Origin of the sequence: Xanthomonas sp. LMG 12462 (assembly GCF_009192885.1) — a bacterium.
Lineage (GTDB): Bacteria > Pseudomonadota > Gammaproteobacteria > Xanthomonadales > Xanthomonadaceae > Xanthomonas_A > Xanthomonas_A sontii.
Genome location: NZ_NMPP01000088.1, coordinates 1 through 44609 on the forward strand (window position 1 = coordinate 1; position 44609 = coordinate 44609).

The 44609-nt window shown below is 67.1% G+C and carries 51 protein-coding genes; 11 read left to right on the plus strand and 40 right to left on the minus strand.

The window, feature by feature from the left end:
* On the plus strand, positions 1-1046 hold a 1046-nt coding region (locus CEK69_RS19090; protein ID WP_152247387.1), incomplete at its 5' end, for an MFS transporter.
* Positions 1047-1149: 103 nt separating this feature from the next.
* Here CEK69_RS19090 and CEK69_RS19095 read toward each other — a convergent pair.
* Positions 1150-2271: an ROK family protein gene (locus CEK69_RS19095; protein WP_152247389.1), complete on the minus strand. Its 1122-nt coding sequence runs from the start codon at positions 2269-2271 to the stop codon at positions 1150-1152.
* Positions 2272-2385: 114 nt separating this feature from the next.
* Between CEK69_RS19095 and CEK69_RS19100 the strand changes: the two genes are divergently transcribed.
* The 6 genes from CEK69_RS19100 to CEK69_RS19125 all read left to right on the plus strand — a co-directional run bounded on the left by CEK69_RS19100 (position 2386) and on the right by CEK69_RS19125 (position 10241).
* Positions 2386-4884: a TonB-dependent receptor gene (locus CEK69_RS19100; protein WP_152247391.1), complete on the plus strand. Its 2499-nt coding sequence runs from the start codon at positions 2386-2388 to the stop codon at positions 4882-4884.
* Between the two features lie 23 nt (positions 4885-4907).
* A complete protein-coding gene (locus tag CEK69_RS19105; protein WP_152247393.1) occupies positions 4908-5804 on the plus strand; it encodes a glycerophosphodiester phosphodiesterase family protein in 897 nt (298 codons plus the stop codon).
* Positions 5805-6013: 209 nt separating this feature from the next.
* Positions 6014-7171 carry a glycerophosphodiester phosphodiesterase family protein gene (locus CEK69_RS19110; RefSeq protein ID WP_017917046.1) on the plus strand — a complete coding sequence of 386 codons (1158 nt, stop codon included), beginning with the start codon at positions 6014-6016 and terminating at the stop codon, positions 7169-7171.
* A gap of 89 nt (positions 7172-7260) precedes the next feature.
* Entirely contained in the window at positions 7261-8751 is a 1491-nt protein-coding gene (locus CEK69_RS19115; RefSeq protein WP_226975234.1) for a hypothetical protein, read from the plus strand.
* A gap of 299 nt (positions 8752-9050) precedes the next feature.
* Positions 9051-9512: a cell wall hydrolase gene (locus tag CEK69_RS19120; RefSeq protein WP_019797714.1), complete on the plus strand. Its 462-nt coding sequence runs from the start codon at positions 9051-9053 to the stop codon at positions 9510-9512.
* A 120-nt stretch (positions 9513-9632) separates the two neighbouring features.
* Positions 9633-10241, plus strand: a complete 609-nt coding sequence (locus CEK69_RS19125; RefSeq protein WP_152247395.1) for a glutathione S-transferase N-terminal domain-containing protein — start codon at positions 9633-9635, stop codon at positions 10239-10241.
* Positions 10242-10290: 49 nt separating this feature from the next.
* Here CEK69_RS19125 and prpE read toward each other — a convergent pair whose 3' ends face one another.
* The 9 genes from prpE to CEK69_RS19170 form a co-directional block, all read right to left on the minus strand.
* Positions 10291-12162, minus strand: coding sequence for a propionate--CoA ligase (gene prpE / locus CEK69_RS19130; protein WP_152247397.1), 1872 nt, complete (start codon positions 12160-12162; stop codon positions 10291-10293).
* A gap of 150 nt (positions 12163-12312) precedes the next feature.
* On the minus strand, positions 12313-12882 hold the full coding sequence (locus tag CEK69_RS19135) for a GIY-YIG nuclease family protein (protein WP_152247399.1): 570 nt from the start codon (positions 12880-12882) through the stop codon (positions 12313-12315).
* Positions 12883-12951: 69 nt separating this feature from the next.
* Positions 12952-13608, minus strand: a complete 657-nt coding sequence (locus CEK69_RS19140; RefSeq protein ID WP_193314044.1) for a hypothetical protein — start codon at positions 13606-13608, stop codon at positions 12952-12954.
* 14 nt (positions 13609-13622) lie between these two features.
* Positions 13623-16142: a prolyl oligopeptidase family serine peptidase gene (locus CEK69_RS19145; RefSeq protein WP_152247403.1), complete on the minus strand. Its 2520-nt coding sequence runs from the start codon at positions 16140-16142 to the stop codon at positions 13623-13625.
* Between the two features lie 99 nt (positions 16143-16241).
* Positions 16242-16862 (minus strand): glutathione transferase GstA, encoded by a 621-nt coding sequence (gene gstA / locus CEK69_RS19150; protein ID WP_152247405.1) that lies wholly within the window; start codon positions 16860-16862, stop codon positions 16242-16244.
* 79 nt (positions 16863-16941) lie between these two features.
* Positions 16942-17820: a LysR family transcriptional regulator gene (locus tag CEK69_RS19155; protein WP_152247407.1), complete on the minus strand. Its 879-nt coding sequence runs from the start codon at positions 17818-17820 to the stop codon at positions 16942-16944.
* Positions 17821-17889: 69 nt separating this feature from the next.
* Positions 17890-18876, minus strand: a complete 987-nt coding sequence (locus CEK69_RS19160; protein ID WP_152247409.1) for a malate dehydrogenase — start codon at positions 18874-18876, stop codon at positions 17890-17892.
* Between the two features lie 36 nt (positions 18877-18912).
* Positions 18913-19290, minus strand: coding sequence for a glutaredoxin family protein (locus tag CEK69_RS19165; protein ID WP_152247411.1), 378 nt, complete (start codon positions 19288-19290; stop codon positions 18913-18915).
* Between the two features lie 91 nt (positions 19291-19381).
* Positions 19382-19876, minus strand: coding sequence for a peptidylprolyl isomerase (locus CEK69_RS19170; protein ID WP_152247413.1), 495 nt, complete (start codon positions 19874-19876; stop codon positions 19382-19384).
* A 199-nt stretch (positions 19877-20075) separates the two neighbouring features.
* Between CEK69_RS19170 and typA the strand changes: the two genes are divergently transcribed.
* The gene (gene typA / locus CEK69_RS19175) at positions 20076-21905 is read left to right on the plus strand and encodes a translational GTPase TypA (RefSeq protein WP_010340464.1); all 1830 of its coding nucleotides are present in this window, start codon (positions 20076-20078) and stop codon (positions 21903-21905) included.
* A 16-nt stretch (positions 21906-21921) separates the two neighbouring features.
* Entirely contained in the window at positions 21922-22407 is a 486-nt protein-coding gene (locus CEK69_RS19180) for a DUF2127 domain-containing protein (RefSeq protein WP_017913015.1), read from the plus strand.
* A 161-nt stretch (positions 22408-22568) separates the two neighbouring features.
* Here CEK69_RS19180 and CEK69_RS19185 read toward each other — a convergent pair whose 3' ends face one another.
* A complete protein-coding gene (locus CEK69_RS19185) occupies positions 22569-23732 on the minus strand; it encodes a mechanosensitive ion channel domain-containing protein (protein ID WP_026143871.1) in 1164 nt (387 codons plus the stop codon).
* A 267-nt stretch (positions 23733-23999) separates the two neighbouring features.
* Positions 24000-25394: a 3-deoxy-7-phosphoheptulonate synthase class II gene (locus tag CEK69_RS19190; RefSeq protein WP_152247415.1), complete on the minus strand. Its 1395-nt coding sequence runs from the start codon at positions 25392-25394 to the stop codon at positions 24000-24002.
* A 200-nt stretch (positions 25395-25594) separates the two neighbouring features.
* Between CEK69_RS19190 and CEK69_RS19195 the strand changes: the two genes are divergently transcribed.
* Positions 25595-27736 carry a TonB-dependent receptor gene (locus CEK69_RS19195; RefSeq protein ID WP_152247417.1) on the plus strand — a complete coding sequence of 714 codons (2142 nt, stop codon included), beginning with the start codon at positions 25595-25597 and terminating at the stop codon, positions 27734-27736.
* A 232-nt stretch (positions 27737-27968) separates the two neighbouring features.
* A complete protein-coding gene (locus CEK69_RS19200; RefSeq protein WP_017913012.1) occupies positions 27969-28853 on the plus strand; it encodes a CocE/NonD family hydrolase in 885 nt (294 codons plus the stop codon).
* A gap of 170 nt (positions 28854-29023) precedes the next feature.
* Here CEK69_RS19200 and CEK69_RS19205 read toward each other — a convergent pair whose 3' ends face one another.
* The 28 genes from CEK69_RS19205 to rpsJ form a co-directional block, all read right to left on the minus strand.
* On the minus strand, positions 29024-29536 hold the full coding sequence (locus CEK69_RS19205) for a disulfide bond formation protein B (RefSeq protein ID WP_043095224.1): 513 nt from the start codon (positions 29534-29536) through the stop codon (positions 29024-29026).
* A 194-nt stretch (positions 29537-29730) separates the two neighbouring features.
* A complete protein-coding gene (rplQ, locus tag CEK69_RS19210) occupies positions 29731-30114 on the minus strand; it encodes a 50S ribosomal protein L17 (RefSeq protein ID WP_010340456.1) in 384 nt (127 codons plus the stop codon).
* A 200-nt stretch (positions 30115-30314) separates the two neighbouring features.
* Entirely contained in the window at positions 30315-31313 is a 999-nt protein-coding gene (gene rpoA, locus CEK69_RS19215; RefSeq protein WP_152247419.1) for a DNA-directed RNA polymerase subunit alpha, read from the minus strand.
* A gap of 51 nt (positions 31314-31364) precedes the next feature.
* Positions 31365-31994, minus strand: coding sequence for a 30S ribosomal protein S4 (gene rpsD, locus CEK69_RS19220; RefSeq protein ID WP_010340454.1), 630 nt, complete (start codon positions 31992-31994; stop codon positions 31365-31367).
* Between the two features lie 14 nt (positions 31995-32008).
* On the minus strand, positions 32009-32401 hold the full coding sequence (rpsK, locus tag CEK69_RS19225) for a 30S ribosomal protein S11 (protein WP_003470632.1): 393 nt from the start codon (positions 32399-32401) through the stop codon (positions 32009-32011).
* 9 nt (positions 32402-32410) lie between these two features.
* A complete protein-coding gene (gene rpsM / locus CEK69_RS19230; RefSeq protein ID WP_010340453.1) occupies positions 32411-32767 on the minus strand; it encodes a 30S ribosomal protein S13 in 357 nt (118 codons plus the stop codon).
* 340 nt (positions 32768-33107) lie between these two features.
* Entirely contained in the window at positions 33108-34478 is a 1371-nt protein-coding gene (gene secY / locus CEK69_RS19235) for a preprotein translocase subunit SecY (RefSeq protein WP_150410920.1), read from the minus strand.
* Positions 34479-34485: 7 nt separating this feature from the next.
* Entirely contained in the window at positions 34486-34929 is a 444-nt protein-coding gene (gene rplO / locus CEK69_RS19240; RefSeq protein ID WP_010340451.1) for a 50S ribosomal protein L15, read from the minus strand.
* 6 nt (positions 34930-34935) lie between these two features.
* Positions 34936-35127 carry a 50S ribosomal protein L30 gene (gene rpmD / locus CEK69_RS19245; protein ID WP_010340450.1) on the minus strand — a complete coding sequence of 64 codons (192 nt, stop codon included), beginning with the start codon at positions 35125-35127 and terminating at the stop codon, positions 34936-34938.
* Positions 35120-35665 carry a 30S ribosomal protein S5 gene (rpsE, locus tag CEK69_RS19250; RefSeq protein ID WP_010340449.1) on the minus strand — a complete coding sequence of 182 codons (546 nt, stop codon included), beginning with the start codon at positions 35663-35665 and terminating at the stop codon, positions 35120-35122. The genes rpmD and rpsE overlap by 8 nt, the downstream gene beginning before the upstream one ends.
* A gap of 155 nt (positions 35666-35820) precedes the next feature.
* Positions 35821-36180 (minus strand): 50S ribosomal protein L18, encoded by a 360-nt coding sequence (gene rplR, locus CEK69_RS19255; RefSeq protein WP_010340448.1) that lies wholly within the window; start codon positions 36178-36180, stop codon positions 35821-35823.
* 91 nt (positions 36181-36271) lie between these two features.
* Positions 36272-36799, minus strand: a complete 528-nt coding sequence (gene rplF / locus CEK69_RS19260; protein WP_017908703.1) for a 50S ribosomal protein L6 — start codon at positions 36797-36799, stop codon at positions 36272-36274.
* 16 nt (positions 36800-36815) lie between these two features.
* Positions 36816-37214 (minus strand): 30S ribosomal protein S8, encoded by a 399-nt coding sequence (rpsH, locus tag CEK69_RS19265; protein ID WP_010340446.1) that lies wholly within the window; start codon positions 37212-37214, stop codon positions 36816-36818.
* 254 nt (positions 37215-37468) lie between these two features.
* A complete protein-coding gene (gene rpsN / locus CEK69_RS19275; protein ID WP_010341607.1) occupies positions 37469-37774 on the minus strand; it encodes a 30S ribosomal protein S14 in 306 nt (101 codons plus the stop codon).
* A 108-nt stretch (positions 37775-37882) separates the two neighbouring features.
* The gene (gene rplE, locus CEK69_RS19280) at positions 37883-38425 is read right to left on the minus strand and encodes a 50S ribosomal protein L5 (protein WP_010341606.1); all 543 of its coding nucleotides are present in this window, start codon (positions 38423-38425) and stop codon (positions 37883-37885) included.
* Positions 38426-38436: 11 nt separating this feature from the next.
* Positions 38437-38754 (minus strand): 50S ribosomal protein L24, encoded by a 318-nt coding sequence (gene rplX, locus CEK69_RS19285; RefSeq protein WP_043093029.1) that lies wholly within the window; start codon positions 38752-38754, stop codon positions 38437-38439.
* 15 nt (positions 38755-38769) lie between these two features.
* Positions 38770-39138 (minus strand): 50S ribosomal protein L14, encoded by a 369-nt coding sequence (gene rplN, locus CEK69_RS19290; RefSeq protein ID WP_003486699.1) that lies wholly within the window; start codon positions 39136-39138, stop codon positions 38770-38772.
* Positions 39139-39152: 14 nt separating this feature from the next.
* Positions 39153-39422: a 30S ribosomal protein S17 gene (gene rpsQ / locus CEK69_RS19295; protein WP_010341599.1), complete on the minus strand. Its 270-nt coding sequence runs from the start codon at positions 39420-39422 to the stop codon at positions 39153-39155.
* Positions 39423-39433: 11 nt separating this feature from the next.
* Positions 39434-39619, minus strand: a complete 186-nt coding sequence (gene rpmC / locus CEK69_RS19300; RefSeq protein ID WP_010341597.1) for a 50S ribosomal protein L29 — start codon at positions 39617-39619, stop codon at positions 39434-39436.
* Positions 39619-40032 (minus strand): 50S ribosomal protein L16, encoded by a 414-nt coding sequence (rplP, locus tag CEK69_RS19305; RefSeq protein WP_003470657.1) that lies wholly within the window; start codon positions 40030-40032, stop codon positions 39619-39621. Before rplP ends, rpmC begins: the two co-directional genes overlap by 1 nt.
* Positions 40033-40037: 5 nt before the next feature.
* Entirely contained in the window at positions 40038-40772 is a 735-nt protein-coding gene (gene rpsC, locus CEK69_RS19310) for a 30S ribosomal protein S3 (RefSeq protein ID WP_010341595.1), read from the minus strand.
* A gap of 17 nt (positions 40773-40789) precedes the next feature.
* Positions 40790-41125, minus strand: a complete 336-nt coding sequence (gene rplV / locus CEK69_RS19315; protein ID WP_003470663.1) for a 50S ribosomal protein L22 — start codon at positions 41123-41125, stop codon at positions 40790-40792.
* 12 nt (positions 41126-41137) lie between these two features.
* Complete coding sequence (rpsS, locus tag CEK69_RS19320) at positions 41138-41407, minus strand: 30S ribosomal protein S19 (RefSeq protein ID WP_010341594.1); 270 nt, start codon at positions 41405-41407, stop codon at positions 41138-41140.
* A gap of 6 nt (positions 41408-41413) precedes the next feature.
* Positions 41414-42241, minus strand: coding sequence for a 50S ribosomal protein L2 (rplB, locus tag CEK69_RS19325; RefSeq protein WP_010341593.1), 828 nt, complete (start codon positions 42239-42241; stop codon positions 41414-41416).
* 10 nt (positions 42242-42251) lie between these two features.
* Positions 42252-42551: a 50S ribosomal protein L23 gene (rplW, locus tag CEK69_RS19330; protein WP_010341592.1), complete on the minus strand. Its 300-nt coding sequence runs from the start codon at positions 42549-42551 to the stop codon at positions 42252-42254.
* Positions 42548-43153, minus strand: coding sequence for a 50S ribosomal protein L4 (rplD, locus tag CEK69_RS19335; RefSeq protein ID WP_010341591.1), 606 nt, complete (start codon positions 43151-43153; stop codon positions 42548-42550). The genes rplW and rplD overlap by 4 nt, the downstream gene beginning before the upstream one ends.
* 12 nt (positions 43154-43165) lie before the next feature.
* The gene (rplC, locus tag CEK69_RS19340; RefSeq protein WP_010341590.1) at positions 43166-43816 is read right to left on the minus strand and encodes a 50S ribosomal protein L3; all 651 of its coding nucleotides are present in this window, start codon (positions 43814-43816) and stop codon (positions 43166-43168) included.
* 11 nt (positions 43817-43827) lie between these two features.
* Positions 43828-44139, minus strand: coding sequence for a 30S ribosomal protein S10 (gene rpsJ, locus CEK69_RS19345; RefSeq protein ID WP_010341589.1), 312 nt, complete (start codon positions 44137-44139; stop codon positions 43828-43830).
* Between the last annotated feature and the right edge of the window lie 470 nt (positions 44140-44609).

The window sequence follows — 44609 nt, forward strand, 5'->3', positions numbered from 1 at the left end:
CCGCGGCGCTGGCGCTGCTGCTGGTGTTCGCCGCACCCTTGCTGCCGCCGCCGTGGCGGCTGGGCTATGTGCTGGCGGTGAGTTTGCTGTTCCGGCTGGCCTACGCCGCCTGCGACGTGGCCCAGAACACCTTGCTGAGCCTGGCACAGTGGCCCTGGCGCGGCCACGACGGCGCCAGCGCGCTGCGCCTGGCCGGCAGCGGCGCGGCGGCGCTGCTGATCAGCAGCGTGGTCGGTGCGGTGCTGGCGCGCGGGACCGATGGCGGCAGCCTGGCGCTGCAGGCCAGCGCGGTGCTGGCGGCGGTGGCGATGCTGTGCGCCTGGCAGTTGCAGCGGGTGCTGCGCCATCACGCCACTGCGCACCCGGCCCCGGCCGACGCCACGGCCGTGATCGCGATCGACCGAGCGCCCTCGTGGCGCGCGATTCCCTGGCAGCCGCTGGCACTGATCGCAGCGGTCTCGCTGACCCTGCCAGCGTTCACCAAGCTCGCCCCGTACGTGGCTGCCTACGGTCTGCTCTCGCCCGGCTGGGGCAGCGCGGTCCTGATCGCCTACGCGCTCGGCACGGTGCTGGTGCAGCCGCTGGCCGCGCGCTGGGGTCGACAGCGCACGCCGACACAACGGCTGGCCTGGCTCGGCAGCGCCCTGTTGCTGTGCGCGCCGCTGTTCGCCCTGGCGTTGCCGGCGCAGCCACTGCTGAGCCTGGCCGCGGCGGCCTGCATCGGCGCCATCGGCGGCAGCGGCGGGCAACTGGTATGGGCCTGGCACGCGCAGTGCACCGCCACCCGGGCGGTCGCCGAGCATGCGCTGTGCTTCGCCGCGCTGACCGCCGCCGCACAGGTCGCGCTGGCCGCCGGGGTGGTGCTGATCGGCGTGCTGCTGGATGCGCTGGACTACCGCGACGGGCACTGCCTGCTGCTGTGCTGGGCGATGGCGGCCGGCCCTCTGCTGTGCGGGGCGCTGTGCCTGCTGCTGGCGCTGTTGACGGGACGCCGGCGATCGCATCCGATCGGTGCCGGCCTGGCGGCCAACGCGAGCAGCGGCTGAGACAGCGGCGCACGGTCGACGCCACCGCGATGCAACGCGGGCTAGCGTCTGGTCAGCAACACCTGCACTGCGGCGCGACGCACTGCGCCCGCCGCTGCATGTCTCAGGCGAAAAACGCCCGCTGCAGCGGCATCAACGCCGCGCCCAGGGTCACCGCGTCGCCGACGGTGCGGGCGATGCACAGTTGCGGCAGCGGCGGCGCCAGACCGTGGCGGTTGGGCGCGCGCGGGATGCGGATGCGCTCGATCAGGCGTGCGCCGATCGCGGCCGGCAGGCGCCCGCCGATCACGATCGCCTGCGGATCCAGCGCATAGGCCAGATACGCGCACAACTGCGAGAACGGTGCCTCGGCCATGTCCAGCCAGGCGTCCACGCCCGGGGTGTGCGCGTCGATCGCGCCGAGCATCTGCTCGACTCCGGCGTAGTCCTGGCCGGCGGCCCGCACCAGCGACAGCAGCGCATCCAGGTTCGGATAGGCCATGCCGCCGACGGTCCAGATGCCGCCGAACTCGCCGGCATTGCCGCGGTGGCCGCGGAACAGCCGGCCATCGGCGATGATGCCGCCGCCGAAGCCGTTGGTCAGGTGCAGGTAGACGAAGTCGCGGCAGTCGCGGCCGACCCCGTACAGACTCTCGGCCACCGCCGCCGCCGCGCCATCGTTCTCGATGGTGACCACGCAGCCCAGGGCTTCTTCCAGGATCGGCACCAGGTCCACCTGGGTCCAGTCCTCCAGCGCCGGCGGCCCGGCCATCTGCCGGCCCTGCCCGGTGAAGAACGCCGAAATCGCCATGCCCATGCCGACCACCCGCGCCGGGTCCACGCCGGTCTCGGCCAGCAGCTCCGCACGGAATCGCTGCAACTGCGCCAGCACTGGCGCGCGGCGCATGTCGGCCAGGCCGATGCGGCGCTGGCCGCGCATGGTGCCGGCGAAATCCACCAGCGCCAGCGCCACCACGTCGCCCATCAGGCCGATGCCGAAGGCGTAGGCGTAATCCGGCGCCAGCCGCACATCGACGCTGGGATTGCCGCGACCCTCGGCGGCACGGGCGCTGAGCTGGACCATGCGGTCATGTACGAAGCCCTGCAGCAGGCGCGCCACGGTGGGCTGCGACAGATCCAGGTCGCGGCTCAGCGCCGCCTGGGTCTGCACCCCGGTCTTGAACACACGATCGAGCAATTGGCGGCCGCCGGCACTGACGCGCGGCGGGAAATCGGGATGCGGCATAGGCGGACGCAAAGCGTGATGGATGCACGAACCGCAACAACCTAGCACGTGGACATCCAAGTTTCATACATTGCAAATAGTATTAACAACACATTCTTTTACTTGGGGGTCTTCATGCGTACCGTTCATCCGCACCCGAGCCTGCTGGCACTGGCGCTCGCGTCCATCCTCGGCAGCGCCGCGACCGTCCATGCCGAGGACGCGCCAGCGCCCCCGGCCGACGCCACCACCACGCTGGACCAGATCGTGGTCACCGGCACGCCGCAGGGCCAGTCGCAGAAGGACGCCCCCTTCGCGATCAGCGTGGTGTCCAAGGAACGCCTGGAGCGGAGCACCCCGAGCAGCAGCGTGGACATGCTGCGGGCGGTCCCCGGTTTCTCCGCCGAACCCTCCGGCGGCCAGGGCGGCGGCCAGAATCTCTACGTGCGCGGCCTGCCGGCCGGCGGCTGGTACTACGTGCAGTACCAGGAAGACGGCCTGACCCTGTTCGACGAGCCGCAGGAAAGCTTCTTCAACGTCGACACCCTGTTCGCGCTGGACATGATGACCGAGCGCCTGGAGGTGGTGCGCGGCGGCACCTCGCCGCTGTTCGCGACCAATGCGCCGGGCGGCACGGTCAATGCCATCACCCGCCACGGCACCGCCACCCCCGAGGGCGCGGTGCGCATGAGCGTCGGCAGCGACGGCTTGCGCCGCGAGGACGCCTACAGCGCCGGCCCGCTCAGCGAGAACGTGCTGTACAGCATCGGCGGCTACCACCGCAGCGACGACGGCCTGCGCCGCACCGGCTACACCGCCGACCAGGGCGGCCAGTTGCGCGGCAACCTGACCTTCCTGATGGGCGATGCGGTGCTCGACGTCGACGCCAAGTATTTGAACGACCGCACCGCCTTCTACAACCCGATCCCGCTGGCCGACCCGCGCAACCCGTCGCAATCGCTGTCGGCGCTGATCGACCCGCTGGACGGCACCCTGCTGTCCAACGACCTGCGCCACACCACGGCCCTGACCTTCGACGGCACTACACCGCTGGCGCGCAACCTCGACCTGGCCGACGGTATCCACAGCAAGGTCAAGCAACTCGGCACGCACCTGGAGTGGGATCTGGGCGACGGCCTGACCCTCAACAACCGCATGCGCTTCGTCGATGCGGAGGTGGACTACACCGCGCTGTTCTCCGGCGCCGCACCCTACGACGCCGGCACCTACCTCAAAACGCAACTCGGCCGTGCGCGCAGCGGCTTCAGCACGCGGGTGGCGCGGGTCGGCTACGTCGCCAGCCGCAACGGCACCGCCTACGATCCGGCCGCGGCCGACGGCCTGGTGCTGGAGAGCGGCCTGTGGAATGCGCGCACCCATCTGCGCACGCTGTCCGACGACCTGCGCCTGAGCAAGGCGTTCGACGACACCGTACTGGGCCAGCACACGCTCACCGCCGGCCTCAACGTGCAGCACTTCGAGTACCGCCAGGACCGCCTGCAGAACACCGTGCTGACCACGCTGCAGAACAACGCGCAGCGCCTGGACGTGCTGGCCTACGACGCCGCCGGCAACGTGGTCGGTTCGGTCACCCAGAATGGCTTCGTGCGCTACGGCAACGGCGTCACCCGCGGTTTCGCCAACGGCACCTACCTGTCGCCGTACCTGTGGGATTCGGTGCGCTTCGGCCGCCTCGGCCTGGATGCCGGCGTGCGCTACACCCGCTACAACGCCAGCGGCGGCGTCTACGCCACCACCACGCGCAATCTCGGCGATCCGACCACGCTGGCCGACGACAACGTCGGCGGGCTCAGCGGTGCGTTCAGTCCGCGCACCGATCATCGCCATGCCACGCAGTGGACGCTTGGTGCCGAGTTCGCGCTGACCCCGCAGTTGCAGACCTTCGCCCGCTACACCCAGTCGCAGCGCCTGCCGCGGCTGCAGAACGTCTACCAGACACAGAACGCCGACGTCACCGACATCGACCAGGCCGAGGCCGGCCTGCGCGGCAGCTTCGGCGACAGCTTCTCGTTCTCCACAGTCGGCTTCTGGAGCCGCTTCAACGATCTGTCGATCAGCGCCATCGTGCTCGACGGCAGCGGTGCGGTGCAGAGCCTGGCGCTGGTCGGCAAGACCCGCACGCTTGGCCTGGAATCGGAGTTCACCTGGCGGCCGTCGCCGCTGTTCGGCATCACCGGTTCGGCCACGCTGCAGGATCCGCAGACGCGCGGTCTGAGCAATGCGACCACCGGCCTCAGCTACGGCGACCTGGACGGCAAGCAGATCTCGCGCATTCCCAAGTTCATGGCCTCGCTCAGCCCGACCCTGTACCTCGACATCGATGGCCGACCGGTCGAACTGTCGGCCACCGCCTATCGCATGGGCCAGCGCTATGTGGACTACACCAACGCCACCGCCCTGCCCGCCTACACCACCTACGACCTTGGCCTGTTCGCGCGGTTGAGCGAGCACCTGGAGCTGCAGTTGCACGCCGCCAACGTCAGCAACGCGCTCGGCCTGACCGAGGGCAATGCGCGCGTGGACACGCTGTCCGGCCAGGGCACCGCCGACGCGATCTACGCGCGGCCGATCTTCGGCCGCAACTACAACGCCTCGCTGACCTGGAGATGGTGAGCATGCGCTTCCGGAGACTGCTGATGAGCGCCGCGATGTCGATGCCGGTCGTGGCCATGGCGGCAACGCCGAGCCTGCCCGACCGGCTGCGCGACCCGCACGGACCGGCGCTGGTGGTGTCGCACCGCGCCTGCTGGACGTTCGCCTCGGAGAACACGCTGGACGGCATCGCCGCGTGCATCGCGCGCGGCGTGGACATGGTCGAGATCGACGTGCGCACCACCCGCGACGGCGCGCTGGTGCTGATGCACGACGACACCGTGGACCGCACCACCGACGGACACGGCGCGGTGGCCGATCTGGACGCGGCGCAGATCGCCGCCTTGCGCGTGCGCAGCCAGGGTGGCGGCCGCGACAGCACGCTTACCGCGCGGCATCCGCCGACGCTGGCGCAGGCGCTGGCCTTGGCGCGCGGCAAGGTGCTGGTGAACCTGGACGTCAAGGCCGCGGCGCTGGACCAGGTGATCGACGTGGTGGAGGCCGCCGGCGCGCAGCGCGACGTGCTGCTCAACGTGCCGCTGGACGCGCCCGCTGCGGTGCTGCAGCGCGCGCGCAAGGCCGACATCGCGGTGCAGGCGCTGTACCTGCAACGCGAATCGACGCTGCCGCCCGAGCAGGCCCTGCGCCGCGCCGCCAGCTTGCAGCCGGCGGTGGTGCAGCTGATGTTCGACGACCCGGTGGTGCTGGACATTGCGCAACGCGAACTGGCGCCGCACGCGCGTCTGTTCGTCAACACCATGACCAACGACATCGCCAGCGGCAAACCGATGCGGCTGTCGGCGCACTTCACCGACCAGCGCGCGCTGCGCGATCCGGCCGCGGTCTGGGGCGGGCTGTGCAAGCACGGCGTCAGCATGATCCAAACCGACGAGCCGTTGGCATTGCAACGCTACCTGCACGGCACGGACACGCCCCGGTAGCGGGCCTCGGTCCAAATCCCGGCGACACCGCGCGGTGGCCCACGCGCGGTGTCGCCAGGAGTCCAGTTTCAGACGGGTGGCATGCAACGCCAGGACGATGCCCGTCGCTTCGAGCATTGCGCTGCAGACAACCGCGCCCATGGGCGCGGCGGTTGCCGCGCGCTGCGCTGCTTCACTTCATTCCATCAACTCCGAACGGAAGAGAGCACATGAAACTGCCCAAGAAACCCGCCAAGGTTCTCGCCCTGGCGCTGGCCTGCGCGTCGCTGGCCACGCTGTCCGGCATGGCGTCGGCCGCCAGCAACTGGAACCCGCAACATATCCTCAACGTGATGAAGAATCCCTACCAGGGGAATCACGCCGACGTCGTGGTGATCTCGCATCGCGGGCTGGTCGGCAACGGCTGCGCGGAAAACTCCACCTGCTCGATCCTCAGCACTTACAACAACAACATCGAAGCGATCGAACTCGATGTCAAGCAAGCCTCCGACGGCATCCTTTGGCTGTTCCACGACCAGAACGCCGGTCGCGTGGTGTATCACGAGCCCGGCTTCTATATCTTCCAGCCGGCAACCAATCCGAAGGGCTGGAATCCGGACATCAGCACCCTGACCAGTCATGATCTGGTCAACTCGTTCCTGCGCGACAAGAACTTCGCCAAGACCAACGACAATCCGACCTCGCTGGCCAAGGCGCTGAACACCGTGGTGACCTACGCCAACCACATGGTGGTGGTGCTTGATCTGAAGAACCTGGATGCAGTCTCGCGCGCGGCCGACCAGGTCCATGCGTTCCGCATGGAGAACCAGGTGGTGCTGAAATTCAGCGCCTCGCTGCTGCCGAAGACGCCCAGCGAGATCACCCGCTTCACCAAGGGTGTACCATTCGCGCCGACCATCTACGCCGGCGACATGGACAGGCTGGCCGATGGCGGCTACGTCGGCGAGTGCGGCTCGGGGCGCGGCGACACGCCGGCGTGCCGGGTCAACGCCTGGATCAACGAGGCGCGTCGCCAAAGCGGCTTCGCCTGGCTGGAAATCGGCAACAAGCAGCCCCGCCGCGGCGACCCGACCGCCGAACTGCTGGCCGAGAACCAGGCGCAGAAACGCGCGATCGGCGCGTTCTCGCCGGTCCCCGAGTACCGCCTCAGCAGCCATGACGGCCAGCACTACGTGCGCAGCAACGGCACCTGCTGTGCCTCGCTCGACGATTACCTGACCCGTACCAAGTACTTCGGCAACGAGACCGCCGACGACCGTCCGGATTTCCGCGCGCAGGTCACTGCCGGCTTCACCAGCATCATCACCGACGATCCGCTCGGGGTGATTCGCGCCAACGTGCCGCGCAACACCGCGCGCTACAACTGACCACTGGATGGTCGCCCGGGGAGTGCGCTCCCCGGTCCTGCACGGCGCCCATGCGCCGTGCAGTCCGTCGCCCGCCTTCAGGAGTTCCCATGCGTTCCGCCCCACGTCCCCGCCATCTGCTTCTCGCGCTGCTGGTCGCCGGCGCCTGCGTGCCGCTGCTGCAACGCGCGGCCACCGCCCACGGCGCGCAAACCGCAGCGCCGGCTTCCCTCGCAACACACCCGCCTGCCGGCCCGGCCAGTGCGCAGACGCCGCCGTCCACTGGCGCCGATTCGATGAACGGTAGCGCCGTGCCCGGCCCACCTGCGAGTGCGGTGCTGGCCGCGGCGCAGGCGCTGCCTACCGACTTCCAGGCCGATGTGCTGCTGCGCTTGGCTGCATCCGCCGATCTTCCAGCCGACGGCAACCGGGCCGCTGCCGCGCAACGGCTGACCCAACAGGCCGTGGCACTGGCCGAGCGCGCGCAACGGCGCATGCCCGGCCTGGCCCGCGTCGGCAGCATCGACGAAGAGCACGACGACGAACTGCGCTCACCGCGCACCGCTGGTCTGGATCGGCTGACGCTGCAGACACGCGCCGCACAACACGCCACGCCAGCGCAGGTTCAGGCGTTGTTCGCCGCGCTGCCGACGCCGCACGCCGGCAGTTGCGATGCGGACTATCTCGACGATCCCAGCCCGACCTATGCGTTGGCCAGCGCACTGCAGCCGGCACCACCGGCAGCGCGCGCCAGCGCAATCGCCGCACGCCTGGACGCGGCGCAACACGAAACCGACACCGCCCCGGCGCTGAAGATGGCGCTCGCCGCGGCGCCGCTGGACACTGCGGGACAGGCACAGCTCGGCGACAGCCTGGTGCGCATGTTCGAACGCATCCGCGGCGACGACGCCGGTTTCACCGCCACCGAACTCAGCGTGGCCGGCGACATGCCGCTGGTGCTGCAACAAGTGTCCGACAGCGCCCTGCGCGAGCGCCTGCACGCCGCCTACCGCGGCTACGTCGCCGCGCATCTTGCGCAGACGCGCTGCCCTTCCAGCGTGCTCGGCAACCACTGGCTGCTGGAACAGCGCTTCGTCGCCAAGCTGCCGGCCGAGCGCATCGTGCCGGCACCGCCGCTCCCCGCGCAGTCGATCGACGCCGATGCGATCTCGCTGATCCGCCAGGCCGGCTACAACATCCGCACGCAGTTGCTGGATGCGGCTGCTGGTGCAGGCGATGCGGCGACGGAAAAAGCATCGATCGAGTTCCTCGACCAACTCGACCACGGCGTGCTGCAGCAGACCGCCGCCAGCGACGATAGCGGCCGCGTGCAGCGCGCGCGCCTGCGCGAACTGCTGCGCTATCTCGAGTACGCGCCGGCGGGCGCGGCGCGCGACCGCGGCATGCACCTGCTCGCCACGCTGCTGAGCGGCCCGTATTACGCACGCGATCACGACACCTGGTTCGGCGATCTGCGCGTGCTCGCCGATCAGGCGCAGCGTTGGCCGGATCGCGATCAACGCCTGGCGCAACTGAGCGGACACGCCGATCCGGTGGTGAAGGTGTACGCCATGCTGATGCAGCGCAAGCAGTTTCCCTGAGCCTCATGCACCGCAGTGCAGCGTTGCACAATGCCGTCGCGCGGCCAGGCGCGACGGCATCTCGACACAGCGAGATGTGAGCCCTGTCAACACTCGGGATTCAGTTGCGATTCGGGAACCGGCCCCTATCGTTCGCGCCTCTTCTCGATCCGCCCATCTTGGCGGATCCGCCGGACTTCAGATTGCCGGCACCCGGGCGGCCCGTGACAGGCCGCCTCCCCATGACGCCAAGCCGCATCGCTTGCCGCGCCATCCCGGCGCAGCGCCTCGACGACGGCCCATACGGAGCAAGGAGTACGATGAAACTGGCCTGGATTCTCTGGCTCTCGCAATTGTTGCCGCAACCCGCTGCCGATTCGCTTTGCCTCAGCACCACCGTGTACCTGGAAGCGCGCGACCAGACGCTGCGCGGACAACAAGCCGTCGCCGAAGTGGCGCTGCGTCGCCTGGACAGCGGCCTGTGGGGCGATTCGATGTGCCAGGTGGTCACCGCACGCAAGCAGTTCGCGCCAGGCCTGGTGAAGCCGGGCACCGAATTGAAGAACGACGACGCCTGGGCCGATGCGGTCAAGGTTGCCTTCGCCGCCGAGCGCAACTGGGCGCTGCCGCAGGGCCAGCGCAAGGAGATCGTGCCGGGCGCCAGCCACTTCGCCGCGCATGCCATCGCCAGCCCGAGTTGGCGCAATGCCTATCAGGTCGCGACCATCGGCGACCACACGTTCTATCGCGTGCAGAAGCTGCGCCCGCGCAACGCGTCCTGATCGTTCGCCACACAGGCATGCCCTGACGCAGCCGCGCGCGCCACATGGCGCGCCTTCATCGCCAAGCGCCCCGCACAGCAGGTACGCTCTGCCGTCCTGACCGATGCGGAGCCGCCTGCCATGAAACTGTATTCCAAGCCCGGCGCCTGTTCGCTGGCCGATCACATCGCGCTGCGCTGGGCCGGATTGCCGTTCGAACTGAAGCTGCTGGATGCCGCGGCGATGAAGGCGCCGGCGTATCTGGCGATCAATCCGGCCGGCGCGGTGCCTGCGCTGCAGATGGACGACTGGGTGCTCACCCAGAACTCGGCGATCCTCAACTACATCGCCGATCTCGCGCCCGACGCGCATCTGGCCGGCGACGGCAGCCCGCGCAGCCGTGCTGAAGTGCAGCGCTGGCTGGCCTTCCTCAACGCCGATCTGCACCCGGCGTTTCATCCGCTGTTCGGCAGCACCCGCTATCTCGACGATGCCGCGGTGATCGCCCGCACCCAGGAACATGCACGCGAACGCGTGCGCACGCTGTACGCGCGCGTGGAAGCTGCGCTGGAACAGCAGACCTGGCTGGGCGGCGCGCGCCGTTCCATCGCCGATGCCTACCTGTTCGTCACCCTGCGCTGGGCGCGCGTGCAGCAGATCGCGCTCGGCCCCAATCTGCAACTGCATTTCGAACGCATGTCCGCCGATCCGCAGGTGCAGGCGGCGCTGCAGGCCGAAGGGCTGAGCTGATCGGCGATGCGAACGCCGGCGCGGCTGCGCCGGCGTCGCCAGTCGCACGTCAACCGCGCAAGGCGCGACGGATTTCCTCCAGCGCGCCGGGATCGTCCAGCGTCGACAGATCGCCCGGATCGCGCTGTTCGGCCAGCGCCTGCAGCGAGCGCCGCAACAATTTGCCCGACCGCGTCTTCGGCAAGGCCTGCACCAGATACACCTGCGCCGGCCGCGCCACCGCGCCAAGACGCTCCACCACGCACTGGCGCAGTTCCTCGATCACTACCGCCGCATCCGGCGCGACCTGCTTCAGCGTCGCGAACACCACCGGCACCTGCCCCTTCAATTCGTCGTGCATGCCGATCACCGCGACCTCGGCCACGTCGGCGTGGCCGGCGATGGCTTCCTCGATCTCGCGCGTGCCAAGCCGATGACCGGCCACGTTGATCACGTCGTCGGTGCGGCCGAGGATGAAGGTATAGCCGTCCTCGTCGCGGATCGCCCAGTCCAGCGAGCTGTACAGCAGCGTATCGAAATGGCTGAAGTAGCTGCGCAGGAAACGCGCGTCGTCGTTCCACACCGTGGTCATGCAGCCCGGCGGCAACGGCGGCTCGATCACCAGCACGCCCTTGCGCCCGGCCGGCACCTCGACGCCGTGCTCGTCGACGATGCGCGTGCGGTACCCAAGATTGGGAAAGCCGGGCGATCCCGGTTTCACCGGCCGCAACTCGACGCCCGGCAACAGGGTCAGCACCGGCCAGCCGGTTTCGGTCTGCCAGTAGTTGTCGATCACCGGCTTGCCCAGCGCCTCGCCGATCCACAACGCAGTCGGCTCGTCCAGCGGCTCGCCGGCCAGGAACAGATAGCGCAGCGCACTCAGGTCGCGCTCGCGCAGGTAGCGCGCCGGATGTTTCTTCAGCACGCGGATCGCGGTCGGCGAGGAAAACATGGTGCGCACCCGGTACTTCTCGCACAGCGCCCACCACACGCCGGGATCCGGCTGCACCGGCAGGCCTTCGTACAGCAGCGAGGTCGCGCCGACGATCAGCGGACCGTACACGTTGTACGAATGCCCCACCGCCCAGCCCACGTCGGAGGTGGAGAACATGGTCTGCCCCGGGCCGCAGTCGAACACCGTGCGCATCGACAACGCCAGCGCCACCGCATGCCCGCCGACATCGCGCTGCACGCCCTTGGGCTTGCCGGTGGTGCCGGAGGTGTACAGCAGGTAGCTGGGCTCGTTGGATTCCAGCCACACCACCGGCACCTGCGCATCGCCGACGTCGGCACGCAGCTCGGCATAGTCGACGTCGCGCCCTGGCACGCGCGGCAGCGCCGGGTCCAGCCCGCGCGAGACGATCAGCACCGTCGGCGGCGGCGCGCTGGCTTCGGCGCAGGCGGCATCGACCAGCGGCTTGTAGGGAATACGCTTGCCGCCGCGGCTGCCGGCATCGGCGGCGATCAGCAGCTTGGGCCGCGCATCGTCGATGCGCAGCGCCAGGTTATGCGCGGCGAAGCCGCCGAACACCACCGAATGCACCGCGCCGATGCGCGCGCAGGCCAGCATCGCGTACACCGCCTCGGCCATGTTCGGCATGTAGATGACCACGCGATCGCCCCGCTGCACGTCCAGCCGCTGCAGCACCGCGGCGAAGGCGTTGACCTCGCGGTACAGCTGCGCATACGTGATCTCCTGGGTCTGCCCGGTTTCGCTGGACACCGCGACCAGCGCCAGTTGCGTGGCGCGTTCGGGCAGATGCCGGTCCACCGCGTTGTGGCACAGATTGGTCAGCCCGCCGACGAACCAGCGCCGGAACGGCGGCGTGTCGTACTCCAGGATCGCCTGCGGCGGCCGCTCCCAGTGGATCGCCCTGGCCTGCTCGGCCCAGAACTCTTCGGGCCGCTCGATCGAACGCCGGTACAGCGTCGCGTAGTCCATGCCGCCCCTCCCAAGGCCGGTGCACCGGCTCCGAGCATAGTCCTTCGGCGGGGAGGGCGTCGTTCCGACCTTGGTCGAAGGGAGCGATGGATAAGCATCTGGCTCAAGCCGCATGGAAAAGTCACTTCGGCTTGGATGAACTGCCTACCACTACTTAGTCGTGACCTTATGTCTCTTAGGCTCTACTCGAACCATCTTGCCCTCACGCATAAGCAGTCCAAGTACACTCCAACTCAAATAATCTTTTGAGCCGCCAAGATAGTCACTCTGCAGGCCAAGTGCCTTTGCGACATCCGAATTAAGGACACCTTCCGGATTAGCTCGAGCCAACTCAAGAATAGATGACTTTAAAAATTCCAGACCAATTTGAGCCTTTTCTACGACTCCAGAAGGAATTATCAAGTCATCCTTGACCTTCTTCCTCACACCCTCCGGTATGACTGAGTTTGTCAACATCCCCCCAGCCAATTCGCTCCCAAAAGCGGATATCAACTCCGCTTCGAGCTTCAAAGCTTGATATTCCGTCAGGTCATCCGCGAGAACCGCAGTGATTACATCATAACCATCAGCTTTAATTTCCTCAATTCTCTCACCCTTACGAGTCTTGTCGACCCTCAATGTGTGCTCCCACGCCCGAATCCCTGTACCCTTACCGATATAGAAAGGAATAGCAGGTGTCCTGCGTGGATCCTTGAGTGCATAGATGTAGTAAGGATTCATGCAGAGGCCAGCATCTAAATTAGGTTGCGCCGCGAAGGAGCATTGGCCCTGAAGGATTTGCAATAATCATCATCCGCCCAAAATAAACCTAAACTCATCCTCAAGCTTAGCTTTAGCGAGAGGAACCTCTTTTTCCATAAATTCCCAAGCCCTCATCCAGGCATCGTACTTTCTTTCGAGAGCCTTTGAATTCAGCCCCACATCCTTGTGCTGCGTGTACATGCCGAAGCTAGCAATTTGCCGCCGAATACCCTCAACCAATTGATCAATTGAGTCACACAACTCTGATGTTGGCAAGTAGATTCTATTTCTATCAAAGTACTGGAAAAAATCGAACAAACTATTATGAGCCTCAATGTACTGCTCATCTTTCCCTGGCCCACCATTCAACTCAACCGGCGACGCAAAGGTTGATGCCTTTCGGTAGGCTTCTGTCAGCAAAGAATAAAGCTGCTCTACCACTTCTGCCCTCTTCTCATGCAGTCTTTGGAATCGGACAGCGTGCTCCGTAGCTTGAATGCTTAGCTGAGAGCGGAGTCGCTCGGTCTCTACAGCTGCCTGGGCCTGCAGCTGCGCTTTGTGAGACTCAAGCTTTTCGTCGTATTCGTGCTTTATCGCGCTCTTCAAACGTTCTGATATCCATGAACGCAAAAGCCAGAATAGGGCGCCACTCAACGCCAAGCTAAGAGCTCCCGAGAGGACTAGCTGAGCGCCAAAGTCGATCATTTTGCTTACGCCTGCTAATGCTTTTGCGCCGCCGCGGTCGGTGACGCCGACGCCGCACGCGGCGGCGCCTGCTTCACGTAGCGGTCGAACCACTCCAGCATTTCCGCCACCACGTCCTCGTTGGATTCGCGTGCGGTGTACCAGTGCGGTTCGAACGGCAGCAGCACCAGCCGCGCGGTGCCGCCGAGGCCGCGGATGGCCTGGAACATGCGCGGGGCCTGGGTGGTCTCGGTGCCGGGGTTGGCATCGTCCATGCCGTGCACCAGCAGCAGTGGTTCGTTGATCTTGTCGGCGTGGAAGAACGCCGAGGCCTGCGCGTACACCTCCGGTGCGGCCCAGAACGAGCGCCGCTCGTTCTGGAAGCCGAACGGGGTCAGGGTCTTGTTGTAGCTGCCGCTGGTGGCCACGCCGGCGCGGAACAGGTCGGTGTGCGCCAGCAGGTTGGCCGCCATCAGCGCGCCGTGGCTGTGGCCGGTGACGCCGATGCGGTCGCGGTCGACCACACCCAGCGCCACCGCCTTGTCCACCGCCGCCTGCGCGTTCTCCACCAGCTGCTGCAGGTAAGTGTCGTAGGCGGTCTTGGGATCGCCGACGATCGGGAACGCGGCATCGTCGATGATCGCGTAGCCGGCCAGCAGCAACAGCTGGTAGGAATGCAGGCGGGTGAAGTCGCGGTCGTTGGCGCCACTGACCTGGCCGGCCTTGGAGGCATCGGCGTAGTCCAGCGGATAGGCGTAGAGGATCGCCGGCACCCGCGTGCCTTCCTTGTAGCCGGGTGGCGTGTACAGGGTGAAGGACAGTTCCACGCCGTCCTTGCGCTTGTAGGTCACCAGCCGCTTCTTGATCTGCCGCACCACCGGTGTCGGATCGGGGAAGCGAGTCACCGGCGCCAGGGTGGAGGCGACCACCGCCTCGCCAGCTGCCGCAGCCGGCTGCGGCTGGCCCAGCGTGCGCAGGTAGACGTTCGGCGGGTCGCTCGGCGACTGCCGCCAGGTCAGCAGGCGGGTGGTGTCCTCGCCAGCGAACCCGGCGAAGGCCTCATCGACGTCGGCGCCGCTGCGGAACAGACGCTGGGTCTTGCCGCTCGCCAGATCATAGCGGTCCAGGAACGGCCGGTCGCCGGCCGGGGTGGCGCCCTGCCCGCTCAGGAACAGTGCGCCGTTGTCCTCGCGCAGCACGTATTCGCCGTTGGCCAGGCGACGCAGCTCGGGCGTGCCGGGATCGGCGTAGAGGTCGTCGGTGGACAGGTCGAACAGCACCCGCCCGGCGCTGCCGGGGCGGTCCGCGTCCAGCAGCGTGGTGCGGCGCCAGTGGCGGTTCTCGTCGTACTCGTCCAGCAGCGCCTGCCCGCCCTGCGCGAACCAGCTCAGGCCGGCGTAGCGCTGGGTCACCTTGGCCAGTTCGCGCGGCTTGCCGGTGAACGGTGCCGACAGGGTCAGCAGCTTGTCGCGCGCCGGCACATTGGTCTTCCAGTCGCCGCCGTCCAGCGCCTCGGCCCAGACCAGGGTGGCCGGCTGGTTGGCGCGCCAGCCGTAGGCGCGCGGCCCGGTGGGCACGCCGTGTACCGGCACGCGATCGGCCACCGGCAGGTTCGCCAGCACCCGCTCGCTGCCGTCGGCCAGGTCAAGCACCGCCACGTCGTGGGCGAAGCGGCCGTAGGTGGTGACGTAGGAGTACGGGCGCTGCAGGCGCTCCACGCGCACGTGGCGGCCGTCCGGCGCACCGTCGACCACCGAGTACACCGCCGGCTTGCCGACCGTGCGCAGCTTGCCGCTGGCGGCATCCACAGTGACCAGCTGCGCCGTGGCGTAGTAGGTGAACTGGGCCTCGTCCTCGGGACTGGACAGGGTGTCGCGGGCCTCGTAGGTGCTGCTCTCGCCCTTGCCGCGGATCGCTTCCTTGACCTCCGGCCCCGGCGGCACCGCCGCCTTCACCGGCGCCGGGCCGAGGTCCTGCGGCACCGCGCGCACCAGCAGGGTGTCGCTGCCGCCCAGCCACTGGATCTCGCCGCCCAGTACCGGGTTGAGCTGCACGCCGTCGATGCGATGCACCGCGCCGGTGGCGACGTCGCCCAGCCACAGTTCGACGCGGTCGGCCGCGGTGTTGTTGAAGGCGAAGCGACGCCCGTCCGGCGACCACACCGGCTGCGCCGGGCAGGCGCCGGCCGGCAGGGGCACCGCGGTCTGCTTGCCGCTGGCCACGTCGACCAGGCTGAAGCCGTCCAGGCAGGCACGGATGCCGTAGCCGTTGGACATGTCGTGGCGGGCGTGGGTGCGCGGTTCCACGCGCACCCCGGCCAGCTTCAGGTACGGCTCGGCGACGCGCGCGATCGGCGGGTAGGCCTGGCGCTCCACCAGCAACAGGGTGCGCCCGGTCGGGTCCAGCCGCGGCGTCGGATTGAGCGGGGCGCGCATCACGCCCAGCAGCGGCTCGGGCGGTTGCCGGTAACCGCTGTCGGCGGTGGCGGCGTGGGCGGCGACAGGCAACGCACTGGCGAGCGCCAGGGCGCCGATCCAGCGGAACGGCATGAGCATGGTCGAAATCCCCTTTCGAATGGCCCGGGCAACCTAGCACGGCCGCCGCGCCGCGGCCGAGCGCCGAAGGTCATGCCAGGCACCGCCCGCGTGCCGCGCTCAGGCCGGTTGCAGCGCCTGCTCGGCGGCCAGCGCCGCGGCCACGCTGGGACGCTGCGCGATGCGCGCCGCGTACGCCGCCAACGCCGGATGCGCGTCCAGCGACAGGCCGAACCGCGGCAGCCAGCCGAGCACGGTGAACAGATAGGCATCGGCCACACCGAAGCGCTCGCCGAGCAGGTACGGCTGCGTGCGCAGCGCCGCCTCGGCATGGGCATAGCGCTGCAGCAGGCGGGCGGCGACCGCGGCGCGCCGCTCCGGCGCCAGCCCGGCATCGAACAGCGGCACGCTGCCGGCATGCAGTTCGCTGTTGATGAAGGCCAGCCACTCGTACAGGCGGTAGCGCGGCAAAGTGTCTGCGTCCGCCGGTGGCGCCAGCGCCGCCTGTGGGCAGCGGTCGGCCAGGTACAGCAGGATCGCCGGCCCCTCGGTCAGCACCTGGCCGTCCTCCAGTTGCAGCGCGGCCACGTAGCCCTTGGGATTGATCGCGCGGAAGTCCTCGCCATCGGCGGTGCGCTTGCTGCGGTTGTCCACGCGCACCAGCCGGAACGGCAGCTGCAGTTCGCGCAGCACGATGTGCGGCGCCAGGGAACAGGCGCCAGGAGCGGCATAGAGGAGCATCGGAACGGTCTCGCAGAGGCGCCGGACAGTCGGCGCGCGCAGTGTGCGCGGCACGGCGGCCTGCGGAGAAACAAGAATGTCAGGACGGGTCAGTAGCGCCGCTAATGGCCTCGTCCAGGAACCGGCGCAGTTGCAGCGCAGCCGGCGCCGCGTGTGCAGCAGCGACCAGGGCGAAGCGGCGCTGCAGCCGCGGCTGCAAGGGCAGCACCTGCACGCCGTCGCGCTCGGCCGGCAGCACCGACGCCGGCAGCAGGCTGGCGCCCGCGCCGTCGCGCACCAGCGCCCAGGCGCTGGACCAGTCGCGCACCTGCAGGCGCAGGTCGGCGATGGCCAGCCCGGCGCGTTCGGCCAGGCGTTGCGCATGCAGCCAGCAACCGCCGGTGGCCAGCACGAACGGCAGCGCCAGCAGTTCCGCCAGGGCGATGTCGCGCGCCCGCGGACGCGCCAGCGCCGGCGGCAGCACCGCCAGCCACTCGTCCATGCCGAACACCATGGCGTCGCGCTCCGGCGCCGGATCCAGCACCACGCCCAGGTCGACCGTCCCGGCGGCCAGCCAGGCCTCGACCTCCTCGTCGCCGCCTTCCAGCCAGACCACGCCCGTGTCCGGATGCGCCCGCTCGAACGCGCGCAGGCGCGGCGCCAGCCACGGCCGCGACGAGGCGAAGCCGGCGACCCGCAGCGAGGCCGCCGCCGCCGCACGCTGCGCCCTGGCCAGGGCCTGGATCTGCCCCAGCTCGGCCAGCATCGTCCGTGCATGCGCCAGCGCCCGCACGCCGAACGGGGTCGGCCGGACCCGCCCGCGCTCGCGCAGCAGCAGCGCCGCGCCGAGCACGTGCTCCATCTGCGCGATGGCCTGGCTGGCGCCGGACTGGGTGATGCCGCAGCGCGCGGCGGCGGCGCTGATGCTGCCGCACTCGACGACGGCGACGTACAGCCGCCAGTGGATCAGATTCATCATGTCGGGCTCCCACAACGCGAAACGCCGGGCGGTGCCCGGCGTTCCGTGACGACGCGATCGCGTTGGCGATCAGCCCAGCAGGTGGGCCACGCCGCTGCGCTCTTCTTCCAGCTCGGCCAGGGTCTTGTCGACGTACTTCTGGCTGAAGTCGTCGATCGGCAGATCCTTGACGATGGTGTAGCTGCCGTTCTCGGTGGTGACCGGGAAACCGAAGATCACGCCTTCCGGGATGCCGTAGGAGCCGTCGGACGGCACGCCCATCGTCACCCACTTGCCGTTGCTGCCCAGCACCCAGTCGCGCACGTGGTCGATGGCGGCGTTGGCGGCCGAGGCGGCCGAGGACAGGCCGCGCGCTTCGATGATGGCCGCGCCGCGCTTGCCCACGGTCGGGATGAAGGTGCCGGCATTCCATTCCTGGTCGTTGATCGCATCGGCGATGGAGGCGCCGTCGGCGGTGGCGAAGCGGTAGTCCGGGTACATGGTCGGGCTGTGGTTGCCCCACACCACCAGCTTCTCGATGCCGCCGACCGGCTTGCCGAGCTTCAGCGAGAGCTGGCTCAGCGCACGGTTGTGGTCCAGGCGCAGCATGGCGGTGAAGTTCTTCGGGTTCAGGTCCGGCGCCGACTTCATGGCGATGTAGGCGTTGGTGTTGGCCGGGTTGCCAACCACCAGCACCTTGACGTCGCGCTTGGCCACCTTGTTCAGCGCCGCGCCCTGCGCGGTGAAGATCTTGGCGTTCTCCAGCAGCAGGTCCTTGCGCTCCATGCCCGGGCCGCGCGGACGCGCGCCGACCAGCAGGGCGATGTCGGCGTCCTTGAACGCGACTTCGGCGTCGTCGGTACCGACCATGCCGGCCAGCAGCGGGAACGCGCAGTCTTCCAGCTCCATCATCACGCCCTTCAGCGCGGCCTGGGCCTTCTCCATCGGCAGTTCCAGCAACTGCAGGATCACCGGCTGGTCCTTGCCCAGCATTTCGCCGGAGGCGATGCGGAACAGCAGGGCATAACCGATCTGGCCGGCGGCGCCGGTCACGGCAACACGAACGGGTGCTTTCATGGGGGATTCCTCTGCTAAGAAAGTGGGTGGGGTGGATCAGTAGACGCGATAGCCCAGCGGCTGCAGGTGCAGGTCCAGGGCGGCGGTGTCGTAGCCTTCGACCACGTGCTGGCCGATCACGGTGATTGGCACGCCTTCCAGGCCCAGCGCGGCGGCGGCCTGGCGGCCGGCCTCCTGTTCCACGTCCAGGACCGTGTAGCGGACCTGGGCGCGGGCGAAATCGGCCTGTTGCCGGCGGCAGTAGCCGCACCAGTCGGCAGCGAGCATGACGATGCCGGCCTCGCCGGTCAGCAACCGCGGGTCGCCGGCGGCCAGTGCGGCCGACGGTGTCGAGGCCGCACTGCGCCACCACGCGTGCACGCCGCCGCCGATCACGAGCAGCAGCAGGCACAACACAAGGGGGCGCATCGTCATCGGCGGTCGGGTGCGGCAATCAATCGGGAAAATGGTAGCACGCAGGTTCCGCGCGCCCGGCCGCAGGACCGGTCGCGCGGACAGCGCCGGATCAGGCGTCGAGGGTGCGGTTCCACTCGGCGACGCGGTCGGCCTTGGCCGCCAGCACCGCGTCGGCGTCGCCTTCGATGGTGATCTTGTTGATCACGTCGCCCTGGGCGACGCTGTCGACCACGTCCAGGCCCTCGAGCACCTTGCCGAACACGGTGTGCTTGCCGTCCAGCCACGGGGTGGCGGTGTGGGTGATGAAGAACTGGCTGCCGTTGGTGCTGGGGCCGGCGTTGGCCATGGACAGCACGCCGCGCTCGTGGCGCACGCCGTTGTTGGTCTCGTCCTCGAAGCGGTAGCCCGGGCCGCCGCGGCCGGAGCCTTCCGGGCAACCGCCCTGGATCATGAAGTCGGCGATCACGCGGTGGAAGTTCAGCCCGTCGTAGAAGCCGCGCTTGGCCAGGTTCACGAAGTTGGCCACGGTCAGCGGGGCGTTGTCGGGATACAGCTCGATCTTGATCGGGCCGCGGGCGGTGTCGAAATGGGCGATCAGGGACATGGGATTCCTTGGAAACGGGGGCGTCATGAGGGGCGCATAGGATACACGTCGCCTCGTTCAGGCTTTGCCCGCGCCCGCCGCCGGCGCCTGAATGTCCCCGCCCGGCCCACCGCCGCCGGCCGCCGGCAGGCGTCACGGGATCCGGGTATACTAGGTGGCTTCCTTTCCTTCCTTCTGGCGCCGGCTGGCCCCCTTTCGCATGTCCATCGAAAATCTTCGCAATATCGCCATCGTCGCCCACGTCGACCACGGCAAGACCACCCTCGTCGACTGCCTGCTGAAGCAGTCCGGCACCCTGTCCGAGCGCACGGTGCTGGCCGAGCGCGTGATGGACAGCAACGACCAGGAAAAGGAACGCGGCATCACCATCCTGGCCAAGAACACCGCCATCACCTGGCAGGGCAACCGCATCAACATCGTCGACACCCCCGGACACGCCGACTTCGGCGGCGAGGTGGAGCGCGTGCTGTCGATGGTGGACACCGTGCTGATCCTGGTCGACGCGATGGACGGCCCGATGCCGCAGACCCGCTTCGTGACCCAGAAGGCGTTCGCGATGGGCTTCAAGCCGATCGTGGTGGTCAACAAGATCGACCGCCCCGGCGCGCGCCCGGACTGGGTGATCGACCAGGTGTTCGACCTGTTCGACAAGCTCGGCGCCACCAACGAGCAGCTCGACTTCCCGATCGTCTACACCTCGGCGCTGAACGGCTACGCCTCGCTGGACGACAGCGTGCGCGACGGCGACATGACCCCGCTGTACGAAGCGATCATGCAGCACGCGCCGAAGCCGGACGTGGATCCGGACGGCCCGTTCCAGATGCGCATCAGCCAGCTGGACTACAACAACTTCGTCGGCGTGATCGGCATCGGCCGCATCCAGCGCGGCGTGCTGAAGAAGAACATGCCGGTGGCGGTGATCGACCGCGAAGGCAAGAAGCGCCAGGGCAAGGTGCTGCAGGTGCTGGGCTTCCTGGGCCTGGAGCGCATCGAGCAGGACAGCGCACAGGCCGGCGACATCGTCGCCATCTCCGGCATCCAGGAACTGACCATCTCCGACACCGTGTGCGCGCTGGAAGCCCCCGAGGCGCTGCCGCCGCTGACCGTGGACGAGCCGACCATCTCGATGACCTTCCAGGTCAACAACTCGCCGTTCGCCGGCAACAAGGACCTGTCCGGCGGCAAGTTCCTGACCAGCCGCCAGCTCAAGGACCGGCTGGAGCGCGAGACCGTGCACAACGTGGCGCTGAAGGTGCAGCAGCTGGAAGACGCCGACAAGTTCCTGGTCTCCGGCCGCGGCGAACTGCACCTGTCGGTGCTGATCGAGAACATGCGCCGCGAGGGCTTCGAACTGGCCGTGTCGCGCCCGGAAGTGATCATCAAGGAGATCGACGGGCAGTTGATGGAGCCGGTCGAGCAGCTGGTGGTGGACATCGAGGAGCAGCACCAGGGCGGCGTGATGGAGAAGCTGGGCATCCGCAAGGGCCAGCTGAAGAACATGGAGCCGGACGGCAAGGGCCGCGTGCGCCTGGACTACATGATCCCGGCGCGTGGCCTGATCGGCTTCCAGAACGAGTTCCGCACCCTGACCCAGGGTTCGGGCCTGCTGTTCCACGTGTTCGACCACTACGGCCCGAAGGAACAGGGCGCCATCGCCAAGCGCCAGAACGGCGTGATGATCGCCAATGCGCCGGGCGCCACCCCCGCCTACGCGCTGGGCCCGCTGGAAGAGCGCGGCCGCCTGTTTGCCGCCGAAGGCGACAACGTGTATGAAGGGCAGCTGGTCGGCATCCACTCCAAGGACAACGACCTGACCGTCAACGCGATCAAGACCAAGCCGCTGACCAACATGCGCGCCTCGGGCAAGGACGATGCGATCAAGCTGACTCCGGCGATCAAGTACACGCTGGAGCAGGCGCTGGACTTCATCGAGGATGACGAACTGGTCGAAGTCACCCCGAAGGAGATCCGCTTGCGCAAGAAGCACCTGACCGAAAACGAGCGCAAGCGCGCCGGTCGCGCGGGCTAAGGGATAGCGCACGCCCATGGCCGCCGACAAGGCGTACAACCCGGATCCGCACGCGCATCCGGGTCTGCACCTGATCGCACTGCTGGAGGCCGGCAAGGGCCTGCTCGCGGTGCTGGCGGCCACGGGGCTGGAACTGATGGGTCCGGCCCCGCTGCGCGCGGGGGTGGACAAGCTGATCGTGCGTTTCAGCCTGGACCCGGACCACGGCGCCCTGCCCTCGCTGCTGACCATGATCAACCCCGGCGCGGTGCACCTGGCCGCCGCCGGCATGCTCGCCTACGGCGTGCTGCACATCATCGAGGCCTGGGGCCTGTGGCGCGCCAAGGCCTGGGCCTCGCTGCTGGGCTGCATCTCCGCGGCGATCTACCTGCCGTTCGACGTCTACGCGATCGTGCGCCACCCCGGCTGGGCGTCGTGGGCGGTGCTGGCGATCAATCTCGCCGTGGTCGGCATCCTCGCCCGCGATTTGGTGCGGCGGCGCCGACATCCTCCTGCGGCCTAGCCGCACCCCGCGCCGCGGCGGTGCCGGCTTTCTTCAAGCGATCTGCGCCTGCCAGTCACCGGTGGGCGCATTGGTGTTCCTGGCATTCGGCGGGCACCGCTGGCGGTCGCGCAGAGAATCCGTCCCACGCAGTATGACCATGCGGCAAGACCGCTCAGCGATCAGCGAGACGCGCGCGCCTCGCCCGCTGTCGCATTCACTGCCGGCGCCCCATCCTCGGCACCGGGCGAACGCATCGCCTCCGAATCGCTGGCGCGCACCGGTGGGTGCGATAGCCGCACCGGCTCCGGCGCCACTTCCGCGCGCAGCAGCGGCAACGCGTAGGCATGCTCGCGCACCAGGAAATCCAGCATGCGTTCGCGCACGATGCAACGCAGGTCGAAGGCATCGCCGGAGTTGCGCGCACTGACCAGCAGGCGCACCTGGATCGTGCGCTCGCTGGTGTCGGTCACCTGGGTCACGCAGACCCGCCCGTCCCATAGCGGCTCGCTCTTGCAGATCCGCTCCAGCTCGGCGCGCACCTGCGCGATCGGCGTGCGGTAGTCCAGCCACAGGAACGCGGTGCCGAGCAGGTCGGCGCTGTTGCGCGTCCAGTTCTGGAACGGGTTCTCGATGAACCAGGTCAGCGGCACCACCATGCGCCGCTCGTCCCAGATCCGCACCACCACGTAGGAACTGCCGATCTCCTCGATGCGGCCCCACTCGCCTTCGACGATGACCACGTCGTCGAGCCGGATCGGCTGGGTCAGCGCGATCTGCAGGCCGGCGATCAGATTGCCGAACACCGGCTTGGCGGCGATACCGGCGACCAGGCCGATGATGCCGGCCGAGGCCAGCAAGGTGGTGCCGATCTGCCGCACCGCCGGGAAGGTCAGCAGCACGATCGAGGTGCCCACCAGGATGATCGTGCCCATCGCCACCCGCGCCAGCACGCGGGTCTGGGTCTGCACGCGGCGTGCGGTGAGGTTGTCCGCCACCTCGATCGGATGGCTGCGCAGGATCGCCGTTTCCAGCGCCGCCACGCCGCGCACCAGCAGCCAGGTCACGCAGCCGATCATGCCGATGTGCAGCAGGTGCTGCAGGTCGGTCAGCGCCTTCTCGTCCAGCGGCGTGGATTCGAGCGCGAAGCTAAGCATCAGCATCGGCAGCAGGAAGGCGACCGGCACGCTGATCACGCGCACGATGCGCGCACGCCGGTAGTCGCGGCCGCGCATGCGCTGGGCGATGCGCAACAGCAGCCACCAGGCCAGGAAACCGAGAATCAGTGCGGCGCCGATCGGCAGCGTATAGGCACGCCAGGGCACCCAATGAAGATCTAGGGTCAAGATGCGCTCCTTTGTCGGGGGGAGGAGTCGCGACAGTCTGGCAGTGGAGGGATTAGCGCGATGTCGAGCACGCGCAGCGGCGCCGAGCGACGGCAGCCGCATGGCATACAGGCGCGCGTGCAAGCGCTTCCGAAAAGCGGCGCATGCCGCTGGCGACGCGAAGCCGGCGCGAGGCATCGCACGCAGCGATGCCGCAGCCCTCGGGCCACGGCACGACAAGGCGCCGCACGTGCGGCAGCGGCACGCGCGGCGGACTACACCAACCGACTACGCCAGCGGCGTGGCGACGTTGCGTCCGTTCTGCTTGCGCACGATCGCCATCGCGATCTCCAGCGACTGCTCGTAGTTCAAGCGCGGGTCGACGCTGGAACGGTAGGCCCGCTCCAGGTCGCGCTCGGTGAGTTCGCGCGCGCCGCCGGTGCACTCGGTGACGTCCTCGCCGGTCAGTTCCAGATGCACGCCGCCCAGGCGGGTGCCGGCCGCGGCGTGGATGTCGAACGACTGCTCCACCTCGCCCAGGACGTTCTGGTAGCGCCGGGTCTTGTAGCCGTTGCTGGTGCTTTCGGTGTTGCCGTGCATCGCATCGCACACCCACAGCACGCGGCGGCCGTCGCGCTTCACCGCGTCCAGCAGCGGCGGCAGCTTCTCGGCGATCTGCGCCGCGCCCATGCGGTGGATGAAGGTCAGCCGGCCCGGCTCGTCTTCCGGATTGAGCACGTCGATCAGGCGCAGCAACTGGTCCGGCTGCGCCGACGGCCCGACCTTGATCGCGATCGGATTGCGGATGCCGCGAAAGTACTCCACATGCGCGCCGTCCAGCGCCGCGGTGCGCATGCCGATCCACGGATAGTGCGTGCTGAGGTTGAACCAGCCCCACTGCCGCGGGACCTCGCGGGTCAGCGCTTCCTCGTAGGGCAGCAGCAAGGCCTCGTGCGAGGTGTAGAAATCGACGCGATTGAGGTTGTACAGCTGCGCGCCGGACAGGGTCTCCATGAAGCGCACCGCATCGCCGATCGAGGCCACCATCTTCTGGTAGTCCTCGGCCAGCGGCGAGCAGCCGACCCAGCTCAGGTTCCAGTACTCGGGATGGTGCAGGTCGGCGAAGCCGCCGTCGATCAGCGCGCGCACGAAGTTCATGGTCATCGCCGAACGCGAGTGCGCGGTGATCATGCGCCGCGGGTCCGGCACCCGCGCCTGCGCGGTGAACTCCGGGCCGTTGACCACGTCGCCGCGGTAGCTGGGCAGGGTCACGCCGTCGCGGGTCTCGGTATCGGCCGAGCGCGGCTTGGCGTACTGCCCGGCGTAGCGACCGACCCGCACCACCGGCAGGCGCAGACCGTGCACCAGCACCAGGCTCATCTGCAGCAGCACCTTGAGCCGGTTGGAGATGGTGCCGGATTCGCAATCGCTGAAGTTCTCCGCGCAATCGCCGCCCTGCAGCAGGAAGCGCTTGCCTTCCTGCGCCTCGGCCAGCTGCTTCTTCAGCGCGAAGATCTCCCAGGAGGTCACCAGCGGCGGCAACTGCCGCAGTTCCGTCAGCGCGGTCTCCAGCGCCTGCGGGTCCGGATACACCGGCATCTGCAGCGCCGGCCTGTCACGCCAACTGGCAGGTGACCAGGGCGAAGAGGCGGATGCGGACACGGCGGCGGCGGACAGATTCATGAAAGGACTCCTTGGCAGTGTGCGATGTTCGCAGAGCCGGGGCGCGCCGCATAGCGCCGCATACCGGTCACGCTGGCAGCGCCAGGACATGAACGGCAAGCAACATCGCGATGCCACCATGACTTCCGGCCTACGCCGGCGTTTTTGCGAAAGCACACTGTTATTAAGTAACAATTCCTTTCCATTCGGTCCACCTCGCCATGACACGTCGCCCCCTCTCCTCCGCCATCGCCCTGATCCTCCTGGTCGCCCCCGGCCTCGCCCTCGCTGCGGATACCGCCGCCGACAGCACCGCTGCCGCCGAGCCGACCGTCGATCTCGATCCGGTCACCGTCACCGCCAAGCTGGAAGCTGCGCGCAACGCGCTGTCGCCGGACATCGGCAGCAGTCAGTACGCGATCAGCGCCGAGGACATCGCGCGCCTGCCGCTGGGCGCTTCCACCCCGCTCAACCAGGTGCTGCTGCAGGCGCCGGGCGTAGTCCAGGATTCCTATGGCGGCATCCATGTGCGCGGCGACCACGCCAACCTGCAGTACCGCATCAACGGCGTGATGATCCCCGAATCCATCTCCGGCTTCGGCCAGACCCTGGATCCGCGCACGATCAAGAACATCCGCCTGCTCGACGGCGCGCTGCCGGCGCAGTTCGGCGACCGCACCGCGGCGGTGGTCGACATCACCACCAAGAACGGCGTGGAACTGGGCAACGGCGGCAGCGTCGGCATCACCGGCGGCTCCTACGGCACGCTCAACCCCAACGCCTCGTGGTGGGGCAGCGACGGCCGCTTCAGCTGGTTCGCCAGCGGCAACTACCTGCAGAACCGCATCGGCATGGAAAACCCCACCGACAGCGACAACCCGATCCACGACAAGACCCACCAGGGCAAGGGCTTCGCCGACCTCAGCTATCTGCTGAACGAGAACACCCGGCTCAGCCTGCTGGTCGGCTACGCCAACAACCGCTTCCAGATCCCCAACAACCCGGGGCAGACGCCGGCCTTCACCTACCAGGGCACCAGCACCTTCGATTCGGCGCAGCTCGACGAGAACCAGCGCGAGAACACGCGCTTCGGCACCCTGGTGCTGCAGGGCGCGCTCGGCGACACCAGCTACCAGCTGTCGGCCGGCCAGCGCTACAGCAGCGTCGCCTTCTCCCCGGACATCGCCGGCGACCTGATCTTCAACGGCATCGCCTCGCAGGTGCAGCGCGCCAACCGCGCCAGCACCCTGCAGGCCGACTTCTCCACGCCGTGGGGCAGCACCCACACCTTGCGCTACGGCGTGTACGGCAACTTCGAACACGCCAACGCCAGCAACAACGCCTATGTGTTCCCGGCCAACGACGACGGCAGCCAGAGCAGCGACGTGCCGCTGTTCATCCCCGACGCCAACCGCTTCCACGCCAGCACCTACGCGGTGTACCTGCAGGACGAATGGCAGCCGAGCGACGCCTGGACCATCAACTACGGCGTGCGCGGCGACCGCTACAAGGCCTTCGGCACCACCGAGGGCCAACTCAGCCCGCGCCTGGGCGTGGTCTGGCACGCCAGCGACAGCACCACCCTGCACGCCGGCTATGCGCGCTACTTCACCCCGCCGGCCACCGAGCTGATCTCCACCAGCGACATCGCCCTGTACGACGGCACCACCAACCAGCAGTCGGCGGCGGGTGGCCCGACCAAGCCGCTGAGCGAGCGCAGCGACTACTACGATCTGGGCATCTCGCAGATGGTCGGCGACCACCTGACCCTGGGCCTGGACACCTACTACCGCAAGGCCGACCGCCTGCAGGACGAAGGCCAGTTCGGCGCCGCCTACGTCTACTCCACCTTCAACTACCGCTACGGCCGCATCCGCGGCGCCGAGTTCAGCGCCGACTACAGCAACGGCCCGATCAACGCCTACTTCAACGCGGCCTACAGCAAGGCCATGGGCAAGCGGGTGATGACCAGCCTGTACAACTTCGACCCGGACGCGCTGGCCTACGCCTACGACCACTGGATCCACCTGGACCACGACCAGAAGCTGACCTCCTCCGGCGGCATCAACTACGCCCTGGCCGACGACAGCCGCATCGGCGCCGACTACCTGTTCGGCAGCGGCCTGCGCACCGACGCCGACGGCGTGCCCAATGGCGGCGAGCTGCCGGCGTACTTCCAGCTCAACCTCAGCGCCGGCCACGACTTCGCCCTGGCCAGCAGCCACCCGCTGCACGCACAGCTGGCCGTGCTCAACGTGCTCGACCGCCACTACCAGTTGCGCGACGGCGGCGGCATTGGTGTGTTCGCGCCGCAGTGGGCGCCGCGCCGCGGCGTCTACCTGAGCCTGCAGCAGGACTTCTGAGCCAGCCACGGCGACGGCCTGCGACGTGCCACCCGGCACGCCGCAGGCCTCGCGTTCAGCCGCAGGTGACGGGTCCGGCGACACGCCGTGGCCCGTCCGGCACTACAGTGGCACCATGTGCCGCGTCGTGGCCATGGCGTCGCCCCGCCCGAGGGAGGCGCCCCACAGCGGCATCCCCGCGCCCGGACCGCCACGACGCGTTGCCACGCATCCGTCCAGGCAGGTGCCACCCATGCGTCGACATCTGTTCGCCGCCGCCCTCGCGGCCGCCATCCTCACCCTCGCCGCACCGCCGCCGGCGCACGCCGAACGCGTCACCGACTTCCGAATGCCGGTGGTCGTGCAAGGCGTCGACTACGATCTCGCCGCGCGCGTGTATCGACCGACAGGCCCCGGCCCGTTCCCGCTGATCGTCATCCATCACGGCACACCGGCGGACAAGCGCAAGCTCGCCGACACCCGGCTTGGTTTCGCCCGCGCCGCGCGCTGGTTCGCCGCCCGTGGCTACATGGTGGTGCTGGCGCTGCGGCCTGGCTACGGCAGTTCCAGCGGAAGCTACCTGGAAGGCGCAGGCAACTGCCACGACGTCGATTTCGTCGTCGCCGGGCGCAGGATCGCGGCGGCCGAGGCGGCGATCGTCGACGCCGCCGCTCGCCTTCCCGACGTGGACCCGCGGCGCATCGTCGTGGTCGGCCAGTCCGCCGGCGGCCTCGGCGCGGTGGCGCTGGCCAATGCGCCGCCATCCGGCGTGCGTGGCGTGATCAGCTTCGCCGGCGGGCGCGGCAGCAACGGCAAGGAGGTCATCTGCGCCGGCGAGGACCGCCTGGTCGAGGCGGAGAAGACGCTGGGCGCGGCGAATATGCTGCCCCAGCTATGGCTGTACGCCGAGAACGATCACTTCTTCCGGCGCGACCTAGCGCATCGCATGTACGAGGCCTACCGCGCGGGCTCGACCCCGCCGGTGACCTTCGTCGATCTGCCGCCGTTCCGCGACGATGGCCACAAGACCTTCGCGCAGGCCGATCCGTCGGTCTGGGCCAGGCCGGTGGCGGCATTCCTCGCCCAGGTGGTTCCGCAGGCCGACGGAGCGCGGGCGCCGGCCAGCGCGTCGCGCTGACCGACAGCCCGGCACTGCACAAACACCGGGGGCGCCGGACGGACAGGATGGGCAACGTCGGTGCGCGTCAGCGGCATACGTCAGCGCTGCCCGCGACGGCCGCAGCAGCGCCCGGCGGGTTGCCGACGGTCGCCATCAGACCAAGCGACCGACGCGCAGCGGCAAGACGGTCAGATCAGCGTGCGCTTGCGGCTCTTGAACCCGGCATACAGCGCGAACACCGCCAGCAACACGAAGCAGATCAGGCACCACATCGGCATCGATAGGCCGAGGAAGCGCCAGTCGATGTTGCCGCAGTCGCCGGTGCCGGTCAGCACCCGGCGCAGCACCTCGAACGGTCCCATGGTCTCGCGCAGGAAGCTCAGAGGCGGGCCGCAGGACGCCATCGGGTCCGGGAACAGCTGCACCGAGACATGCTTGGTGGAGATGCCGGCGCCCACGAGCGCGGCCAGGAAGGCCAGGACGCCATAAATTTTGCGCCCGCCGGCGCTGCGCGGCCCGTGCAGGGCACCGAGCAGGAACAGCACGCCCAGCGCGGCGAACGCGATGCGCTGGAAGATGCACAGCGGGCACGGCTCGATGCCCAGCTGCAGCTGCACGAAGATCGCATAGCCCAGCAGGCCGGCACAGATCAGAAAGCCGAGCAGGAACTGCGCGCGGAAACCCCAACGTAACGGATTCATCGGACTCGAACTCGCATCGACGATCCACGCATTATCCGCGATCGTGCGCTCCATCACCATGTGTCATGGCGCTGTCGGCCGCCCCAGCCCGCGCCGCGACCGCGCTCTCCCCATCCCCAAGCCCGACTCCGCGATCCCCAAAAACAAAAAAGCCCGGACATGCCGGGCTTCTTGCTGCTGCAGATGCGAACCGATTACTCGGCCACTTCCTCGGCCACGGCCGGGCGATCGACCAGCTCGACGTACGCCATCGGCGCGTTGTCGCCGGCGCGGAAGCCGCACTTGAGGATGCGCAGGTAGCCGCCCGGGCGCGCCTGGTAGCGCGGGCCCAGCGTGGTGAACAGGGTGCCGACCGCTTCCTTGTCGCGCAGGCGGGCGAACGCCAGGCGGCGGTTGGCGACGTTGTCGACCTTGGCCAGGGTGATCAGCGGCTCGGCGACGCGGCGCAGTTCCTTGGCCTTCGGCAGGGTGGTCTTGATCAGCTCGTGCTTGATCAGCGACGCCGCCATGTTCTTGAACATCGCTTCGCGGTGGGCGCTGGTGCGGCTGAACTTGCGGCCGGATTTCTGGTGACGCATGGGTTGGGATTCCTATGGAAGAGTGTGACTGTTGGAAATCGCTGTCGCCGTCCTGGCGTTGAAAGTGGACTGCGGATGGTCCGTGCCGGCCGTCCCTGACCGGGCGACGCCGCGGGCTTGGCGACCCGTCGACGTGGTGATGCGGATGAAGCGAACGACACGCGGCCGATGCCTTGCGGCACCGGCCGGATGCGCAAAACTCAGCCGAGCATGCCGTGCTGGGCGACGCCGGCCGGCGGCCAGTTCTCCAGCTTCATGCCGAGCGACAGGCCACGCTGGGCCAGCACTTCCTTGATCTCGGTGAGCGACTTCTTGCCCAGGTTCGGGGTCTTGAGCAGCTCGACTTCGGTCTTCTGGATCAGATCGCCGATGTAGTAGATGCTCTCGGCCTTCAGACAGTTGGCCGAACGCACGGTCAGTTCCAGATCGTCGATCGGACGCAGCAGCACCGGATCCACGCCGTTGCTGGCCGGCTTGGCCGCGCCACGGTCGCGATGGGTGAAGTCGCCGAACACCGACAGCTGGTCGCTGAGGATGTCGGCGGCGGTGCGCACGGCTTCCTCGGCATCGATCGTGCCGTTGGTTTCGATGTCCAGGACCAGCTTGTCCAGGTCGGTACGCTGCTCGACGCGGGCCGATTCGACCGCGTAGGCGACGCGGCGCACCGGCGAGAACGAGGCGTCCAGGACCAGGCGACCGATGGTGCGGGTCTCTTCGTCCGGACGGCGGCGCGCGGCGGCCGGCTGATAGCCGAAGCCACGCTCGATCTTCAGACGCATGCTGATCGCCGTGTCCTTGGTCAGGTGGCAGATCACGTGGTCGTTGTTGAGGATCTCGACGTTGTGGTCGGTCTTGATGTCGGCGGCAGTGACCGTGCCCGGACCCTGCTTGGACAGCGACAGCGTGGCGCTGTCACCGGTATGCATGCGGATGGCCACGTCCTTGAGGTTCAGCAGGACTTCCAGCACGTCCTCCTGCAGCCCTTCGACCGTGGTGTACTCGTGCAGCACGCCGTCGATCTCGACTTCGGTGATCGCGAAGCCGGGAATCGAGGACAGCAGCACGCGACGCAGGGCGTTGCCCAGCGTATGCCCATACCCGCGCTCCAAGGGCTCGATCACGACCTTGGCGCGGTTGTCGGTAAGGCGTTCGATCTGCGGCCCACGCGGGCGCAGAACCTGGTTGGCGGTAACCGTCATGTTGCGGGTTCTCCTGACGAGCCTCCGTGGACCGGAGGCTCTCCGATGTGATTACTTCGAATACAACTCGACGATCAGCGCTTCGTTGATGTCGGCAGGCAGGTCCGCACGGTCCGGCACGGCCTTGAAGATGCCGCTGAACTTCTTCGAATCGACCTCGACCCACGACGGGTTCAGGTCGTGCGTTTCGGCAACGGTCAGCGCTTCCTGCACGCGAAGCTGCTTCTGCGCCTTTTCCGACAGGGCGATCGCGTCGCCGGCCTTGACCTGGTACGAGGCCAGGTTCACCGACTTGCCGTTCACCAGCACGCCACGGTGCGAAACCAGCTGGCGCGCGGCCGGACGGGTGACGGCGAAGCCCATGCGGTAGACGACGTTGTCCAGGCGGGTTTCCAGCAGCTGCAGCAGGTTCTCGCCGGTGTTGCCCTTCTTGGTCGAGGCCTTCTTGTAGTAGTTGCGGAACTGACGCTCCAGCAGACCGTAGATACGCTTGACCTTCTGCTTCTCGCGCAGCTGGGTGGCGTAATCGGACAGCTTGCCCTTGCGGGCGGTCGCGCCGTGCTGGCCGGGCTTCTGCTCCAGCTTGCACTTGGAGTCCAGCGCACGCGCCGGGCTCTTGAGGGAAAGATCGGCGCCTTCGCGGCGCGCGAGCTTACAGGTAGGACCGATATAACGAGCCATTTCTTATCGCTCCTTTAGACGCGACGCTTTTTCGGCGGACGGCACCCGTTGTGCGGGATCGGCGTCACGTCGATGATGTTGGTGATCTTGTATCCGACGTTGTTCAACGAACGGACGGCGGACTCGCGACCCGGACCCGGGCCCTTGATGCGCACTTCCAGCGACTTCACGCCGTAGTCGAGCGCAGCGCGCCCGGCCTTCTCGGCGGCCACCTGCGCCGCGAACGGCGTGGACTTGCGCGAACCGCGGAAACCGGCGCCACCGGAGGTCGCCCAGGACAACGCATTGCCCTGACGGTCGGTGATGGTCACGATGGTGTTGTTGAACGAAGCGTGGACGTGGGCGACGCCGTCGGTGACGACGCGCTTGATCTTCTTCTTGGTCTTTGCTGCTGCGGGCTTAGCCATGTCGGTCCCTTACTTCTTGATCGCCTTGCGCGGACCCTTGCGGGTGCGGGCGTTGGTACGGGTGCGCTGACCGCGCAGGGGCAGGCCACGACGGTGACGCAGGCCGCGGTAGCAGCCCAGGTCCATCAGTCGCTTGATGGCGATGCCGATTTCGCGACGCAGGTCGCCTTCGACGATGTACTTGCCGACTTCGAGACGCAGGCGCTCGATTTCCGGCTCGGACAGGTCGCGGATCTTGGTGGTCGAGGTCACGCCTGCGGCTTCGCAGACCTTCTTCGAACGGGTACGGCCGATGCCGTAGATGCTTTGCAACCCGACCCAGACGTGCTTCTGGGCTGGCAGGTTGACGCCTGCAATACGCGCCATGACGCGGTTCTCCAACTGAGTGATGGCCCGACGGCGCACCACGGCGCCATCCGGCAGGATGGATCAAAAAGTGAACTTGTAAGTCTAGCAAGGTCTCGGGTTACATGGAAGCCCGCGGAACCGCAAGGTTCCGCAAGCCCGGCATGGGGAGTGTGCCCATGCTCCGGCGCCGGACGTCGTTGGCGAGGCGATGTGTCCACCTTGCCGCCCGCGCTACTCCAGCGCAGGACCACCACGTCTCACCCGCGCACGAGACCGCTGCACGGGCCGCCCTTCAAGTCGGAAGACTGCGCCCGGGTGCCGGGGGCGTCTTCGCGGAAGGATTCAAACAGTATAGCAATCAACCGCGGGCAAAACCGCCGCCGCGCGAGCCGCCCTTGAGGTTGGCCTTCTTCAACAGGCTTTCGTACTGGTGCGACATCAGGTGCGCCTGGATCTGCGCGATGAAGTCCATGACCACCACGACCGCGATCAGCAGCGAGGTGCCGCCGAAGTGGAACGAGGTGCCGAGCTGGGCACGCATCACTTCCGGCAGCAGGCACACGATCACCAGGTACACCGAGCCGGCCGCGGTCAGGCGGGTCAGCACGCCGTCGACATAGTCGGCGGTGGCCTTGCCCGGACGGATGCCCGGAATCAGCGCGCCGGACTTCTTCAGGTTGTCCGCGGTTTCCTGCGAGTTGAACACCAGCGCGGTATAGAAGAACGCGAAGCCGATGATCAGCGAGGCGAACACGATCATGTGCACCGGCTCGCCCGGGCCCAGCGCGTTGGCGATGCGCTGCAGCCACATACCGAACGTGCTGTTGGAGGCGGCCTGGCCCGACCACATCGACAGCGTCGCCGGGAAGGCGAGGATGCTCGAGGCGAAGATCGGCGGAATCACGCCGGCCATGTTGAGCTTCAGCGGCAGGAACGAGGTCTGGTTCATGTACGCGTTGCGACCGCCCTGGCGGCGCGCGTAGTTCACCGTGATCCGTCGCTGCCCGCGCTCGACGAACACCACGAACAGGGTGAAGGCGAGGATGGTCAGGACGATCAGCAAAAGCGAGATGAAGCTCATGTTGCCGTCGCGGTAGGCTTCCACGGTCTGGATCGCCGCCGCCGGCAGGCCGGCGACGATGCCGGCGAAGATGATCAGCGAGACGCCGTTGCCGATGCCGCGCTCGGTCACCTGCTCGCCGACCCACATCAGGAAGATGGTGCCAGCGGTCAACGCGATCACCGCGGTGAGCACGAAGCCCATGCCGGGGGCGTAGACGACCGGCGCGCCGCCCGGTGCGGTCTGGTTCTGCAGCGCCAAGGCGATACTGCCGCCCTGCACCACCGCCAGCAGCACCGCGCCGATGCGCGAATACTGGGTGATCTTGCGCCGGCCCGACTCGCCTTCCTTCTGCATCGCCTTCAGCGACGGAAAGATGTGCGTGGCCAGCTGGATCACGATCGATGCCGAGATGTACGGCATCACGTTCAGCGCGAAGATGCTGAAACGGTGCAGGGCGCCGCCTGAGAACATGTTGAACATGTCCACGATGCCGCCGCCCTGCGCCTGCATCAACGCAAGCATGGCTTCGGGATTGACGCCCGGCACCGGCACGTAGCAGCCGATGCGATAGACGATCAATGCGCCGAGAACGAACAACAGGCGCTGGCGAAGTTCCGTGAACTTGCCGAGCCCGCCGCCGAGGTTACCCATGCCAGCCTGCGCCATCTGCGTGTTACTCCTGCACGCTGCCGCCGGCAGCTTCGATTGCCGCCTTGGCACCGGCGGTCGCCGCAACGCCCTTCAGCACGAACTTCTTGGTCAGTTCGCCCTTCAGGACCACCTTGGCCTTCTTCGCGGTGCTCGGGACCAGCTTCGCGGCGCGCAACGCAGCGAAATCGATCTCGCCAGCCGGCAGGTTGTCGAGCTGGTAGGACAGCACTTCGGCGGTGTCCTTGGCCATCTTCGAACGGAAGCCGATCTTCGGCAGACGGCGCTGCATGGGGGTCTGGCCGCCTTCGAAGCCAGCCTTGATCTTGCCGCCGCCCTTGCGCGCGAACGAACCCTTGTGGCCGCGGCCAGCGGTCTTGCCGAGGCCGGAACCGATGCCGCGACCGACGCGGGTGCGCTCGGTACGCGCGCCCGGCGCGGGCTTCAGATCATTCAGATGCAAAGTCATGGTCGATTACTCCTCAACCTGGACGAGGTACTGAACCTTGTTGATCAGGCCGCGCACTTGCGGGCTGTCCTTCAGTTCGCGCACATCGTTGAGCTTGTTCAGGCCCAGGGCACGCACCGACAGGCGGTGACGCGACTGGGTACCACGCAGGCCGCGCACCAGGCGCACCTTGACGGTCTTGGTGGATTCATTAGCCATGGGTCAGATCCTCCACCTTCTTGCCGCGCTTGGCCGCGATGCGGGCCGGCGACTGCATGTCTTCCAGGCCGCGCAGGGTGGCGCGCACCAGGTTGATCGGGTTGCGCGAACCGACGGCCTTGGCCAGCACGTTCTTCACGCCCACCGCTTCCAGCACGGCGCGCATCGCACCGCCGGCGATCACGCCGGTACCTTCCGAGGCCGGCATCATGAACACGCGCGCCGCGCCGTGGCCGGACTTCACCGGGTGCCACAGGGTGCCGTTGTTCAGATCGATGTTGAGCATGCCCTTGCGCGCATACTCCATCGACTTCTGGATCGCGACCGGCACTTCGCGCGCCTTGCCGTAACCGAAGCCGATCTTGCCGTTGCCGTCGCCGACCACGGTCAGCGCGGTGAAGGTGAACTGGCGACCGCCCTTGACCGTCTTGCTGACGCGGTTGACCGCGACCAGCTTCTCGATCATGCCGTCGTCGACTTTCTCTTCGCGGTTGCGGTCGCGATCACGACCCCGCGGTGCACGCTGTTCTTCAGCCATTGTGATGTCCTTGATAGAGGAAAAGATTTACGGCTTCGTTGCCGCTTGTGGTTGTGATCTGGAGCCGTGTTCCCCGGACGCGCGCAGAAGGCGCGCCAAGGTCCGATGCAGCCCGCATCGGCGGGACGGACGCGGCATCGCCGCGGCCGCAAGGATCAGAACTGCAGGCCGCCTTCGCGCGCGGCGTCGGCCAGCGCCTTGATGCGGCCGTGGTAGCGGTAGCCCGAGCGGTCGAAGGCGACCTTCTCGACGCCCGCGGCCTTGGCGCGCTCGGCGATCAGCTTGCCCACCTTGGCGGCGGCGTCGCTGTTCTTGCCGTTCTTCAGGCCGTCCTTGACGTCGGCCTGCAGGGTGTTCGCCGCGGCGAGGACCTTGGAGCCGTCGGCGGTGAAGACCTGCGCGTACAGGTGCTGGCCGGTGCGCAGCACCGACAGGCGGGCGACGCCGAGCTCGCGGATGTGGGCGCGGGTCGACTTGGCGCGACGCAGGCGGGCGATGTTCTTGTTGATGCTCATGGTATGTGTCCTAGGAAAGCTGAAGGGGAACAGGCTTTTGCAGTGGAGAGTCCGGCCATGGATGGCCGGGCTCCTCGCAGAAGGACCTGCCTTAGGCCTTCTTGGCTTCCTTGCGAATGATGGCTTCACCGGCGTACTTCACACCCTTGCCCTTGTAGGGCTCCGGCGGACGGAAACCGCGGATCTTGGCGGCGACTTCGCCGACGCGCTGCTTGTCGGCGCCCTGCACCAGGATCTCGGTCTGGGTCGGAGCGGCCAGGGTGATGCCTTCCGGCGCGCTGAACACGATCGGGTGCGAGAAACCGAGCGCCAGGCTCAGGTCCTTGCCCTGCATCGTGGCACGGTAGCCGACGCCCACCAGCTCAAGCTTGCGCTCGAAGCCCGCGGACACGCCCTGCACCATGTTCGCCAGGATGGCGCGAACGGTGCCGGTGATGGCGATGTGCGACGGATCGTTCGCCGAAAGCGTGGCGACACCGTTTTCCTGCTTGATTTCGACGCCGGCCGGCTTCGGCAGCGACAGGGTGCCCTTCGGGCCCTTGACGCTGACCTGATCGGCCTGGACGGTGAGTTCGACGCCCTTCGGGAGGGAGATCGGCTTCTTGGCTACGCGGGACATGTGAGTACTCCTTCCCTTAGGCCACGAAGCACAGGACTTCGCCACCGACGCCGGCCTGACGGGCCTGCGCATCGGTCATGATGCCCTTGGACGTGGAAATGATGGCAACGCCCAGACCGCCGAGAACCTTCGGCAGCTCGGTCTTGCCGCGATACTGGCGCAGACCCGAACGCGAAACGCGCTTGAGCGTATCGATGACCGGACGGCCCTCGAAATACTTCAGCACGATTTCCAGTTCGGACTTGTTGTTCTCGATCGCGTTGACGCGCAGATCGCTGATGTAGCCTTCGGCCTTCAGCACTTCCGCGATCGCAACCTTGATCTTGGAGGACGGCATCTTCACCGTCGGCTTGCCAACCGCGGCCGCATTCTTGATGCGAACCAGCAGGTCGGCGATGGGATCAGTCATGCTCATGGTGTCTACCTTTGAGTGCACCGATATCCGCTTTCGCGAAAATCTTGTGTGGTGGAGCGGTGGAATGACGCAGGGGGTGAAGCGCGCAACCGCCGGAGGAACCCGCGGCGGCTGCCATACCCGTCCCTGCCGTGAGGCAAGGAGCGGGAGTATACGACAAAAAGTCCGACTTGCGTCGGACTCGTTGTCTGAACGACACGCGGGCGGCTAGACCGCCCTGCCCGGCCCCGCGAACAGGACCGGCGCCGCTGGCATTACCAGCTGGCCTTGCGCAGGCCCGGAACGTCGCCGTTCATGGTCGCCTTGCGCAGCATGTTGCGGCCCAGGCCGAACTTGCCGTACACGCCACGCGGGCGGCCGGACAGTTCGCAACGGGTGCGCTGGCGGCTCGGCGACGAATCGCGCGGCAGCTTCTGCAGCTTGGTCACGGCCTCGGCCTTCTCGTCGTACGAGGCGGTGCCGGAGGCGATGATCTTCTTCAGCGCATCACGCTTGTCGGCGAACTTCTTCGCCAGCTTCTTGCGCTTGATGTCGCGGTTGACCATGGAGGTCTTTGCCATCTGTAAATCCTCGGGATTCGAGATTGGGGATTTGAGATCTGCGGAACCCGGGGTGGCGGGCCTGACGCCCTTCCATCCCGAATCCCGAATCCCGAATCCCGGCGTCAATCAGTTACGGAACGGGAACTTGAACGCTTCGAGCAGCGCCTTGGCTTCGGCGTCGGTCTTGGCGGTGGTGGTGATGGCGATATCCATACCGCGGATCGCGTCGACGGCGTCGAAGTCGATTTCCGGGAAGATGATCTGCTCCTTCACGCCCATGTTGAAGTTGCCGCGGCCGTCGAACGAACGACCCGAGACACCACGGAAGTCGCGCACGCGCGGCAGCGAGATGTTGATCAGGCGGTCCAGGAACTCGTACATCTTGGCGCGACGCAGCGTGGTCTTGCAGCCGATCGGCCAACCATCGCGGATCTTGAACGAGGCCACCGAGATGCGCGACTTGGTCACCACCGGCTTCTGGCCGGAGACCTTGGCCATGTCGGCAACGGCGTTTTCCAGGATCTTCTTGTTCGTCGCCGCCTCGCCCACGCCCATGTTCAGCGTGACCTTGACCAGCTTCGGCACTTCCATCGGATTGGTGTAACCGAACTTCTTCATCAGAGCCGGTACCACTTCTTCCTTGTAGATCTTTTCGAGACGGGAAGTCATTGTGTCATTCCTCAGGCGTCGAGCGCCTCACCGCTGGAGCGGAACACACGCAGTTTGCGTCCATCCTCCAGCACCTTGAAGCCAACGCGGTCGCCCTTGCCCGTCGCCGGGTTGACGATCGCCACGTTGGAAATATGGATCGACGCTTCGCGCTCGACCACGCCGCCGGCGACGCCCGCCTGCGGGTTCGGCTTGGTGTGGCGCTTGACGATGTTCGCGTTGGAGACGACCACGCGGTCGCCGTCGACGCGGACGACTTCGCCCTGCTTGCCCTTGTCCTTGCCGGTGGTGACGACGACCTGGTCGCCCTTCTTGATACGGTTAGCCATGTGTATGTCCTCCGCTCACAGCACTTCGGGAGCGAGCGAGACGATCTTCATGAACTTCTCGGACCGCAGCTCGCGGGTCACAGGCCCGAAGATGCGCGTGCCGATCGGCTCCTGCTTGTTGTTGAGCAACACCGCGGCGTTGCCGTCGAAGCGGATCAACGAACCGTCCGGACGACGCACACCCTTGCGGGTACGCACGACGACGGCGTCGTAGACTTCGCCCTTCTTGACCTTGCCGCGCGGGATCGCATCCTTGACGGTGACCTTGATGATGTCGCCAATGTGCGCGTAGCGGCGCTTGGAGCCGCCGAGCACCTTGATGCACATCACTTCCTTGGCGCCGGAATTGTCGGCGACGTCGAGGTAGCTCTGCATCTGGATCATGATTCAGATCTCCCTTATTCGGCCGCGCGGGTGACGATTTCCACCACCCGCCAGTTCTTGGTCTTGGACATCGGCGCAATCTCGGTCACGCGCACGACATCGCCTTCGTTGCAGGCGTTGTCGGCGTCGTGGGCGTGGAGCTTGGTCGAGCGCTTGATGTACTTGCCGTACAGCGCATGCTTGACCTGACGCTCCACCAGCACGGTGACGGTCTTGTCCATCTTGTTGCTGACCACACGGCCTTCGACCGTGCGCAGCGTCTTGCTTTCGTTATTGTCGCTCATCGCGGCCATCCTTACTTCGTGCTGCCGAGCAGGTGCTTGACGCGAGCGATCTCGCGGCGCACCCGGCGGGTTTCGTGAGTCTTCGGCAGCTGCCCGGTGACCTGCTGCATGCGCAGGGCGAACTGCTCCTTGCGCAGATCGGTCAGGTGGGCCTTCAGATCGTCGGCCGACTTCTCGCGGAGTTGTTTGATATCCATCAGCGTACCGTCCGGGTCACGAAGGTGGTGGTCACCGAAAGCTTGGCAGCGGCCAGGCGGAACGCCTCGCGCGCGACATCTTCGCCGACGCCTTCGATTTCATAGATCATGCGACCGGGCTGGATCTGCGCGACCCAGTACTCGACGTTACCCTTACCGGAGCCCATTCGCACTTCGATCGGCTTCTTGGTGATCGGCTTGTCCGGGAACACGCGGATCCACATCTTGCCGCCGCGCTTGACGTAGCGGCTGATCGAGCGGCGCGCCGCTTCGATCTGGCGCGCGGTCAGCTGACCGTGCGCCGTGGCCTTCAGCCCGTACTCGCCGAAGCTGACGGCGTTTCCGCTCCACGCCAGGCCGTCGTTACGACCCTTGTGCATCTTGCGGTATTTGGTTCGCTTGGGTTGCAACATTGCCGTTACCTCGCTTCACGGGCCGGACGCGACGGACGGTCGCCACGGTCGCCGCGATCGTTACGATCGTTGCGCGGGGAATCGTCCTGCTTTTCCTGGCCAACCTGGGAGAAATCGAAGATCTCGCCCTTGTAGATCCAGACCTTGATGCCGATGATGCCGTAGGTCGTCTTGGCTTCAGCGAAGCCGTAGTCGATGTCGGCACGCAACGTGTGCAGCGGCACGCGGCCCTCGCGGTACCACTCGGAACGGGCGATTTCCGCACCGTTCAGACGGCCGGCGACGTTGACCTTGATGCCCAGGGCACCCAGGCGCATCGCGTTGCCGACCGAGCGCTTCATCGCGCGGCGGAACATGATGCGACGCTCCAGCTGCTGCGCGATCGACTCGGCGACCAGCTGCGCATCCAGCTCCGGCTTGCGCACTTCGGTGACGTTGATGTGGGCGGGGACGCCCATCATCTCGCTCACTTCCTTGCGCAGCTTCTCGATGTCCTCACCGCGCTTGCCGATCACCACGCCCGGGCGGGCGGTGTGGATCGTCACGCGCGCGGTCTTGGCCGGACGCTCGATCAGGATCTTGCTGATGCCCGCCTGCGCCAGCTTCTTGCGCAGCATTTCGCGGACCTTGAGGTCGGCTGCCAGGTAACCGGCGAACTCGGCCTTGTTGGCGTACCACTTGGAATTCCAGTCCTTGGCGATACCCAGGCGGATTCCGATCGGATGAACTTTATGACCCATCGTCTTTTCCTTTCCGCTTACTTGGCGGCGCCCACAACCACAGTGATGTGGCTGGTGCGCTTGAGGATGCGGGTACCGCGGCCTTTCGCCCGCGCCATGAAACGCTTCAGGGTCGGACCTTCATCAACCATGATGGTCTTGACCTTCAGCTCGTCGACATCCGCGCCTTGGTTGTTCTCGGCATTGGCGATCGCCGACTCCACCACCTTCTTGATCAGGTGGGCAGCCTTCTTGTCCGAGAACTTCAGCAGGTTGACCGCCCGCTCGGCGGAAAGACCACGGACCTGGTCGGCGACCAGGCGGGCCTTCTGCGGGGAGATGCGCGCGGTGCGCAGGATTGCTTTCGCTTCCATCGTCATCTCTCCTTACCGGCCCGACTTCTTGTCGCCACCGTGACCCTTGAAGGTCCGGGTGACGGCAAATTCGCCGAGCTTGTGGCCGACCATGTTCTCGTTGACCAGCACCGGAACGTGGTTCTTGCCGTTATGCACGGCGATGGTGAAACCCACCATCTCCGGCAGGATCATCGAGCGACGCGACCAGGTCTTGATCGGACGCTTGCTACCGGCCGCGGCCTCCACCTTCTTGACGAGGTGGTGATCGACGAACGGGCCCTTCTTGAGTGAACGTGCCATGGTCGATTAGCCCCTACGATCGCGGACGATGAATTGTTCGGTGCGCTTGTTATGGCGCGTCTTGTAACCCTTGGTCGGGACACCCCACGGGGTGACCGGATGCGGATTACCCTGACCGGCCTTCGCCTCACCACCACCGTGCGGGTGGTCGACAGGGTTCATGGCCGCACCGCGAACGGTCGGACGCACGCCGCGCCAGCGCTTGGCGCCCGCCTTGCCCAGCTTCTCGAGGTTGTGCTCGTCGTTGCCGACTTCGCCGATGGTGGCGCGGCACTCGGACGGCACCTTGCGCATTTCGCCGGAGCGCAGACGCAGGGTGGCGTAGATGCCTTCACGCGCGACCAGCTGCACCGCGGCGCCGGCGGCACGCGCGATCTGCGCGCCCTTGCCCGGCTTCAGCTCGATCCCGTGGACGGTGGTACCGACCGGGATGTTGCGCAGCGGCAGGGTGTTGCCGGTCTTGATCGGCGCATCCGAACCGGCGATCACTTGGTCGCCGGCCTTCAGGCCCTTCGGCGCGATGATGTAGCGGCGCTCGCCGTCGGCGTAGCACAGCAGGGCGATATGGGCGGTGCGGTTGGGATCGTATTCGATCCGCTCCACGCGCGCCGGGATACCTTCCTTGTTGCGCTTGAAGTCGATGACGCGGTAGTGCTGCTTGTGGCCACCGCCGACGTGGCGGGTGGTGATGCGGCCGTGGTGGTTACGACCACCGGACTTGCTCTGCTTTTCCACCAGTGCAGCGTGCGGGGCGCCCTTGTGCAGATCGGGCGTGACCACGCGCACGGCCGAACGACGGCCTGCGGAGGTGGGCTTGAATTTCATCAATGGCATGGGATGTACCTCAGGCCTTGGCCGTTACGTCGATGGACTGGCCTTCGGCCAGACGCACGTACGCCTTGCGCCAATCGCCGCGACGACCGCTGCGCGAACGGAAGGACTTATTCTTGCCCTTGACGTTCAACACGTTGACCGACTCGACCTTGACGTCGAACAGCTGCTCGACCGCGGCCTTGACATCGGCCTTGGTGGCTTCGTTCGAAATCTCGAAGACGTACTGATTGGAGAGTTCCTGCAGGCGCGCGGTCTTTTCGGAGACACGCGGAGCGCGCAGCACGCTGAAGATTTTTTCGTTGCTGCTCATGCCAGCCACTCCTCGACCTTCTTGACCGCATCGGCGGTGATCACGACCGTATCGGCCCCGACCAGCGACACCGGATCCAGGCCCTGCACGTCGCGCACTTCCACGTAGGGAAGGTTGCGGGCGGACAGGTACAGATGCTCGGACGCTTCTTCGGTCACGATCAGCGGGCGCTTGCCCACTTCCAGACCCTTCAGCTTCTCGACCAGGCCCTTGGTCTTGCTGGCCTCGACGTCGAACGCGTCGACGACCATCAGGCGGCCCTGGCGGTTCAGTTCCGAGAGGATCGCGCAAATGGCCGCGCGGTACATCTTGCGGTTGACCTTCTGCTCGAAGCTGCGCGGCTTGGCCGCGAAGGTCACGCCACCGCCGACGAAGATCGGAGCGGTCAGCGCGCCGTGGCGAGCGCCACCGCCCTTCTGCTTCTTCGACTTCTTGGTGGTGCCGTTGACTTCCGAACGCGTCTTCTGCGCCTTGGTGCCGGCGCGGCCGGCGTTGCGATAGGCGACGACGACCTGGTGAACCAGATCCTCGCTGAAATCGCGGCCGAACACGGCGTCGGAGACCGAGACCTTGTTGTTGCTACCCGTGATAACGAGTTCCATCGTCATCTCTCCTTATGCCTTGCTAGCCGGACGCACGATCACGTCGCCACCGGCAGCGCCAGGCACAGCGCCGCGAATGGCGATCAGGCCACGCTCGACGTCGACCTTGACCACTTCCAGATTCTGCGTGCTCTGCTGCACCGCGCCCATGTGGCCGGACATCTTCTTGCCCGGGAAAACGCGACCCGGGGTCTGGCGCTGACCCAGCGAACCCGGCGCGCGATGCGACAGCGAGTTACCGTGGGTGGCATCGCCCATGCGGAAGTTGTGCCGCTTGATGGTGCCCTGGAAGCCCTTACCCTTGGTGACGCCCTGGACGTCGACCTTCTGGCCGACGGCGAAGATGTCCGCCTTGATTTCGCCGCCGACGGCGAACTCGCCCAGCTGCGCGTCCTCGACGCGGAACTCCCACAGGCCGCGACCCGCTTCGACCTTCGCCTTGGCGAAATGGCCGGACGCCGGCTTGTTGACCAGCGCGGCGCGACGGGCGCCCACGGTGATCTGCACGGCGCTGTAGCCGTCGGCTTCGACGGTCTTGAGCTGGGTGATGCGGTTCGGGGTCGCTTCGATCAGGGTGACCGGGATGGAGCGGCCGTCTTCGGTGAAGACGCGGCTCATGCCGGCCTTGCGGCCCACGAAGCCCAACGAATACTTCTTCGTCATGGTCGTAGTCCTCAGGTCAACTTGATCTGGACATCGACGCCAGCCGCGAGCTCGAGCTTCATCAGCGCGTCCACGGTCTTGTCGTTGGGGTCGACGATGTCGAGCACGCGCTTGTGCGTGCGGGTCTCGTACTGGTCACGCGCGTCCTTGTCGACGTGCGGGGAAACGAGGATGGTGTAGCGTTCGATCTTGGTCGGCAGCGGGATCGGGCCACGCACTTGCGCGCCGGTCCGCTTGGCCGTCTCGACGATCTCGCTGGCCGAACGGTCGATCAAACGATGATCGAACGCCTTCAGCCGAATCCGGATCTTTTGGTCCGCCATGACGGTGGGTTCCTTCGTTAAAAGAGCGACGGGCAAGGCCTCTGGGATACCTGCCCCGGTTGTTTCCTGATGTCGTACCGCAGAGCATCCGGCTCGGCGGGGGCATTCCTCCGCCCCAAAAACTGGGGCAGACCAGTCGACCCGGCCTGCCCAGACGGAAAAGTATAATGCGCAGCTAGAGCAGCGTCAACAACCCGGGGCTGTTGAGTGCTCCATGCGACGCGACCTTCCCGGTCCTGCGAACACGAGCGGCGTCCTGCCTCTCTTTTCGCTGTCTTACCGGCGCCCTACCCAGGAACGCCGAGCCGCGCATTATAGCGACGACTTCACGCCTCCGCAACACCTCGCGCCAACAAATCGCCAGAACGTTCGCACACTCGGAAACGACGAAGGGCCGACTTGCGCCGACCCTTCGCGATGCCGGCGACCGAGGTCGCTGGCGATTCCAGCCGGCGGCCTGCGCCGCCGGA

What these genes read in the sequence shown, in the direction of transcription:
- CEK69_RS19095 (WP_152247389.1), bottom strand. Translation starts at nt 2,271, where the DNA reads ATGCCGCATCCCGATTTCCCGCCGCGCGTCAGTGCCGGCGGCCGCCAA.
- CEK69_RS19100 (WP_152247391.1), top strand. Translation starts at nt 2,386, where the DNA reads ATGCGTACCGTTCATCCGCACCCGAGCCTGCTGGCACTGGCGCTCGCG.
- CEK69_RS19105 (WP_152247393.1), top strand. Translation starts at nt 4,908, where the DNA reads ATGAGCGCCGCGATGTCGATGCCGGTCGTGGCCATGGCGGCAACGCCG.
- CEK69_RS19110 (WP_017917046.1), top strand. Translation starts at nt 6,014, where the DNA reads ATGAAACTGCCCAAGAAACCCGCCAAGGTTCTCGCCCTGGCGCTGGCC.
- CEK69_RS19115 (WP_226975234.1), top strand. Translation starts at nt 7,261, where the DNA reads ATGCGTTCCGCCCCACGTCCCCGCCATCTGCTTCTCGCGCTGCTGGTC.
- CEK69_RS19120 (WP_019797714.1), top strand. Translation starts at nt 9,051, where the DNA reads ATGAAACTGGCCTGGATTCTCTGGCTCTCGCAATTGTTGCCGCAACCC.
- CEK69_RS19125 (WP_152247395.1), top strand. Translation starts at nt 9,633, where the DNA reads ATGAAACTGTATTCCAAGCCCGGCGCCTGTTCGCTGGCCGATCACATC.
- prpE (WP_152247397.1), bottom strand. Translation starts at nt 12,162, where the DNA reads ATGGACTACGCGACGCTGTACCGGCGTTCGATCGAGCGGCCCGAAGAG.
- CEK69_RS19135 (WP_152247399.1), bottom strand. Translation starts at nt 12,882, where the DNA reads ATGAATCCTTACTACATCTATGCACTCAAGGATCCACGCAGGACACCT.
- CEK69_RS19140 (WP_193314044.1), bottom strand. Translation starts at nt 13,608, where the DNA reads ATGATCGACTTTGGCGCTCAGCTAGTCCTCTCGGGAGCTCTTAGCTTG.
- CEK69_RS19145 (WP_152247403.1), bottom strand. Translation starts at nt 16,142, where the DNA reads ATGCTCATGCCGTTCCGCTGGATCGGCGCCCTGGCGCTCGCCAGTGCG.
- gstA (WP_152247405.1), bottom strand. Translation starts at nt 16,862, where the DNA reads ATGCTCCTCTATGCCGCTCCTGGCGCCTGTTCCCTGGCGCCGCACATC.
- CEK69_RS19155 (WP_152247407.1), bottom strand. Translation starts at nt 17,820, where the DNA reads ATGATGAATCTGATCCACTGGCGGCTGTACGTCGCCGTCGTCGAGTGC.
- CEK69_RS19160 (WP_152247409.1), bottom strand. Translation starts at nt 18,876, where the DNA reads ATGAAAGCACCCGTTCGTGTTGCCGTGACCGGCGCCGCCGGCCAGATC.
- CEK69_RS19165 (WP_152247411.1), bottom strand. Translation starts at nt 19,290, where the DNA reads ATGACGATGCGCCCCCTTGTGTTGTGCCTGCTGCTGCTCGTGATCGGC.
- CEK69_RS19170 (WP_152247413.1), bottom strand. Translation starts at nt 19,876, where the DNA reads ATGTCCCTGATCGCCCATTTCGACACCGCCCGCGGCCCGATCAAGATC.
- typA (WP_010340464.1), top strand. Translation starts at nt 20,076, where the DNA reads ATGTCCATCGAAAATCTTCGCAATATCGCCATCGTCGCCCACGTCGAC.
- CEK69_RS19180 (WP_017913015.1), top strand. Translation starts at nt 21,922, where the DNA reads ATGGCCGCCGACAAGGCGTACAACCCGGATCCGCACGCGCATCCGGGT.
- CEK69_RS19190 (WP_152247415.1), bottom strand. Translation starts at nt 25,394, where the DNA reads ATGAATCTGTCCGCCGCCGCCGTGTCCGCATCCGCCTCTTCGCCCTGG.
- CEK69_RS19195 (WP_152247417.1), top strand. Translation starts at nt 25,595, where the DNA reads ATGACACGTCGCCCCCTCTCCTCCGCCATCGCCCTGATCCTCCTGGTC.
- CEK69_RS19200 (WP_017913012.1), top strand. Translation starts at nt 27,969, where the DNA reads ATGCGTCGACATCTGTTCGCCGCCGCCCTCGCGGCCGCCATCCTCACC.
- CEK69_RS19205 (WP_043095224.1), bottom strand. Translation starts at nt 29,536, where the DNA reads ATGAATCCGTTACGTTGGGGTTTCCGCGCGCAGTTCCTGCTCGGCTTT.
- rplQ (WP_010340456.1), bottom strand. Translation starts at nt 30,114, where the DNA reads ATGCGTCACCAGAAATCCGGCCGCAAGTTCAGCCGCACCAGCGCCCAC.
- rpoA (WP_152247419.1), bottom strand. Translation starts at nt 31,313, where the DNA reads ATGACGGTTACCGCCAACCAGGTTCTGCGCCCGCGTGGGCCGCAGATC.
- rpsD (WP_010340454.1), bottom strand. Translation starts at nt 31,994, where the DNA reads ATGGCTCGTTATATCGGTCCTACCTGTAAGCTCGCGCGCCGCGAAGGC.
- rpsK (WP_003470632.1), bottom strand. Translation starts at nt 32,401, where the DNA reads ATGGCTAAGCCCGCAGCAGCAAAGACCAAGAAGAAGATCAAGCGCGTC.
- rpsM (WP_010340453.1), bottom strand. Translation starts at nt 32,767, where the DNA reads ATGGCGCGTATTGCAGGCGTCAACCTGCCAGCCCAGAAGCACGTCTGG.
- secY (WP_150410920.1), bottom strand. Translation starts at nt 34,478, where the DNA reads ATGGCGCAGGCTGGCATGGGTAACCTCGGCGGCGGGCTCGGCAAGTTC.
- rplO (WP_010340451.1), bottom strand. Translation starts at nt 34,929, where the DNA reads ATGACTTTGCATCTGAATGATCTGAAGCCCGCGCCGGGCGCGCGTACC.
- rpmD (WP_010340450.1), bottom strand. Translation starts at nt 35,127, where the DNA reads ATGGCTAATGAATCCACCAAGACCGTCAAGGTGCGCCTGGTGCGCGGC.
- rpsE (WP_010340449.1), bottom strand. Translation starts at nt 35,665, where the DNA reads ATGGCTGAAGAACAGCGTGCACCGCGGGGTCGTGATCGCGACCGCAAC.
- rplR (WP_010340448.1), bottom strand. Translation starts at nt 36,180, where the DNA reads ATGAGCATCAACAAGAACATCGCCCGCCTGCGTCGCGCCAAGTCGACC.
- rplF (WP_017908703.1), bottom strand. Translation starts at nt 36,799, where the DNA reads ATGTCCCGCGTAGCCAAGAAGCCGATCTCCCTCCCGAAGGGCGTCGAA.
- rpsH (WP_010340446.1), bottom strand. Translation starts at nt 37,214, where the DNA reads ATGAGCATGACTGATCCCATCGCCGACCTGCTGGTTCGCATCAAGAAT.
- rpsN (WP_010341607.1), bottom strand. Translation starts at nt 37,774, where the DNA reads ATGGCAAAGACCTCCATGGTCAACCGCGACATCAAGCGCAAGAAGCTG.
- rplE (WP_010341606.1), bottom strand. Translation starts at nt 38,425, where the DNA reads ATGACTTCCCGTCTCGAAAAGATCTACAAGGAAGAAGTGGTACCGGCT.
- rplX (WP_043093029.1), bottom strand. Translation starts at nt 38,754, where the DNA reads ATGGCTAACCGTATCAAGAAGGGCGACCAGGTCGTCGTCACCACCGGC.
- rplN (WP_003486699.1), bottom strand. Translation starts at nt 39,138, where the DNA reads ATGATCCAGATGCAGAGCTACCTCGACGTCGCCGACAATTCCGGCGCC.
- rpsQ (WP_010341599.1), bottom strand. Translation starts at nt 39,422, where the DNA reads ATGAGCGACAATAACGAAAGCAAGACGCTGCGCACGGTCGAAGGCCGT.
- rpmC (WP_010341597.1), bottom strand. Translation starts at nt 39,619, where the DNA reads ATGGATATCAAACAACTCCGCGAGAAGTCGGCCGACGATCTGAAGGCC.
- rplP (WP_003470657.1), bottom strand. Translation starts at nt 40,032, where the DNA reads ATGTTGCAACCCAAGCGAACCAAATACCGCAAGATGCACAAGGGTCGT.
- rpsC (WP_010341595.1), bottom strand. Translation starts at nt 40,772, where the DNA reads ATGGGTCATAAAGTTCATCCGATCGGAATCCGCCTGGGTATCGCCAAG.
- rplV (WP_003470663.1), bottom strand. Translation starts at nt 41,125, where the DNA reads ATGGAAGCGAAAGCAATCCTGCGCACCGCGCGCATCTCCCCGCAGAAG.
- rpsS (WP_010341594.1), bottom strand. Translation starts at nt 41,407, where the DNA reads ATGGCACGTTCACTCAAGAAGGGCCCGTTCGTCGATCACCACCTCGTC.
- rplB (WP_010341593.1), bottom strand. Translation starts at nt 42,241, where the DNA reads ATGCCATTGATGAAATTCAAGCCCACCTCCGCAGGCCGTCGTTCGGCC.
- rplW (WP_010341592.1), bottom strand. Translation starts at nt 42,551, where the DNA reads ATGAGCAGCAACGAAAAAATCTTCAGCGTGCTGCGCGCTCCGCGTGTC.
- rplD (WP_010341591.1), bottom strand. Translation starts at nt 43,153, where the DNA reads ATGGAACTCGTTATCACGGGTAGCAACAACAAGGTCTCGGTCTCCGAC.
- rplC (WP_010341590.1), bottom strand. Translation starts at nt 43,816, where the DNA reads ATGACGAAGAAGTATTCGTTGGGCTTCGTGGGCCGCAAGGCCGGCATG.
- rpsJ (WP_010341589.1), bottom strand. Translation starts at nt 44,139, where the DNA reads ATGGCGGACCAAAAGATCCGGATTCGGCTGAAGGCGTTCGATCATCGT.